This window comes from Niallia laureatilytica, assembly GCF_046613985.1.
Taxonomy (GTDB): Bacteria; Bacillota; Bacilli; order Bacillales; family Cytobacillaceae; genus Niallia.
This window is the reverse complement of sequence record NZ_JBKKHP010000015.1, coordinates 1-57,671: the sequence shown is the minus strand read 5'-3', so window position 1 is coordinate 57,671 and position 57,671 is coordinate 1. Positions and strand designations below refer to the sequence as shown.

The following is a 57,671-nucleotide window of genomic DNA, read 5'->3' as shown; positions in this document are numbered from 1 at the left end:
ACGGAGAAGAGCAAAGAAGCATTCTGACTGAAGAGGCGCAGCTATTAGTATTAGCTTTTTCTTATCTTAAAGGAATCACAATTCCCTTTAAAGACATAAATAGTCCATTAGCCGTTCAATTCCGTGAATATATCATCGTCCAGAAGGCAAGTAGCAGCAAGGAATTAGAAGCGGATCATGCTACAATCGGAATCACGGAAATTGAGGATTTGAAAGATGTGAAAAGCGTAATAGATAATCTTTCATTAACAAGCAGAGAAAAGGAAGTTCTTCATTTAATTCTTGAAGGTTTAAATAATCAAGAAGTTGCCGATTTACTTTTCATTAGCGCCCATACTGTCAAAAACCACCTAACAAATATCTTTCGAAAACTCGATGTGGCAGATAGAGTACAAGCAATGGCGAAAATTTATCGGATAAAGTATGAACAATAAGTGAATTTGAGGTATATAGCTACACACTGCCAGGCAATATCTCTTTAGTTGTGATGAATTATTGAACGTTTTGGCATTTGATAGAAAACTTTTAATGTGCTCCTGTATAAAAGGGTAACTAGGGAGAGTAACAAAATGTCGAAAGGAATCTCATTTAATAACAACGACGTTTTCTTTAAATTTACAAGCGAGCTATACGCAGATGTAACGCTTGATGTTGTTGGTCTTATCAGATACCGAAAATAAAGACGCTATTGCCAAATGAATTCCGATTTACTGCAGATGAAAAAAGATCAGATACTGTTTTCCAGCTGGAAGACGGCTCAATTTTAATGTTAGAATACGAGAGCAATAACAGATTCAAGGAAAATCATTTGAAGTACATGAGGTATGGACATCGTATTTTACAACGATACTTTCAAAGGAAAAATAACATAAAAAAGATTCACTTAGTAGTTGTGTACACAAGTGATGTAACAAAGGATAGTTTAGACGCAGGATCCTTTCGAATTTCCTCCAATCCTGTATTGTTATCAGAGTATAACGGTGATGCTATCATGGAGAATATAAAGGGAAAAATACGTGATAATGTTGAATTAAACCTTGAGGAGCTGTATAAATTAAGTTTTGTGCCATTAATGTACAGCGCAAAGGGTCGTAACGAATTAACACATGAAACAGTAGAGCTAGCGAAATGTATAAAGGATGAACATATACAACTACAGGTAATTGCAGGAATTCTTACCTCAACAGATAAATTCATTGATAATAACTACGCCATCAAAGTAAGGGAGTGGTTAAAAATGACAAAAGTCGGACGGCTTTTTGAAGAAGGCAAACAAGAGGCTGTTGCGGCGGCAGTTAAAGAGGCTGTTACAAAGGTAAAAAAAGACAAATTATTGAATTAGCTAAGTCTTTATTAGATGTGCTTGCACCAGAAGTAATAGCAGAGAAGACAGGATTAGATATCAAGGACGTCGAAAAATTACAACAGGAAAAGAATGTACTTAATGACTAAAGAAATAGAATGATTTAAAGCATGGGCCTGATACAGTATAGGAACCATGCTTATTTTATTGCAGATAAATAAAGGTATGAAGACTAAAAAATTGTAACTCAATGGACTTTTCTATCTTAATCAAACAAATAAGAACAATTGTTCGTATAATACAATTTTTACGAATACTAGTTTACATAATTAATTTATGGTAAATAATAAATAACCAAAAGTATAAAAAATTTAATGGTGCTTATACTTATCAATAACGGAATCTGCATCCTTGCAATATATAAATCTATTAGTGTATGTCTGCTAAGCGTAAAGTAAATGAAGAAAAGGGAAGGGGAGTTGTTTGCCAAGAGCTGAAATAGTACCTTGTTTATTAATAAATACAGTTTTCTTGCCATTAGATTCTATTATTATGTACCTGCAAGATCTACTGGTAGCAATTCGAACTACACTTTATCTATACAGAGTTTGATGATATCTCCATAAATCTTAGCATTTTGACGTTTTTACAGACTTTTAGCTTAAATTTTTCTTTTTACAGTCGTTAATTTTAACTATTTAACTAAACTTATTTATATATTGTTTAACTTTGAATATTTTACAGATATCGACAAATATTAAATTGTTATCATAGGTTAATCACTGCAATTTAACGGCTGCTATGCAGTATGTGTTAGCAACGCAACCGCCAATTAAATACACTAATTAACCTTAACATCATGGTACATTTGAATTCATAAACAATTCCTAATAATACTATTCGTAAAATTAGTATTATACGAATAGTTGTATATTTCTTTTCCTGTGCCCCCTTAGCATTATAATTAATAAAAACAGTAAATTTTATTAAGGTTATTTGATGCAGTAAATTCTGCACCAACATTTAATTGCGCACAGAATTCAACTGCACACATAGTTGCAACAGATTTTTCATTCATTTAACTTTAGTTTGTATTTATTCGATGTAATTTGAGGATTATTTAATTAAAATTAATTCTCCGCTTATTAATTAATTGTTTGTTAACAAATTCAAATAACGTTAACTATTATGTAACTATTTAACCTGTAAATATAATTGCAATTCAAACTAAAACACAAAATTTATCCGATATATCGCATTTTCACTCATATAACACACAATAGCATACCATTCACCTATACTTGCCTTATTTGCACAGTTTCTTAAAAAATACATTTCGTAAAACAGGTCTTATACGAATAGTTCTTTTATATCTCTACATCCAAGAAAAAAGACAATCACTTTAAGTGATCGTCTGCATTACCCGCCAATTGAAGACATTTCGATTTTCTTTTTTTGTTTTATAGATAGATTACTTCGCTCTTCTGAGTAACGATCATGTCGACCGTTCCAAATTTGCGATATTTTATTGATAATAATGTCGTCATTTTGTTCACTGCGTATTAAGCTGCGTAAGTCATGGCCTGCTGATGCAAATAAACAGGTATATAATTTTCCATCTGCTGATAACCTTATTCGTGAACATGTTGCGCAAAATGTGTCTGTTACGGAAGAAATAATTCCTATTTCTTGGCTACTGTTCAAATATTGATAACGTGTTGCTACTTCACCAGTATAATTTTCTTTGATTTGTTTAACTGGCATCTGCTCATTTAGTTTGTTTAGTATCTGCTGTTTAGTAACAACCTCTTCCAATTGCCATCCATTTGAATTACCTACATCCATATATTCAATAAATCTTAGAATAAGCTTATGTTGTTTGCAAAATTTGGCCATTGGAATGATGTCTTCCTCATTTTGTCCCTTTTTAACAACCATATTGATTTTAACAATCATTCCTACGTTTAAGGCAGCATGTATGCCGTCCATTACGGTTGTTAATTTACATCTGTGCCCATTTATCATCGAAAACCGCTCTGCATCCAATGAATCTAGACTTACTGTGATTCTCCTTAATCCTGCTATATATAAATCCTTTGCAAATTTCTTTAGCAAAGAACCGTTTGTAGTTAATCCAATATCTTCTAGTCCCTCGATATTATGAAGCTCCTTAATTAAGGCTGGTAAGTCCTTTCTAAGCAGTGGCTCTCCTCCGGTTAGGCGAATCTTTTTTACACCTAGCCTGACAAATAGCTTAGCTGTTCTTACAATCTCATCAAATGACAGCATCTGTTCTGACGGCATAAATGTATACCCAGACTTAAATAATTCTTCTGGCATGCAATATACACAGCGGAAATTGCAGCGGTCTGTAACCGATATACGTAAATCTCTTAATGGACGCTGTAATTTATCTAACAGGTTACTCTTCATACTGTCATCTCTTTTCTATTATTTTTCATTAAATGTGATGTATATCACAAGTTTAAAGCGGGATACTTGTTATTCTTAATTAGAGCAACAACTAATCAAAGTACTGGAGGCTATATGATGAATCAACCATTTAACGAGCATTCTATTATTAGTGAGATTGTTACCGAGTTTCCAAAGGCCAGTGATCTCTTTAAAACATACCGTATTGATTTTTGCTGTGGCGGTAATCGTCCGCTGATTGAAGCAGTTACTGAAAGAAATTTATCAATAGATGAAGTGTTAACAAACTTATCTACACTTTACGAACAAACAAATTTATTAAATGAAGCAGCGATAGACTGGAAAAAAGCTTCTTCTAGTGAATTAATAGACCATATTGTCAGTAAGCATCACCGTTTTTTACGAGAAGAATTACCACTGTTAAGTCCATATGTAACAAAAGTTAGGCGTGTTCACGGTGAAAATAATCCTCATTTAGTAAGAATACACAAGCTGTTTTTTGAACTCAAAGCAGAATTAGAGAACCATATTCACAAAGAAGAAAATGAAGACTTTAAGCTAATCTTGGAATATGAACAACAGCCAACTGACGAAAATTATCAAAAATTAACTGCTATTGTTGCAGAGCTTGAGAGCGAGCATCAAAACGCTGGAGACATTTTGAAGGAACTGCGTGACATTACAAATGACTTCACACCTCCAAGCAATGCATGCGGCACCTATCGTCTTGTTTATCATCGTCTTTGTGCCCTTGAAGCAGATATGTTTCAACATATCCATTTAGAAAATAACGTATTGTTTAAACGAGCAATTAAACTAGCTTAATTGTTAGAAAGAGCATGACAGATTTTGTTCATGTTCTTTTTTTCATGTAATAAACTTGATATAGTCCCTTTGTTCGTTAATATTAATAAAACTATCTTCGTTAAACTCCTCCACAAATTTCACATGAAGCTGTGTCAACAAGCTATTCATCGATAAATCTTGGCTTTTTAATGCAGAAAAGAGCTTTTTTTTGATTTTAAAGTTGTAAATAGAAATTAGAGGCTGAGATTTTTCGTTTACAATTGGAACGATTGCTTCATATCCGTCTTCTAGATGAGCTAATAATACCTCCATACTCTGATGCGTAATAAACGGGCTGTCAATTGGCAAAACGAAATACCATTCAGCTTGCTCTCTTTCCATGACGCTATATATTCCAGCAAGGGGTCCATACCCTTGAAAACTGGGCGTGTCTTGAATGATGGTTACTTCCTTAGCAATAAATCTATCTGTAATGGCAGGATGTGAAACTAAATAGATTTTGGAGGTAATAGCTTGGAGTGCTTCTATAGAATATTGATAGAAAAATTTATTCTTTCTCCTCGCAAAGGCTTTGTGTTCACCAAATCTGCTAGACTGTCCGCCGGCTAATATAGTACCTATATATTGATGCATATGCCCTCTCCATTTCGTTACTTAAGAAAAAATAAGCTTACTAAAAAAAACACAATTCCATTAATGATCTCTATAATGCCAATTCTTAGCGGTTTTATTGGCCTCTTTCTTGTAGTAAAAAAATCTTTGCACACACTTGGCAAGTACGCTATCGTCATCCACGGTAAGGCTATTAACAAAGGAAATAGTAGTAATAATAGGTGGAAAATATGAGACTTTCTTTTAAAAGCGGGATTTTTTCGCTCCCTGATTAATGATTTCACGTAAAAGGCACTGCTCATAAAATAGAGCGTGGTAATACATAACAATAGGATTGCCTCTTTCGTTAAGCTTCCTTGCCCAACTATATAAGCAGCTGTTCCCCCGAGAGAAAAAATAAGAATGCCGCTTAAATTATTCCATAAGCTCCTCTCTTGCTTTTTTTTAATGAAATATCTACTAACAAAGAGCAGTGGTAATAATAAGAATATGCCCCATAAGAGAATTGGCTGCATCCATATAATTGGAACGGTAAATAGGATAGCAGCTGTACTATACTTTAGTACCCATGGAAGCATATCTTTCTTTAATTTTGGCTTACGGATGATATTCAATAGTGGTGTAGATGTCAAAAAAATAAAAAACCAACCGATTAAAAGAACAAGATGAAGCCAATTAGGTCCAGACAATATCATTCCGAGCAGATATGGAAGAAAAAACATCATCCAAGTTCCGTGTTCTCTTGGCAAAACCATATGAAATCCTCCCATTTCACTTGCTTGATTAGTTAAGTTCAGCTGTTAATTTTTCTAAATGTATTAATAAATTACCTTCCGTAGTAGTACTGACTAACTGCTTTTTTCGTAATTGATTAAGTGTGCGGTTTATTGTTTCTCTTGATGATCCAATCATGTTAGCAAGCTCTCGATTAGTAAAGTGTGTAGTAATGAGATATAAATCTTTAGTAAAAGGTACTCCATTTGACTTACATAAACGTATTAACAACATCACTATTTGATCGTAGGAACTGTGCAGGATTTGTTCGACCAATCGGTCTTGCAAGTCAATGATTTTTTCAGCGAGAAACGTAAACATTTTCATACATAATTCAGGATGTTTTATTAGGATTTGTTCAAATTCAGTGATTGGTGTGACAACTACTTGAGCATTTTTAAGTACTTCTGCATGTGCTGGAAAGCTCCCTTTCCGAAATAATCCAACATGAGGAAACATTTCGCCGACTTGTGGCACTGCTACGATTTGTTCCTTTCCCGTTACATCTGTGCGATGGATTTTAAGTTTACCTGCGTATAGAAAAAATACTCTATCAAGCGGGTCACCTTGCATATAAATAAATGATTTCGTTTTATATAGCTTCATATAGGAAATGTCTGCAATAGGAAGAAGCTCGTCATCTGAAAGCTCTTTAAAAAGCGTTACACTTCTTAAATAGTTAAATATTACGTCTGACATCTATATTACTCCTCTACAGTGAATAACTTGTTAAACTAGCTTCCTCTTCGGTAATTCCTGTTCAATCCAAGCAACCAATTTGTTTATGTATGCCTTCTTATCTGCTAATTGATCACAGAATGGGATTATGGAATGAATATTTGAGAGAAACTGCAACTGATCGAGATCACGTTCTGACCGTGTGAAAACGACTTTAGGAAATTGCTCCTGTTTATATCCTTCTATTAATAAAAGATCATAATTTAAACAAGACAGCAGCATATGGATTTTTTCGATATCCCACTTTTGATTAGTTATCTCTAAATGGAGAACTCCCTCACCCTCTACTATACTTGCAACAGCACCTGCATCGCTATACTTTGTGGAATCCTTCACAATATTGTCAGGAATGCCGCCGTGTCCATGATGCTTGACTGCGATGACATTATAGCCTTTCTCTGTTAATTGCTGAATCGTCCACTCCATTGCCGTTGTTTTGCCGCTGTTTTGAAAGCCTACGTATTGAAGTATCAAAATAGGTCACTTCCTTCGTGATCTTCTAATAAAAGCACTTCAACTTCCATGCCTTTTTTATAACCTCTCGTTCCTCCAGGAAGGACCATCAGGCAGTTTGCATAGGCAAGTGAAAAGATAATATTGGACTTATCCATACCAATTGGCGCTACGAATAACTGTGTTCCGCCAGTAAAAAGCTTGCTGCGCACAAAGCGTGTAAACGGATTAGCCTTAGGAAAATCAACGTCTAAAATCGCTTTTACTTTTTTCAAAAAAGGTTTATTGCTGCCCAAGCTATGCCGAATGATGGGGCGTGCAAACAGTTCAAAACCGACATAACAAGCTGAAGGATTCCCAGATAACCCAAACAATAGCTTTCCATCTAAGCTTGCAATTGTTGTAACACTTCCTGGCCTCATCGCTATTTTATTGCAAAGAATGTCTGCTCCAAGCGCTTCATATACTTTTGGCATATAGTCATAGTCTCCAACTGATACTCCACCTATTGTAATCATCATATCTACTTCAGCAATTGCCTTGTGTAAGGCGTCATATGTCGCTGTAAAGGTATCTGGTATCTTTCCATAATGGATTGCTTTTGCACCGCTTCGTTTAATTTGTTCTACAATCATATAGCTGTTGCTGTTACGTATCTTCCCGGGAACTAATGGTTCCTCTACATTCAATAGTTCATCACCTGTAGCAAGAACCCCGATTTTCGGTTTACGCATAACGGCTAATTTTTTGAAACCAAATGTTGCTAACAAGGATTGAATTCCAGGATTTATTTTTGTTCCTTTCCTTACTAGCAGTGTTCCAGACTTAATATCTTCTCCACGAAAGGATATATTGTCTCCCTTTTTTAGCTTTCGAGTAATTTGGATAAAATTCTTTCCGTCTCTTTCTATCTCCTTCACTAGCTCCAACATGATGACCGTATCACAGCCGGATGGAATTGGTGCTCCTGTCATGATTCGAACTGCTTGGAGGCGACCAATTCTTTTATGTGATACTGAGCCTGCCCCGATTTTATCAATGACCTCGAATTCTATCCTATTCTCTGATGATGCCCAAGCAGTATCCTCTGCACGCAGCGCAAACCCATCATATGGTGATTTATCGAATGCCGGTACATCCGTTTTTGCGATAATATCCTCTCCTAAAAAACGGTCTGTATTGTCTTCAATAGCAACGATTTCTGTCATGCCTGGATTATGATGCTCCCAAATTCTCTCGATCACTTCGTTAATTTGGACTGGTTTTCGAGATAAGTTCATTTAACTTCTCTCCTTAGTGTTAGTAATGTAACTACTAGGCAAACCTTATAAATCTATTAAATTCTTTTTTATTGCATATTGGACAAGCTCAGGCCTTGTCGTAAGGCCTAACTTACTCATCATATTTGCTTTATGTGCTTCCACTGTTTTCACGGAAATAAATAATTTGTCTGCAATTTCTTTATTTCCATATCCTAGTGCAACTAACGGAAGCACTTCCTGCTCACGGTTTGATAATAAATAATAGGAATCCACGATTTCAGGATCTTGCTCTGGACTCTCAATATGTTCACGAACCATTTTAGTCGAGACTTTAGAGTGAATATATCTTTCCCCTTTCATTACTGCACGAATAGCATGAAGCAGCTCATCATCTTTAGCATTTTTTAAAATATAGCCTGTTGCACCTGATTTAAAAGCGTGATATAAATATTCTTCATCATCATGCATCGTTAGTATTAAGACTTGAATAGGAGGAAAAGCCTTTTTGATTTTCTTTGTTGCCGAAAGTCCGTTTTCTCCAGGAGGCATACTTAAATCCATTAGAACAACATCTGGCTGAAGTCTTTCTACTAAATAAGTAACTTCAAAGCCATCAGCTGCAGTCCCAACTACTTTCATATCCTCTTGTGCGTCAATTAAGAAGGAAAGACCGCTTCTGACGATGGCATGATCATCAGCAATTAATACATTAATCATCTTCATGCTCCTCCTGTTCTAGTGGGATGACAGCTAAAACCTTGGTCCCGATTCCAATGGATGTTTCAATGGAAAATTTTCCTCCAAGCAGAGAGATTCTTTCCTCCATATTTCGCAGACCAAGACCTGTTCCCTTTACATGGATATTATGCAAATCGAAGCCTAAGCCTTCATCCATTACTTCAACACGCAGCTGTTTTTTGCCAGCCAGTAAGTAGACGACAACCTCATCTGTGTCAGCATATTTAGCGGAATTAATAAGCGCTTCCGTACATACCCTGTATACCATTGTTTCAATCTTGCCTGTATAACGTTCTGTTTGAATATTGCTGTAAAGCTCAACCTCCATGCCGAATGTTTCTTCAAATCGTTTACAATAGGACTTTAACGCTGCATAAAGTCCCATATCATCTAAAGCTGCCGGACGTAAATCGATGGCCATCGATTTTATCGAGTTTAGAGATTTTACGATAATTGTTTCGATACTGCTAGCTGTTTCTTTCACTTTTTCGTAATCATTTGTATATCTCATAGATTGTAATTGTATGAGGGCACTGTAGATTTCCTGTGCCAAGCCATCATGCAGCTCTCGTGAAAGCCGCTTTCTTTCTTCTTCTGATGCATGGATAACATATTCTGTTAAAGATTTTTGGAATTGAAGCTTTTCTGTTTCTTGTTGGTTTGTTAAATTTCGTAAGATAAGCACATTTACGTCATCCACTTCCTCAAGAGGAAAGTAGCTGCCGCTAAACGGTGTATCATCTGCATGCTGATCGTTCTTTTTTGATAAAAATAACTGAAAAGACTCTAGATTTTTTTCTCCTTCAATAAAACAATTTGAGCAGGTTTGATAACCTGTTTCATTTGTCATGCCGTTGCAAAGATGGCATATCGATGACATATTGGCTACATTCACTTCAAATTTATTAATAAGCTCAATGGCTTTTGGATTCATAAACAGAACTTCATTTTCATGCAAAAAAAAGACTGCATCATTCATTTTATTAAACATTGCTTCAATCAATTTCTGTTTAGAAATGGCAGTTCCCATTTATTCATCCCCTTAACTCATCTAATAATGGGTTTATTTCTGTACAAATAGAAATCAATTCATTGATAAAGGTTTGATTCAATTTTTTCTTTTTTCTAAAGCCGCCTAATAAAACAGCTTGAACTTCCTGTCCGTGTAATAGAGGAATTGCTGCCATACTGACTAGCTGCTCTGTAATAGTTAATGGGAAGTCTTTCGTTTCCTGTATATCTTTTTTTGCATCTTCTATCACATAAGGGCGAGCAGTTTTCCAAACGATGCCAGCAATTCCTTTCCCTACTTGCAGGACAATTTTTTGATAGCGGTTATTGCGATTGTTTGAAACATATTTCCACTTGATCACTACATCGCCATCTTCATTCTCAGCTGCCATGGCCAAACCGACAAAATCTACTTCCAGCTGAAGTCTTATTTCAATTAACAAGTCGATTATTTTCTGTTCTACACTAAGCGTCAATTGATTTCATTCCCTTTTCTAGCATCATATTTAAATTACTTACGCACCACATTTTTTTGATAGATTATATATCGTCTTTTAATATATCCTATTGGCAAGCTAAATGCATGTACTAATCTGCTGAAAGGAAACAGAGCAAGCAGGGCAAAAGCAGAAATGATATGTAATTTAAACAGCAGCGGAACTCCGCTCATCAGGCTGCCATCCGGCTGAAGAATAAATAACTGTCTAAACCAAATCGAGATTGATTCACGATAGTTAAAATCCGGCTGACTGCTCGTGCCAAAAAATGTGCTGAAAATACCTAAAGACATAACGATGATTAAAATGATATTAATAGATATATCTGAGAAAGTACTAATGGAGCGGACACGTACATCTGATAATCTTCGCCATGTTAACAGAATGATTCCCACATATGCCATGAAGCCGAAAATGCCGCCGACCCATACGGCAATCGTATGATACAGATGGTTACTGATACCAAAAGCTTCTGTTACTTCAATCGGAACAAGCAAGCCTCCCACATGGCCAAAAAACACGAAGATAATTCCGATATGAAATAGACTGCTCCCAATCATTAATTTCTTCTTTTCTAGTAATTCACTGGACTTAGCTGTCCATGAAAATTGATCATAGCGATAGCGAAAGATCATCCCTAACACAAAGATCATCAAGAATATATAGGGAATAACTGTCCAGAAGAGCTGGTTTACACCACTCATTGTATATTCGCCTCCCTCTCTGACTCCATACATGCTTTTAAAGAAAGCCGAACAGCTTGAATCACATACTGATACGGATTGTCTTTTTGTTTCAATTCTTCCTGGAGAAAATACGTACCATCCTCCACTATTGCGAATATTAGCTGCCATTTCTGAAGACGATTATTGTGTATCCATTCTCCATTTGCTAAAAACTCTAGCATTAAAGGTAAGTAATCGGATAGCTCTTTTGAGTCCAATTCTAACCCGCACATTGCGTACATCAATTTTAATTGGACAAGTATTTGCCCTCTTTCTTTGGCATCTTCATATTTTACATAGGTCATGTGAAGTGGTGTTTTTTTACTGAAGTCGAATGTTTGCACATAATACTCCTGCTGCTGGAGCAGAGTTAATTCGCTTATATAGTCAAAAAAACGATTCATATTTTCCGATATTTGTTTATTGCTTTCACTATATAACTCTATTAAAGGAAAATCCTGCTGCTTTAGCCGTCTTTCTTGGGGATAAAGCAGCATCAAACTAAATTCTTGGAGTATGGGTCTGTATTTTTCAAATTCACGTTGATTAATCACGCCATATCCCTCCATAAAAATTCTTTTCATATAAGCTTTGATTTGTTGTGTCGACTGGTGGGTTGTTGTTTGCTCCCATACCGCCCCCAGACAACGAGCAGCCATTGCATGCACTAAAACCTGAGGTGCCTTGTTCTGTATAGGGATCTAAGTATGCTTCTTTATGTGAAGTTGGAATAACAAAACGATCTTCATATTTTGCTATGGCAAGTAAACGATACATTTCCTTCGTCGTTTTTTCCGTTAACCCGACACGTTCTAATCGGGAGGTATCAAATTCTTTATTAGCAGAAACAGCCCGCATATATTGACGCATCATAGCCATCTTCTGCAAAGCAAGTGTTATTACATCCGTGTCACCTGCAGTCAGCATGCTGGCAATATAACTGACAGGAATGCGCATTTCTTCAATCGCCGGGAAAATCATATCCGGATTTTGAATGGAATCCTTGCCTTCGAAATAGCTCATTATCGGGGAAAGGGGCGGCACATACCAAACCATTGGCAATGTCCGATACTCTGGATGCAATGGAAAGGCAATTTTATATTCAATCGCCATTTTATAGATTGGTGAATGTTGTGCTGCTTCAATAAAGGACTCTGCTACCCCATCTTTTCTGGCCTGACTGATTATCTCTGGATCATTTGGGTCTAAAAACAGCTCCAGCTGTGCTTTATATAAATCTGTTTCATTGCTGACAGATGCCGCTTCTTCCACACGATCTGCATCATATAAAAGAACGCCTAGATAGCGAATACGTCCTGTGCATGTTTCAGAGCATACGGTCGGAAGTCCATTTTCAATTCTTGGAAAACAAAACGTACATTTTTCTGCTTTGCTTGTTTTCCAGTTAAAATACACTTTTTTATAGGGACAGCCTGACATACAGAAGCGCCAGCTGCGGCATTCTTCTTGATTGACTAGCACAATCCCATCTTCGTCCCGTTTATACATAGCTCCGCTTGGACAGGAAGCAACGCAAGCTGGGTTTAAGCAATGCTCACATAATCTTGGCAGATACGTCATAAAAGCATGGTCAAAGTTCAATTTGATTTCTTCTTCGATTTTTTGGATGTTCGGGTCAAGCGGTGCTGTTTCAGGAGCCCCTGCTAAATCATCTTCCCAGTTCGGTCCCCACTCAATTTCCATTTCCTTGCCGCTTATTAATGATTGGGGACGTGCAACAGGCTGCTGTGCACGTTCCTTCGGCGAGAAAAGGTTATCATATGAATAGGTCCACGGTTCATAATAATCATCAAGCTTCGGCATATCTGGATTGTAAAATATTTTCCCTGTTGCTACTTTATTGATTTTCGAGCCGGACTTAAGCTGCAGCTTTCCTTTTTTATTCAACTCCCAGCCACCCTTATAATGCTCCTGGTCTTCCCAGCGCTTTGGGTAGCCTATCCCTGGTTTTGTTTCAACATTGTTGAACCACATATATTCCGCACCTGGCCGATTTGTCCATGTATTTTTACATGTAACACTGCATGTATGACAGCCGATGCATTTATCTAAATTTAATACCATTGCGATTTGCGCTTTAATCTTCAAGCCAGTCGACCTCCTTCAGCTTCCGAACAACAACATACAAGTCACGTTGATTGCCAATCGGACCATAATAGTTAAACCCGTAGCTAAGCTGTGCATATCCGCCTACCATTTGTGTTGGTTTTACATGTATTCTTGTTGGTCCATTGTGACTTCCCGGGCGATTTCCTGTAAGCTTTGAACCAGGCATATTAATGTGGCGGTCCTGAGCATGATACATAAACAAAGACCCCCGCGGCATGCGGTGACTAACGACCGCTCTGGCAACTGTTACACCATTGCGATTAAATACTTCAAGCCAATCATTATCTTTAATTCCAGCGTTCTTTGCATCTATATCACTTATCCAGACAGTAGGACCACCGCGGAAGAGAGTAAGCATATGCTGATTATCCTGATACATACTGTGGATATTCCATTTACCATGTGGTGTCATGTATCGAAGAATTAAGTTAGCTTCAGCTGCCGGCATATTATCCTGTTCATCAAAAATAATTTGCGGCAATGTCGGTTTATAGACTGGTAAGTTCTCGCCATATTCAAAGAACAATTCATGATCGAGATAAAAATGCTGACGTCCTGTCAATGTTCGAAAAGGCACAAGCCTTTCGATATTTGTTGTAAAAGGTGAGTATCGTTTGCCATCATTATTAGAACCGGTGAAAATTGGTGTTGGAATAACCTCTCTTGGCTGGACGGTCACACTTTCGAACGTCATTTTTTCACCTTGCCGTTTTATTGCAATATCCTTTAACGGCATGCCTGTTTTCTCTTCCATCGTTTCCCACGCTCTAACAGCTAACTCTCCGTTAGTTGCACTTGATAGTGCTAATATACTGTTGGCGACTTTTTTTTCATCGGCAATGATTGGCAAACCGTTTTTGATTGTATCATCATCATAAGTGCCTAACGATTGTTTTAATTCCTCATATTGTTCAGTTGTTTTGTAATTAACACCATGGGCCCCTGTTGGGTACGTACCAACTTTTGGTCCTAATGTGATAAACTTGTCATAAATTTGCCGATAATCACGTTCTACCAGTGTAAAGTTTGGCATGGTCTTGCCAGGGATTGCATCGATTTCGCCTTTTTTCCAATCCTTCACTAATCCATATGGCTGCGCTATTTCCGAAGGTGCATCATGGTTGAGCGGAACGGACACTACATCAATCTCAGGAGCATCAAACTGGGACTGAGCCATTTCTGTAAAAGATTTCGCAAGTCCCTTAAATATGTTCCAGTCTGATTTAGACTCCCAGACAGGATCAACTGCTTTATTAAAGGGATGAACGAATGGATGCATATCTGTACTGCTTAAGTCTTCCTTTTCATACCAGGTTGCTGCTGGCAGAATAATATCGGAGTACATCGGAGTTGCAGTCATACGGAAATCCAATGTAACTAATAAATCAACTTTGCCTGTTTGTTCCTCCTCATGCCATTTCACTTCCTCTGGTTTAAAGCTATGACTTGGAGAAGCTAACACATTTTCAGTCGTGCCAAGCAGATGCTTCATAAAATATTCCTGCCCCTTACTGGAGCTGGACATTAAATTGGAGCGCCAAACAAATAAACCACGTGGAAAGTTCACTGGATTATCAGGGTCTTCAATAGCAAAGGATGTTTCTCCTGACTTTAATTCCTTTACCAAATTAGGAATTATGTCTTCCGGATTTTTATTGTTTTTCGCAAAGTTTAATGAGTTTTTATTAAACTGCGGGTAAGAAGGCAACCAGCCTAATCTGGCAGCAAGCACATTATAATCAGCTGGATGTTTATATGTTATATCCTTCACAAGCGGTGAAGCATATAGTTTGTTGCCTAGCTCTTCTTCCTCATATCGCCACTGATCAGATGTAAAATAGAAGAAGGATGTTCCATTTTGCTGACGAGGCGGTGCCTGCCAGTCCTTCGCAAAGGCTATCGTTCCCCAGCCTTCATACGGACGGCATTTCTCCTGACCAACATAATGAGCCCAGCCACCTCCGTTAACTCCCTCAGATGCTGTTAAAATAACTAAGTTCAAAATGGCTCGGTAAATCGTATCACTGTTGTACCAATGATTGATTCCAGCCCCCATGATGATCATCGAGCGACCTTGTGTGTCAATCGAGTTTTGGGCAAATTCTTTTGCTATTTGCTCGACGATGCTTGCTTTAACTCCAGTAATCGGCTCCTGCCAGGCTGGCGTGTAAATATCATCTTCAATTAGGACCGCCGGATCTTCTGAAACACCATATTGGGCAAGCATGACATCATAAACAGTTGCAGCAAACTCGGTGGAACCGTCTGCTAATAAAATCGGAATAGCGGAAATTGGCCGGTCAAAAACTTTATTTCCACTTGATTCAAATAACGGAAATTGTATCTTTACTTTTTCTGCATTCTCTTGTGAAAGAGTAGATAATAAGGGCGAAATTGCTTCTCCTCTTTCTGTTTCCAGCTTTAAATTCCATTTTTCGTTATCATTCCAACGCTGGCCAATCGTTCCATTTGGCACTACAATGCGATTGGAATCTTCATCTAAAAGAACTGGTTTCCATGCTCCATTAACCATGTTGTCATCGTTTTTCAGCTCTTCTGCTCGAAGAAATCGGCCTGCTTTAAACTTGCCGTCACTAGTTGGCTCCAGCTTTAACAAAAATGGTAAATCTGTATATTTTTTTGCATAGTTAATGAATGCTTCTTCTTTCCGGTTTATATAAAATTCCTTCAGAATTACATGTGTCATCGCTTGTGCCAAGGCTGCATCTGTTCCTGGGTGAGGTGCTAGCCAGTTGTCTGCGAATTTAACACTTTCTGCATAATCAGGCGCCACAGAAACAACTTTTGCGCCCTTATAGCGCACCTCTGCCATAAAATGCGCATCTGGTGTTCGTGTTAATGGAACATTCGAGCCCCACATCATGATATAACCGGCGTTATACCAATCACTAGATTCTGGTACATCTGTTTGTTCCCCCCATATTTGCGGAGAAGCAGGCGGTAAGTCTGCATACCAATCATAGAAGCTTAGTAGCTCTCCTCCGATCAAGCTTAAAAAACGGCTGCCTGCAGCATAGCTGATCATGGACATCGCAGGAATAGGGGAAAACCCGGCAATTCGGTCAGGTCCATATTTTTTTATCGTATAAATAAGCATAGCGGAGATCATTTGATACGCTTCTTCAAATGTAACGCGAATCATGCCGCCCTTTCCTCTAAGCTTCTTATAAGAGTCTACTTTTTCTTTATCCTCGACTATACTTCCCCATGCTTTGACTGGGTCTTGATAATGTTGTAATGCTTCTTGCCACATTTTCCAAAGCCGTCCTCGCATATATGGAAATTTAATGCGCAGCGGGCTGTACTCATACCAAGAAAAGCTTGCTCCCCGCGGACAGCCCCTTGGTTCAAACTCTGGCATATCAGGTCCGCAGCTTGGATAATCTGTTGCTTGATTTTCCCATGTAATAATGCCACTCTTAACGAAGACCTTCCAGCTGCATGAACCTGTGCAGTTAACACCGTGAGTTGTCCGCACTTCTTTGTCATGCGCCCATCTCCCCCGGTAAATATTTTCCCATTCGCGGTCTGTTTCTTGTAAAACAGACCAGTTACCATTAAATTTTTCTGTTTTCTTAAAAAAGTTTAATTTCTTTGTCCGTTTAGCCATTATGAGCCCTCCTGTTTAAAACCGACTCGATCTACTATTCCATTGTATCGACCTTTCTTTCGAACTAACTATTAGGGAAATTCCCTATATTGGCTTTTCAAGAGGTGAAAACAGTCAATTGTCGCAGAATGTTCAAATTTACGCTTTTTGGTAGTCAGAAATTGATTAAGGGAATCCCCTGATTTTTCCGCTCACTATGCTGATAAAATGTTGTTTTTTCACAATATCCCTGGATAGAAAACAAAAAACATCAAGCTATAAAGCTTGATGCTACAATGTTTATTCAGAAAAAAAGCCCAGTAAGTTATTTATTATTTCACAAACTTTATATGCCATTTTCGCTATTGCAGGCTCATTGGCAATCATGTACCCTATGGATTGTAGCGAGTACCAGCGCTGATTTAAGGCCTCCTATTAAGAATTTTTGTTCATCAATTCACACTTGCATGATTAAGAACAATTTTAGAAAGGATGTTTACAATGGGTACACTTAGAAGCGTACAATTATTTCTCCAAACATCAAGTTTAATTGCAGGATTTATGGTATGGGTTCTTATATCCTCACTCATTCCACTCATAAAAGAGGATATTCCATTGACAGACGGCCAGACGGCATTAGTGACAGCTGTCCCTGTTATTTTAGGATCATTATTGCGGATACCAATCGGATATTTCACCAACCGGTTTGGTGCAAGGATCATTCATATCATTAGTTTTATTCTGCTGATGCTTCCTGTCTTCTTAATAAGTAAAGCGGATTCAATGGCTGATTTAATTATAGGAGGATTATTTATTGGTATAGGCGGAGCTGTATTTTCAGTTGGGGTTACCTCGATCCCTAAATACTATCCAAAAGAAAATCATGGATTTGTAAATGGTATTTACGGCTTAGGAAATGCAGGTACGGCAATCAGTACATTTGCGGCACCAGTGGTGGCAAAATCAATTGGCTGGACGCAAACGGTTCAGTTATATTTAATACTTTTGCTCGTATTTGCCGCATTAAATATCTTCTTCGGTGACCGTAAAGAACGAAAAGTAACGGTTTCATTAATAGAACAAGTGAAAGGCGTATATAAAAACTCTACGCTATGGTTTATTAGTTTATTTTATTTCATTACTTTCGGTGCTTTTGTTGCCTTTACTGTTTATTTACCAAACTTTTTGACAACCCATTTTGGATTAGACAGTGTTGACGCAGGGTTACGGACAGCAGGCTTCATTGTTTTAGCAACTTTGATGCGTCCAACTGGCGGGTGGTTAGCAGATAGATTTAATCCATACAAAATATTAATGATTGTATTTCTTGGGCTGGCATTTTCAGGCGTGCTCCTTTCATTCTCCCCGTCCATTGGTCTCTATTCTGTTGGTGTATTGACAATCGCGTTATCTGCTGGGATAGGAAATGGAACGATATTCAAGCTAGTGCCGCTTTATTTTTCGAAACAAGCTGGCATCGTAAACGGAATTGTGTCGGCAATGGGTGGTTTAGGCGGCTTCTTCCCGCCGCTTGTTCTGTCGTTTGTTCTTAATGCAACTGGTCACTATTCAATTGGATTTATGGCTATTTCAGAATTTGCCTTAGTCAGCTTTGTTATTGTAGTATGGCTATTTTATAAGGATAATCTTTTCATTGAAAAACAAATCATCAATGAAACGAAGGAAGCTATTTTAATTACTAATCCTCATGGAATTATCGAGGATATTAATCTATCATTCTCCACATTAACTGGTTACTCAAAAGACGAGGTAATCGGCAAAAATCCAAATATCCTGCAGTCAGGAAAACATGATGACGTTTTTTATCAGCATATGTGGAATATGATTAAACAAAAAGGCTACTGGGAAGGGGAAATTTGCAATAAGCGTAAAAACGGTGAACTGTACCAGCAATGGATGACGATAAGCGCCATTAAAAGCAAATCTGGCGAAGTTAAAAAATATGTTGGTATGTTAAATGATTTAGCAGTTAAAAGCTAGCAAACTAGTAAAAGGGTGTCCTGATTAGGAGGATATCCTTTTTATGTGTATGTCGATTAAATTATATAAATTTAACGAAATCCTCTTTGTATTTAGTGTATTTAAAGGGGATATCATTCCCCTTTTTACAGTTTCATTCCCATTCTGCTTTTGTATCTTTTAATCAGAATTTGGCAATCGACACTAACTACTCCTTTTAGCGGATAAAGTTTTTCGGTCAAAAACTTTTCCATTTCTTGATTATCACCAAAGATACCATGCATATGTAATTTACTAGGTCCTGTCATATGATACAAGCTAGTAACAGAATGTTCTTCAGCAAGCTTTGCTGCTACTTCTTCTAAATGCTGGGGCTCTACCTCTACATTAAAAAACGCAGATACATGAATACCGATTTTAGTTGGATTAATCACCGTTGTAAATTTTTCGATTACGCCTTTCTCTGTTAGGTTGTTAATACGCATTTGCACAGCAACCCTTGATAAATCAACTTCTTTTGCGATATCTGTGTAAGAAATGCGGCTGTTCTCATGCAGCATAGATAAGATGGTTTTATCTATTTCATCGAGCACTAAATTTGGAACGCTATAATTGGAAGACAAATTTATCATACCTCTCTTTCCTTTTGTTTCTATTATTTTCGAAAAACGTTATTGAGTGTATTTAACCATATAGAAATTTAATAGTAAATAAAAAAGAACAGAGTTTTCATATAGTAATAAAACAAAACATATTTCATTAAATAATAAATATTTTGCAAAAGAACTATTACATTTCGTAACGATATATGATATAAATAAAAATATTAATTTGTATACAAACTATTCACTATCATAGGAAAAGTCAGAATTTAATATTTGAAGATCGGCTTTTACAGAAAGGAGATGGATTTTTTTAACTTTTTATTTCTGAAAATTTTTAATTTTGTATTATTACTCACCATGACATGAACTTTAGGAGGATTTATATGACTATTAACGAACCAGTATATGCAGCCATGTTAGTGCTTGCATTAATAGCGATTGGCGAAATTGTTTCCATCTTAACACGAGCACGCGTGCCAATGCTGCTTATTGCCATAATGGGCTTTCTTATTTTAATTTGGACAGGGATATTCCCTGAAGACATCGTAGATACATCTTCTTTTAGCACAATGGGTACGTTACTGACAGGTCCTCTCGTTGTTCACTTAGGAACACTAATCCCGCTTACCTTAATGGGTAAACAGTATCGGTCTGTATTGATCGCCTTAGGTGGAGCGTTAGTTGCGTTAGTATTTGTACTTCCTGTAATTACAATGCTCTTTGGTTATGAGACTGCTGTAGCTGGTACAGGACCGTTAGTAGGTGGAATTGTTGCTTTTATTGTTACCTCTGATGCATTAAATGCAGCTGGATATGAATATTTAGTCGCAATACCGGCGCTAGTACTCGCCATACATAAGTTATTTGGATTACCAGTGGCATCAATGTTTCTTCGTAAATACGCATTAATTCTGCGTGCTAAATGGGATCAAACGGATTCAAGTTCTTATATTGCTGCAGCCGCAGAGGTTCCTTTGCATCATGGTGCAGAAGCAGTCAGCAAACCTAAGGTAAGAAAGAAATATGAATTTAACACGGCCAATATTTTATTGTTTAAGTTGTTCGTAGGAGCATCGCTTGGAACAGTACTTGGAGAACTTACGGGGATAAGCGGAACAATCTGGTGTTTATTCATCGGTGTTATAGGCACGAAAGTAAACTTCTACAATGAAAACATCATGGATAAAGCAAAAGCATCTAGTATCGCTGTATTAGGTACAATATTTATTGTTATTGCTTCCATGAGTAAAGTAAGTCTTACAGAGTTCCTGCATTTTATTCCACAGGTTCTAACCATAATCATTATCGGTGAAATAGGCATTCTTGCAGGTGGGTTCATTGTATCAAAACTAGTAAAATGGCACCCTTATAAAGGGATGTCGCTTGCATTGACGGCGATGTTTGGCTTCCCTGCTGATTATATTTTATGCCAGGAAGTAAGCCGCAGTGTTGGACGAAATGAAGAAGAGGAAAAACGACTGTTAAATGAATTATCACCGCCGATGCTGATCGGAGGATTTACAACAGTAACGGTCGCATCTGTTATCATTGCTAGTATTTTAGTTAAAACATTGTAAAGAATATTAGAATAATAGAATGAAAAACACTTATCATAATCTCTTTTAGTAAAGGAGGATTTTTGATAAGTGTTTTTTTCATCGATACTGTTCTTATTTTAGTTTTTACTCCTGTAAAAATTAAGAATTGTCGTATTTCTTCTTTGCAATCCAATCTTTCGATATCAGTATTGCTGCAAAACATAAAATCAAGGTAATGAATAAGTTTGCTGTTAATTTAGAATGGATGATTCCTGTCATAAGGATTTCAACAGCATGTGCACTCATCATTGCTGGGTTAATTAGATCTACAAAAGAATTAATGCCAACGAGAGATCTGCATAATAATAAAAGAACAATAGACAGTAATGCAATAATACCTTGATTGTTAAATAACGTGCTAAACATGGTCGTAAAGGAAATAATGAATAATACCCATACTAAATAAAACAGCAGTGCTAATAACATATCAGCAAAGCTGACATTGGAAAATAAAAGGTTCACATATGCATATGAGGCGAGGTATCCTATTGCGACACACGCTGCAACAAACCAATAATTAGAGAGGACCTTTGCGCCAATGTATTGAGACACACTGACTGGTCTTGTCAAAATAAAGGCTAACATGCCATTTGCTTTGTCAGATTGCACGGCACCCATTAAGGAAATGACGATAATTAATAGCCCTAATTGATCAAACTGTGACTCAAGTGTAGTCGCTAGCACCTCTCCCCCTTTTAGCTGTTCAAAAAAGCTCGGGTCAATCGTTATTCCTTGATCTCCTCCCATGGCTTTTAATAGAGCAGGCAAGTAGTAGCTGAGGACCGGTTGCATCATTCCTAAAAGGATAAACACAAGCGGGAACCAAACTATTTTGAAATCACGAATCATTTGAACAAATTCTTTTTTTGATAATATCGCAACATTATTCATCATTACACCACCAGCTTAAGGAATATTTCTTCTAGTGTATCGTTATCTACTTCAAATTTTAAAATATCTACATTATTTTCTAATGCACTTGCTAATAGCATATTTTTATTGACGAGAATATTATCCACTTCGATTTTCACAGTAGTACCGACTGCCTCTGCACCTTTAACATAATCCAAACCTTTCACAATCTCCAGCCAGCTGAGACTTGCAGAAGTTATTTCCATTAAGATACTATTGCGGCTGTGCTTATTCAATAAAGCTTCTTTTTTAGTATCTTCAATCTTTTGGCCATCCTTAATAATCACAAATCTTTCACAGATATCTTCTGCATCGTTTAAGATATGTGTCGACAAAAGAATGGTGGTGTCTTTTTTGATAGCTTGAATGATATTGATTACCTCTCTTCTGCCAATGGGATCTAATGAGGATACAGGTTCATCCATAACAATAAGAGAAGGTTTATGCAGCAAAGCTTGGGCAATTCCCAATCTTTGTTTCATGCCGCCGGAAAATGTTCTAACCCGAGCGTTGCGGTCTTCCTTTAAGCCAACTTTAGTTAAAAGGAGCGGTATCTCTTTTTTTAACGCCTCTTTTTTCATTCCTGACAGCTCTCCCATAAACATCAGTGTTTCAAATGCTGTCATCCATGGAAAGAAATTTGGATATTGAGGCAAATAACCGATTTCCTTTTTCATATCCGTAATTTTCTTTCCATTAAGAAATACTGCTCCCGAACTTGGATGAATAATATCTGAAATGATTTTAATTAAGGTTGATTTACCAGCTCCGTTTGGCCCGATTAAACCCACACATTCCCCAGCTTGCACTTCCATAGAAAAGTTATGGACAGCTGTTTTGTTATTAAAATTCTTTGTTATATTTTTAATTTCTAATTTCATACTCTGTTAGTCTCCTTTCTACTTAATACAAAATAAAGGATTGGACCGAATAGGTTAATAAATATAATGAGTAGTGTCCAAATTAATAAATGTTGCCGGTTTACTCGGTTACGATATAAATCGATTAAGGCAATAGCAATTAGGATAAAGTTTATAAAAACGAACGGCAATACAATAGGCAAAATCGAGAAAAAATCAAAATCCTTTATATCATTTAATCCATAATGAAGATTCAAAATCTTACTCCTCCTTATATATTTTTATTATCATTATTGATAACGATAACATAAGTTTTTAAATATTGCACTATTTTTCCATTTTTATTGTCGTTTTTATTATTATTCTTTATAATGATAACATTATCAAAATGGTGAATATATCACGTACAGATTGGAGCAGGTTATGGTAAATAAAGCGGATGCATTAATACACCCAGTAAGAATCAAAATTTCACAGGCTTTAATGAGAAGTGGTGAAAATGGATTAACACCGTTAGAGATGGTGAAAATGATTAAAGACGTGCCTCAGGCAACGCTGTACCGGCATATTCAAGTATTGCTGGATGCAGGAATTATTCGAATTGTGAAGGAAAAAAAAGTCCGATCTGTCGTAGAAAAATATTATGCATTAAACGGAGAGGAAGCAAAATTAAGTCCAAGTGAATGGAAAGAAACTTCTAAGGATGACAAGATAACTTATTTTTCTTACTATCAGCTCTTCCTCCTAAATCAATATCAGAGCTATTTAACAAAATCAGAGGAAAATGGCAATGCGGAGGATCCGACCTTTTCTTTTGTCGAAATGAAGCTTGATACACAGGCCTTTCATGGATTTCAACAAGAACTCAATGAATTAATGGTTAAATACTATAACACCTCATTAAACAACGATAATAGTGAACCTACTCGCACTGTAGCTGTTACAATCATACCAGAATCTTAATACTGGCAATCAAAAAGGATAGAGGCACTAACGCCTCTATCCAAATTAACTATCTAAATAATCACACAGCTCAATTAATGTTCCATTCGTCGAAGCTGGGTTCAGATAGATTAGCCGTCTTCCACGTAAGTTTACTCTCCGTGTGCCCTCCAGAAAACGGATGCCTTTTTGGCGTGCTTCTTGGATGGCATCATCTAGGTTATCGACACGATATGCAAGGTGATGCACCCCTTTGCCTCGCTGCTTTATAAAACGTGCCATTGGCGATTCCTTTGTTGTCGGTTCTAGTAATTCAATGATTTTGTCTGCGGTTTTGACTACTGCGACATGCACCTCCACTCCTTTGGCGTCACTTGTGTAACGGTCCTCCAGGCTTCCGTTTAATACATCCAGGTAAAAAGGCAATGCATCGTCTATGCTTCGTACAGCAATTCCGACATGATCTAAAATATAATTCAAAAGAAGTCCCCCTGTTACTTAATAGGTATGCTTTGATTCATTATACACGAATCTATTATGTTCTTTGCATCCAAGCTATTAAAAAAGACAATCGGAATTAATCGATTGTCTTTAGGAATAACGTCTCATTAATTCATCTATGTATGCATTGCCGCGGGGCGTCACTACTGCTTCCTTTAAGAATACAACGAGCACTTCGCCATGTGCGCCTCTTGCGTATTTTACGTTTGCTATAATACCTTCGTTTTCCATTCTTTCTACTTCTGCATTAAACTCTTCAGGAGAAACGATACCAACATCTTTTGGCATTGGTTCGCGCCCCTCTAATAATCCTAGAAGTACAGCAAATCTTATTGGTATAGCATTGTCTGTCATGTGTAGCACCTCCGCTTTATATTATACGCAAATACTGTGTGGATGTCTTATGATTCGATTTGGTGCTCTCTTAAATAATAAAACGGCTGCAGATAACAGCCGTTTTGTGCTTTCTTTATACTTTAAATTTACTTACCGTTTCTTGCAGCTCTTCTGCTAAACGAGATAGAGTGATGCTTGAAGCCTCAATTTCTTCCATGGAAGCTAATTGTTCCTCCGTAATGGATGAAATATTTTGTGTGCCTTCAGAAGATACTTGGGCAATTTCGGAGATTACCTCAATAGAGCCAACTACTTGTTCTGCTCCTACTAGCATTTGCTGTGCTGCTGCAGATACTTGGCCAATTTGTTCGGCTACCTCACTAACTGACCCTTTAATTTCAGCAAAAGAGTTGCCTGCAGTAGAAATAGCGGTGATTCCGTCTGTTACTTCTGCTGTTGCTGCATTCATCGTTTGGACTGCTTTTTCTGTTTCTTTCTGGATAGAAGTAATCAGCTGGCCAATTTGCTGTGCGGAAGAGGCAGACTGCTCTGCAAGCTTGCGCACTTCATCAGCTACAACAGCAAATCCTTGGCCATGCTGTCCTGCTCTCGCTGCCTCTATTGCTGCATTAAGGGCAAGCAGGTTAGTCTGGCCAGCAATATTGGTAATAACATCAACGATTTCGCCAATCTGCAAGCTTCTAGCGCCTAACTCTTTAACTACTAATGCTGCGTCATTAACAGAATGATTAATAGAATTCATTTGGTTTACAGCTACTTGTATCGCCTGTTCTCCGTCTGCTGCATTAGTCGAGGCGTTTGCTGCTGTTACTGTTACACTTTGTGCGTTTGCTGCTACTTGTTGTATTCCTGCAGATACTTCGTTCACTACTGTTGAACTGTCATTAACACTTTCTACCTGCTTTTCCGTTCCAGCAGCAACATCTTGTACAGTAAGCGTTATTTGTTCAGATGCTCTGCTTGTTTGTTCTGCACTTGCACTCAGCTCGGCACTAGAAGAAGCGAGATGCTCGGCACTGCTTTTAATATGATGAATAAGGGAGCGCAGATTTTGGATCATGTCATTAAAGGCAGTCTCAACATCCTTCATTTCATCTTTCGTCTGTAAATCGAGCTCTGTTTCTAGGTCCCCATCTGCAACATGTATAGTTACTGCTTTTAATTTTTGGACTGTGCTGCTAATAGACAGATAGAATCCTACAAAAATATAAATGGTCAAAATAAATATCAGCACAACTACTGCAATAATGGCCGCTTTAGTAAGCTTCAAGTCTTTAGCCTGCTGGGTCATTATGCTGTTCAATGCTTTTGTTTCCAGCTCATACAGTTTAAAGCTAGTGTCGATTGTTGCTGTTGCCATATTATAAAACTCATCCGTATTAACAGTAATAGAAGTATTAGTACTAAATTCTTTTTGCACAAACTCTAAGAATTTATTTGTTTCTTCTAATGTACTTTGACTTGCCTCACCTAGACTGTTTTCTAGAGATGGCTTATTAGTAAAAATGATAGCTTTCCCGTGCTCAAGCAGTTCAAGTGAATTCTGAACAGAGGCATATAAGGAAACTAATTGAATTTTTTGGTCATCGGTGATTTTTTGTTCTGCGGCAATACTCATCCCAACAGCTCGGATTTGCCCAAGATGTTCTGTCAAATTAGGCAATGTAGTTGTTACATCGTTAATAATGTAGTAATTTTCTGGTGCTTTCGCTAAGAATAATTCTGATTGGTCCCCAACCTCGACCATAAAATCTAAAATATTGCCTAAATAATCAATATGCCTGCTTGTTGCTTCCTGTAACTTCAGGCTCTCAACATCTGATTGAAGTGTATTCCACTGTTGTTTCATTTCTGCCCATTGATCTGACACTTGGATAGAACTGCCTGTTCCTTTTACAAATGCATCCATGTTTGCAATGTCTTCTTGAATTTCCGCTTGCTTTTCTTCTAGCTTAGGCTTGTCTGAAGAATCGCCGCTAATGACACTTACGGAAATAGCGCGGTGCTGCTGAACATCCTGCAGGAAATCCTTCAACAGAGTATTATACTCCGTACCTACTTGTCTTTTTTGAATAGTGTCGATTTCCTTATTCGTTGTGCTTAACAGCATAAAGCTCATAATTAAAATTGGTATCCCTAAAATCCCGCCGATTACAGCAAATTTTTGTATATATTTAAGTCGGTTCATCAGCGCGATGATTGGTAAAAAAATCTTCAAAAGTATCCCCCCTATAATATAGATAATCTTTAATAAGGGAGTAATTCTCTCCAGTAAGCTTATTAAAGATGAACAAAGTATATATCGGTTTCACAGAAGGATACTCGATGAAAACAGCGAAAAATAAGAACAGATTCCTATATAGGAATAAAAAATAGGACTGAATTTAATCAGCCCCATCATTTTTCTTTTCAAGAAAAGACAATCTGTGAAATTTATTAATATATGTAAATAATTCTTCTCCAGTTATCTGTTGCATGCCAGCAAGAGGTATATACAGTGCCTTGTATTTTTCCGGTACCCAAATGTACGTGTGAATATAATCAGTAGTAAGAAAGCCGCATGATTGCCAAAATTCTATTCTTTTTCGATTATCTGCTGTTTCCGCTGACTCCGCCTCAATAATGAAGGTCTTAATTCCATCTGCCCCAGCCTTTTGCTTTAAATACTCAACAAATTGTCTGCCAATCCCTTGATTACGTTCTTTTTCTGATACGGCCAAATAATCAATAATCATGATCTGCTCTTGATTAAGCTTACCAACGAGCGCCATGGCAATTGCCTTCGATTCGTTATAACCGATATAAAGCTCGGCAATCCCTTTGGTGAGCATATTTTGAATGATTTTAACTGGCTTTGCTCCCTTTTCACCAAATGCCTCTGCATAAAGTGGCCCGGCATCCTCCCAAAGCTCCTGATCCCATGTGGACGTTGTTTTTATTTTCATAAAGTAATCTCCTTACTAGCCTTTTTTATTATTTTACACGAAAACAAATATAGCATCCTTGATTTACTCTTTATGATAATATATATGTAAATAAATTCCTGAAAATTAGGGCAACTTTCAGGTGAAAGGTGTTAGAAATATGTTAACTAATGAAGAGTTAAAGGCTATTAAGGCTCTCCAAGAAATTTGCGAAAGTATTGATACATGTCAGCTCAAGCTAAATTTTGATATGCTTGAGAACAGATCTGGTAACACAAAGGAAGACTATTTTCATTACGAAAAAGACAAGCTGGTCGGATTTCTTGGCAGTTATGGTTTTGGTAATAAAGTTGAAATTTGCGGCATGGTTCATCCGAGTTATCGACGGAAGGGGATATTTTCTACACTATTAACAGAGTGTATGAAAGACTTAAAGCGCCGCAATGTTCATACCATCTTATTAAATGCTCCTTCAGAATCTCAATCAGCCAAAGATTTCTTAAGAAACCAATCTTGTTCCTTTTTTATGTCAGAATACCAAATGATGTGGCAAAATACGGAGTTATCATTAGATGACGGAGTAGTTCTGAGGCCATCTGATTCTCCAGCAGATTTGGAAGCAGAGGTACAGCTTGATATTCTGGCATTCGGATTGGAAGAAAAAGAAGCCCGTGAATATAATAACCATTTGAAGGAAAGTAACACAGAGCAGCACTATATCATTGAAGTAAATGGAACAACAGCAGGAAAAATGAGGGTAGCGGAATCAAACGGAGAAGCTTGGATTTATGGGTTAGCGATATTTCCTGAGCTTCAAGGCAAAGGTATCGGCAGAAAGGCTTTATCAAGGATAATAAAGATGGAAAGTCAAAAAGGTTTACCCATCTTTCTCGAAGTAGAAGCGAAAAACGCCCATGCGCTTAAACTCTATCAATCATGTGGTTTTAGAAGCTACCACTCTCAGGATTATTATAAATATCAAAACTAGTTAAAAGGCTCAACGTGATAGTTGAGCCTTTTCTTAAAGGACCTCTCTTTATAAAAACTCCTTCTTATATAACCTATCTTTTCAAAAAACATAAAGCAGTTTACCACGCATTAAAACATGTCCGCTGATACGTTTACCCTTGTCATCAACAAAAGTTACGTTACCAGCCGGAATAATCGTTTGATTGCTAATGTTATAGCGCATCAACGTATCACAATCAATTTCTACAAGCAAGTCTTGTTGGTCAAATAGGAATTGCTGAAATGTATCATCCCCCTCTACTACATAGCATGCCGTTTCCATAAAGTCTTTGAGCTGAACGAGCTTATATTGATCATAGTAGTAAAAGTTAACTTCTTTAGAGCTTACGATATTCATGGCATAGCAATCTGCCATTTCATATTCTTTTGCTCCCCATAATTTCTGTCCGCTTTTTGAATAGGCGGCAAGTCCGTCTGCGCCCATTGGCTCGAGATCGTCAATTGCTCCAAAGATACCTTCATCAAAATAACTTACCCAAATGGTGTCAGTTTCGTCTATCTGCACTTGACTAATACCGTCACCGAGAAGGAATGTATCCATTAATTGTCCTTCCAGATTATATATTTGGGCGTTTGGTTCCATTTTTGCTCCGTCTGTGCTGCATCTGCCTTGGACAAGTAAAAGGGAGCCGTCCGAAAAAATATCTGCATCTGTCGGAGAAATCGGTATATTTTTTAATTCTATTTTTCTTACGTTTCCGTCTTTTATTAATGTTATCAATCTTGATTAGAAAGGGAAAAATCTATTTCCTCCTGAGGTGTTTCTATTAGCAGCAAAGCACCATCTCTTGTTATTTGCCCATTAATCCATTTCGTGCTAATAGGGTATGTGCTACACATATCTAATCGAATTTCCTCTATTTTCCTCACCTTATTTCCCTGTTTTTAAAAAGCTATTGTATCTCTGTTATTTTCCCATGAACAACAAATCTGCCTTCATTCGGGTCTGACAGATTGCTGCATGTTGATAATGTGATAATCTGGTCTTGTTCATTTAATTCTACGTTTGTTGGAAACGCAGATTTTACTGAAATAGTTTGCAGGAAATCCTTGTATTGTTCATCTGTAGAAAACTCTGTTTTTAAATAATCGAATTCGGTGGTTGTTGCATAAACAGAGAAAATTTCGACTTCGTAGTTTCCGGCCTTCGTTTTATACTGGAAGGTATGGTGCTTGGAAAAAAAGTCTTCATCTAATAATTTCTCTAACTCGCCAAACATTGACCCATTTTTCATTTCATGACCATAGATGATGGTATGAAGATTGTCTGCGCCTTGCTTGTTTCGATAATCCATAAAAATACTTCCTGCTTTTGACTCTTCTTTTTTATAATTCCGATTCAAATAGTATTCATTATCCGTGCTTTGTAAAATCGGATAATCTATTTTTGTATCATCTAACGTCAGCCACCCGATAATATCTTCATTGATTTCTGTCATGCTTTCAAGTGGATCTGCTGCCTTACTTGTCGTGCTTGTGTCTTTGTGATACACTTCTTGAATTTCTGCCATTATCTTATCATTTTTCACATAGCCGTACACAATATGACCAATCTTAAATAGGCTAAAAAGAAAGACACCGATTGAAAGAATAAGCACGATTTGCTGCAGCCAATTGGATTTTTTTTGCTCAATGATCGTCAAATTCACTCCACCTTTACTGCTTTAAATGAAAGATGCTCCCATAAAGCTAATTCTTTAGGGGAGCAGTGTTGTAATTAATTATTGGTTTGCTCGTTTCATTTTTCGCTTCCAGAATACAATGGAAGCTGCTACTGCTGATGCTAATAATGTGCCTACATATAGGAAAATATTCGTATTATCCCCTGTTTGCGGGTTTTTCACAGAATTTGTGTCTGCTGTTTTGCCCGAATTGTTCACATTTTCGTTGCTGCTGCCAGTAACAGGTGCTGCTTCTTCCTTGTCCTCCTTATTTATATTATCATTGTTATCCTCTGTATTTTCTTCGTTATTATTGTCTGAATCTACTGGTGCTGGGTTATTACTGTTATTTTCTTCGTCGTTATCAACTGTTTCATCTGGATTAGAAGGAACTTCAGGAGTGTTGTCTTCTTCTGGTTCTTCTTTTTCAGCTGAAACTTGAAGTGCATTTTCCCCATAAACGATTTGATAGTTTTCAGGAAGTCCTGTTATTTCTACAGAAGCAAATTTGCTGTCACTCGCTAAAGTGCTGTAGCTGATAATATCTGCATCTGCTGCAGGTACATAGCCATCAGTAAAGTTTAGCTTCAATGTACCGCCAAACGCTGCTTCTCCGTCAATTTTCAAAACTTCTTCCTTGCTGCCAATGTTTAATTCAAGTGTACCACTATCTGTTTGGGTAAAGCCTTCTCCGATTGTGATACTGCCAGTTATATTTTCATTCATTGTACCGCCGTTATTAACAACTTCACCAGCACCAAAAGCTGTGCTTGAGTTTGCGATAAGGGAACCTTCTTCCAATACTGTTCCACCGGTATATGTATTGTTGCCTGTTAATGTTAAGGCTCCTGTTCCATCCTTCGTTAGACTGCCTGTTCCAGAGATATCATTTTTCCAGCTGTCAGCAGCATTGAAGCCGCCAAGAGAGCTGTCCATCGTTACATTAACATCTGTTTCAAATGCATCATATCCTCCTGCTGCTGCAAAAAGATTCAAACGGCCCCAGCCTTCACTGTCGTCTAAAACAGGGTAACCAGATGGCAAGCCTGTTGTATACAGCACCCAGCGGCGTTGCATGTCATCTAAATATGGGAAGCGAGTTTCAAGCAATACTTCAGCACCCTTTGGCACTACCATTGGCTTTGTTGTGTCGCCAATTTGTTGGAATCCGTAAGTAAGACGCTTTGTATAGTTTTGTTTATTTGTTTCGTAATCACTGTAAGCATCATATGAAGTGCCTTCTTGTGTTAGTAGCACTTCATGTGCTTGTTTGTATGCTGCGTCTTTTACACTTTTGTTCGCAGGATCATTCAGTGCTGCAGCTGCGACAGCTGTTGACATCACTCGGCCGCCGATTACATCCAGTGGTGAATGCATTCCAGCTACGATTCGGCTGTTGCCAAGCTCTGATGCTCTTGTCATCATTTCTTCAAAGCGTTCTGGCACTGCATAAGCAAGTCCGTATGATGCTAAATATGCTGCATTTGTATGTCCGCTTGGAAAACCGCCATCACTAGATGGGTCGTCCTTTTTAGCGGGAACAAGTGTTGGCAGTATGCTTACATCTTCACTCCAACGGAACGGGCGTTTATAGCTATAGTAAGCTTTTGCTGAAGAGGTAGAAGCTCCTGTCCAGCGGATTGTATTAATCAGGTTTACCATACTTCCAAGACTGGAATCAGTATCTGCCCAATTGCCGTTGCTGTTTCCGCCGTCTTCATATTTCACACTTGTCGCATCTTGAGGAATTTCATCTGGAATCGTTGTTCCAGCGTTAGACCCTGCTTTAAAATTATCTGCATAAGGCCCAAGACCTGTGATTACACTATAGTTTTGATTGCGGCGATCACTTAAGTAAGCATCTTTTGCTTCCGCTTCTGTGCGGTTTTTTGTAATGGAGATAGAAGTATCGATATTATGTTTATGTACACTCTCATTTAACACTGTTCCGTTATCCCATGAATCTCCCGGCTGCCAAATGTCTAAAAACTTCGAGAGGACACCAATAGAGGAGTTTGTCTCAGGGGTCATGTTTGAACTTTCATTACTGCCATATACGTCTACATAGTATCCGTAAGCTCCCGGTTTTGGTTCAATTGCAGAATGATCAGTTGCTGCAGAAGCGGAATAGGCACCTTGTGTAGTTAATAGTGTTGTTAATAATAGAATCGGTATTTTCGACTTTTGATTTTTCTTATTATCCTTTTTTACGCCTTTATTTGACAAATTCATTCACTTCTCTCTCTGTATTTTTACTTTCAACGTTAGTTTAATGATAGATTGTAAATACAGTGTGAATTTATCGCTAATAAACGTATAGTTTTTGAAAATGTTGTATATTTTTGTATTTTTTCGGCGAAAGATGAAACCTGTCTGTATACGTTCATTTGTGAAAATAAAAATAGAAGCCTGCAGCTGCAAGCTTCTATCATTAAATCAGAATTTGAACTACTGACCCTAAAATTATGGTAGCAAGCACATACACGAATACTGCGGCAACGCTTGTCCCTCCTAGTTGGGATAATTCCTTTTTGCGTTTCTCTGTGCTTACGTTTTTTTGGGCTGCTACTGCTTTTTTTGCTTTTTCTAAGTAAAAATAGTTAACAAAAACCGTTAATCCTAACCAAATAATCATATCAACGAGTCCAATTGCCGATAGCTCGTCACCAATTATATTAACAATAAGCTCTAAAATAAAATAAGCTGCCAAATACCCGTATGAAAGCCTATACATTTTGCGATAGGACATCCAAAATGGACCAAAAAAGAAGCATGCCCAATTCCACGATAATTTGGAACGGCGGTCAGACATGCCATACCATCTTTTTTTATAACTGCTTTCATATTTCGCTCCAACGAATGATTGCAAATCTTCTTTCGTAGTTGCGTCTAATTCTGCCAGAAATGCCAAAGATTTCCCCTCTTTCCTCTCTTATGTATAATCAAAATATTTACTAGTCTTTCTACCCTATTATAATATAAATTTCCTATTGAAGCGCTTTTCAAGTATAACAAAATAAAATAAAAAAGAAGCCTGTACGGCTTCCATTATTTATACTATATCGTCAGGGCCCCATATCGCCAGTTCATCACCAGGGCATGCAACAATTTCCCAATACTCACCATCACTGTCTCCAAAAAAACCTGCTTGCCAAGACTCATACATATTATCATGACCACATATGAACAAAACCTCTCCAGTCTCAAATGTCAGCAGCAAATGAGGAATTTCATCATGTAAGGAAACATCTGCTATTTTCATCAAGCTAAGTTCACAAAGGATTTTACATGCATCTTTGGCGTTTCGTTTTGGCAAGTCATCAAGGACAGGAAGTGTGTCAGCCTTAGATTGGAGGATGGCAAACTCGCTTTCAATTGTAATATAAATCTGGCCATCACCCAATCGTTTCGAATTCGTTTCACTTTCTGTGAGAAGGAGCTTTGGACCGTAAAAGCTAATCCCTTCTACTGTTGCGCCAATACATAAATATTTCAGCAGTTTCTCAGCACTTAACTTATCTTCTTTGTTCATATGTGTACACCCTCTCTCCTTACATCATTTTATCATTAGTGTTCGATCCATTCCTCAAAGGATAAGTTTACAGGCTCATCTAACAGTTCTTCTGTAAAATCCATGTTTGTTGTAGGAGTATGTTCATCTACCTCTTCAAATCTAATTCCATCTACCCAAACACTGCCATTCCCTGAAAGTAAAACACCAAAGGCAATTACTGCACTGTTTTTTGGAATATCTAGTACGATGGAGTAGTGATTCCATTCCGTGTCGCCAGTAATCGGTCGATTGCTCATATTATCAAACTGTAAAACATCGCCAAGCCTATCATCGATTCGCATCCATAGACCACAGGATATATCAACATCCTTCGTTTTAATAAAACCAGTCAGCTTTAATCTTTTGTTAAGATATTTATCTGCTTTAAACTGCTGCATCATGGTTGCAAAATCTTGTGAGGCAGAAGGCTGAATTGCTTTCAAACAGCCTGACGCTTTGCCTTTGTGAACATTTTTCCTGTCGATCGCCATTTCATAATGAAAAGGGTTTGATCCGCTTAAATTCCAGCCTTTTAATAATTGACTATCTTTCATGGTTATTTCCTCCCTTTGTAGTGTAAGCTTGCTCATGAGTTTCCGATATTGTCCTGGCGGTATTTGATAATATTTTTTAAAGGAGCGTGTAAAGGATTCTTGTGACTCAAAGTGATAGTAAAAGGCAATATCAATTATTTTTTCATCTGTGTAAAGAAGCATATGGGCAGCGTTGGCAAGCCTCCGGTATCGAATATATTCAGAAGCGGAGACGCCAATTTCCTTTTGAAAAATGCGATGAAAGTGATATTTAGAAAATCCTGCTTCTTTAGCAAGAATACTTAAAGATAGTGGTTCATGGATGTTCGTTTCAATAAACTCGACTGATTGCCGTATCATTTGACTGTACATCTCTTACCTCCCTATAGATAGAATAGCAAAATCACCAGCCGTTTTTTTGACAATTATTGCTTTTTTCTGAATAAGAAAAAGAAAACAGCTAAAATTAAGAAGACATTATGTTAAGGATTGATACTATGAAGAAAAACAGATGGATTGTTGTTTTAATGGCCGTTTTACCATGGATGTCCCTCCCGCTAATGGGAAAAAACATTTTTAAGAAATATGCATTAGCAGCGCTTACGATGAGTACATACCTTGTACTTGAAGGGAGATTTGCTGAAAAAAGAAAATGGTGGTGGTTTCCTTATAATGTAAGACCAAATGTATTAGCAGAGTTACCTTTAATATTTGGACCATTTTTCATTGGCTCCATCTGGATTTTAAAATACACATTTGGAAAGTTTAAGCTTTATTTTTTAGTGAATCTTATAATAGATTCCCTGTTTACATATATAGGGATGGATTTGTTCAAAAAAGTTGGTTATGTAACCTTAGTCAGATTGACTAAATTTCAATTATCTGTTGTTTTCTTAATAAAAACCTTTTTGTTGTATGGATCTCAGCTACTTTACGGAAGCCTGTCTAATCATTTTAAAAAGAACTAAGGAGCAAAGCAATGCTTTGCTCCATGTTCTCTTTATAGCAATCCGTATTTCTTAAAACTGTTATAAATACCATGTTCATCATGAGTATCTGTTATATCATCGGCTGCAAGTTTCACTGGTTCTTTTGCATTACCCATTGCGATACCGTATTGAACGTATTCAAGCATTTCTAAATCATTTAGGCCATCGCCATATGCAAATGTGTTTTGTTTGTCAATCTTCAAATGATTTATGAGTATCTCAATTGCCGTAGCTTTATGAATGCCAGGAACCGATAATTCCCCGCTGTTTTCACCAAAGATTGGGACTGTACTTGAAATGACCGTAAACTTAGCTTCAAATTCTCTGCTGATCTCTGATATAGGCACATCCGAACCTAAAAATGATATTTTATTTATATCATCTCTAATTGGATTTTCTCCTTCTATCAGGCAGTCATGAAATGGCTGCAATCCTTTCTCCACTTCTTCTCTTGCATGTGGATTTTCCATTAAGAAGTTATCAATAATCTTCCGTATATGAGCTTTGCAGTTTTTACTGGCAAATAAGCCGCCATTTGACTCTAAATAATAATCAATTCCATGCTCATCGAAATAGGCTACAAGATGCTCTACATCCTCTGTACTAACTCTTTCATGCAGCAATACTTCTTCGTCTATTTCAATATATCCGCCGGCTGCCCCAATAATGCCGTCGAAGCCGACTTCTAGTATTTCCGGAAACAGTTCTGCTTTAGACCGGCCCGTACAAATAAACACTAAATGGCCGTTTTCCCTTGCTTGCCTGACTGCCTGTTTTGCTGAATCTGGAATGATGCCATGATCATTAACCAATGTTCCGTCAATATCCATAAATATGATTTTTTGCATGTATGCACCTGCCTATTATTCTATTGAAATCGCTTTTAATTTTCAAAATCATTAGCTATGAAATAATAGTAGCAAAAATGGCTAATCAGCACAATGTAATATTTATTCCAGTTTGTCCTTATAATTCTGTACAGCTTCCAAAATGGTAGCTATCACAATCTTGTGGTCTGTCAATTGCGGAAAATGACCGCTGTTTTTGGCTATTATTTGTTTGCTGGTTTTCGCTAATGTCAACAATTCCAGTTGATTTTCTTGTCTTCTTTTTAGTGCTTCCTTTGGGATAAGTCTGTTGGCCTTTCCCCCTGTTATGACATATAACGGGATTTCAGGAAATGAGGGATGCTCGTTAATCTGCTGTATTGTCTTTTTTACAAAATGAATTTCATCGAATTTTTTATGTGCTGACAAAGTATCAAACCTTGACAGCATTTTATTAACTGATTTAACAATCTTTCCATAATGTTCATCCAGCAGCATATCATTCGGATGGCTGGCCTCTAGAAAGACAACTCCGTAAACTTCATCAGGATAGAGCCGTGCATATAAATTGGCATATAAACCGCCGAGGGAATGTCCTACAAGCAAGTATGGCGGCTTTATGTTGAGGACCGCTAAAGCTTCCCTGAGTGTTTCAATTATTGTAATTCCATCTTGATTTTCTTTCGGTTTTTCACTGTCGCCCACACCTAGACGGTTATAAGCAAAGACAGCAGACATTTTAGAGATTTCCTTGATGATCTTCATCCAGCCTTCAATCGGGCCGGAGCCGCCGTTCATTAAAATAATATTCGGCTCTCCTTTTCCAGAAATAGAATATTCTATTATTCCTTTTGAAGTCGGTACCTTTTCTTTTTTTGTCTGCAAGCCAAAAACACCTCACCCTTATCGTTTTGTAAAAGGATTAGAATTGTAAGTTGTATAGTAACTATACGAAACAGAATAAACAAAGTTCCGTAAAATGAATTTTTAATAATTCCTAATTGCTTTGTTTAATAATTTATTAATATATGTAAGTGCGTAAAATTATTTGCTTAATAAAAATAAGAAGCAGCGCGCTGCTTCTTAGATCTTTAATTTCATTGTTCCTATCTCTTTTAAGCCTGCACGTATTAACAAAAATACTGCGACCCATGATGCTGCCATCAGGGAGAGCTGTCCATAAGGAAACATCCAAGGAGCGTCAAAATCCCAAAAAGCATGCAATAGCACAACTAAGATAAATACTCGTAAAAACCGGAAGCGCATGAGCATGCTCAGTTTAAATGGCTCGTCTCCCTGCACCCTGCAAAAGGCAGCTCCTGCCAGTGCAGACCAAGCAACATGTCCGCCTGGAGCAAGAATCCCTCTCCATAAAATCGTATAGTACAAATGCGATCCTCCGCCGGAAAGCAAAGCTCTTAACGCATATCCTGCTGTTTCAAATGCTGCAAATCCAACACCGACAGCAGCACCAATAAGCAGTCCATTAAGAATAAACCGGTATTTTCGGTAACGGACAAATGAAATAACTGTGATCGTTTTGGCAAGTTCTTCGACAATTCCAGTTGTTATTGCATTAGACGTATTCCGCAATATATCAAAAAATAATAATGCAACAAGCATCGAAAGAATTCCGCCTAACAAAACAATGTACATAATTCTATAAAAGGCAATATTTTGGGGAGCATTCATCTCCCAAAAGAAAATCAATGTCGTGAATGGAACAGCAAAAGACCCTGTTAAAATCAATCCGGGGATAAAGTTAGCATTTTTAAAATAGCTGACACCTATGTAAAAACCTGCGAATGTAAGAAGAGCGATTATAAATACCCTTGCAAACAGCCACGGTTTAGGCCATGTATCTGTCACTTCCGTAATCTTTGGTGTTGTCAATGCCGTTCCCACAATAAACAGCCGTTCTGCTTCCAATTCACTATGATCATGAAAAACGCGGGAAAAGATATTATGGAATTTAGGATTAACAGAGCGTTCTCTTTTCGGTACCATGTCTACATAATGGGCAAATTCGTAAAAAAAGCTATTGTCATCACCCATCGTATTGTCCTTGATGAATTTTTCACCACAGTTAATGCAGAACTTCACACCATCTGGATTCGTATACACACATTGTGGACACTTCAAATACCTTCCCCCCTCATACTTATTGGATTCACTACCAAAAAGTATTTACCAAAGCAGGCAGAATTATTTGAAAAGGAGTATTTAGTAAGATATTTAATGTTTATTTTATTTGTACATGGGTAATATAAAACTAATCATGATTTACCGAAAATATATTTCATTACCTTTTGAAGCCTTCCCATTCATTTGGGAAGGCTCTTTTTCTAATTATACGCCTTCTATATCTGTTACCTTGTACAAATATATTTTCCATACTGTATTGTTCGATGTAAATTGACCGTCAAGCTGCAGGTGATTTTCAGCAGCATTCTCAATGGGCACAGCAGAGAAAATATAGCGTCCGCCCATTTCTGCAAAATGCTCCATATTTAATTCTAAGTTCTTAATTTTTTTAGTAGATGTTTTTTCAAACATATAATGTTTGCCCAGCTCAGCTGTGAATATATAGCAGCGCCCGCCCCATTCATCAAAATAAGTCCGAATTGTTTTGTTTTTTGCCAGCTCATGCTCCATGATTTTCCGAAAACTATGCTTATAGGCTAGCGAATAAAAATTATTATATGTATCAATAGTGTAAAATCCGTTATATTGGGAGACAGCCGGATGCAGCCCAATGCTTGCGACACGATAATCCTCTTTAGGTAAACCAATATGTGCTTCAATATCTGCGAATACATCTTCCGCATAAAACTCTTTAACAGTCGGCTTATCATGATAAATAATTTCATCATTAAAAGCAAACAACAGCAAAATCTGACCGATTAGCAGAAATTTAACTGTCCCTTTCCATTTCGGCGAGCTCTCTATTAGGATTTTCAAACCGAGAGCAAAGCTTACGTAAATGACTAAAGGCCGTAAAAAATGAAACCGGGCAAAATTAAAGGTATCTAAAAACTGAAATCTCTCTGTTAATGGCAACCAGCCTCGATAAAACCAGAAAGCATACCATGCTGAAAGAATAAAGTTGAGAGCAAACAGCCATATAAACAGCCGTTGACTGCGCCACTCTTTGTTTTTAACAATAAGGAGGAGAGAAAGAATGATGGCTGCCAAAACAAGCAGCCCATGAACGGTCATGACATGGTTATGTCCGAAGACAAAGTTTTTAACGGTCAGTTTCAGCGAATGAGCAAACGTAAGTCTTGCATGGAAGTACTCGTCCCTGCTTGTCGGTTCCTGCTCGAATAAAAAGGAGTATACAAGCCGGTATTCAACGATTAAAAACACAAAGCTTATATAAGCAATCCCAAGCAGGAAGGGAATATTCAAAGTTTTTTTCCTAATGGCCTCATACAGCCAAAATAAACCGATTGCTGCTAAAAAGAAGAAAAAGCCAAGAACAATACTCGCATAAAATGGCACTAATGTTAATGTGAGATAGTTTTTCCATGACCGCTCCCCATTGCGGATATTTAACAATGCCCATAGTACGAGCGGCATTCCTAATGTACTCAGCATTCCCGACGGCCAAAACGGTGTTAACGCAAAGGCCACAGCTGCCCCAACTGTAATAAAACTAAACTCAGGATTTTTAATAATATGCTTTTTTAAAAGCAAGTACATGCCGATAAAGGCAACAACCCTTGTTATTGCTTGGCTAAGTGTATAAGCAACCATTGTTGGAAAGAATTTATAAAGCCAAACAATCAGCGTAAATTCCGAACCGAAAGCATTACGTGGAAGCCCATTGATGATTTGCGGTGTAACAGCATCTAAAGTGCCGATGAGCTCTCCGCTATTTGCGAGCACTTTATACCATGCCAAATTTGAATCGAGATTATCATGCACCCGAATATGGGCGTTTTCCCCAAGCACAATTAAGGGAGATAAATACAGAGCTAGTAAAATAAAAGCTCCTGCAACTAATTTTTGCTCATGCTTGAGATTTGAAAAGAACAAGTGTATCACCTCAAAATAATCGCTAATGTTATTTTTATCCATAAAAGGATAATTATAACCTACTTATAGATAACGACTTTGTTCTCCTGTTTGTTTCATAAAAATTTACAAAAATACAAAAAGACCTTACAAATTGTAAGGTCACAAATACTTTAAGAAACAATATTATATCTCTTCAAAAACTTCCTGCCTGCCCAAGCAAATATCCGGTCCATTGAAAAGCCCATCAATCCTAAGACCACTAGACCAACAAAAATCCAATCTGTTTGAAAATATAATCGTGCATTCCAGATCATAAAGCCTATCCCTTCATTGGCTGCAACCATTTCGGCGCCAATGATTGCCATGAAGGACGAACCCATCGCAAGCTTTGCCCCTGTAAAGATAAAGGGAATGGCTGCTGGAATGACAACATATCGCAATACTTGCAGATCACTTGCTCCCATGCTTTTAGCAGAACGTATTTTATCCTCAGAGATGGAAAGCACTCCAGTCAGTGTATTAATCGTGACAACAAAAAATGTAGCATACATAATTAAGAATATTTTGGATTGCTCGCCAATCCCAAACCAAAGCATAAATAATGTAATAAATGCAAGCGGCGGGATAAAACGGACAAAATTTATCACTGGTTCAACGAGAGCACGAACGGTTTTATTGCTGCCGATAAATAATCCCAGTGGAATCGCAACAATATTTCCGAGAAGCCAGCCTATCAGGACCCGGACTAAACTGTATGCCATATAAATGAATAAGGACCCATCACTACCAAGTTCGATAGCGCCGCGCAATGTAGCAAGCGGACTTGGTAAAAATTGCGGATCAGAGAAATAGGCAGCAATTGTCCAGATGAGCAGCAGCCCTATCCAGGTGATTATCCCTGTTTTTAAAATCTTTCTCCAGTAGGCTTTTACAGGCAGTTTCTTCACTGTTGGCTTTATATTTATTTCCTGCTGAATGGTCGTTTTCATTCTTAATCCTCCCTAGTCAAAATGCGACTGAACTACTTTATAATACTCATTAAAATCAGGACTAGTTATTTCTCGTGGATATGACATGTCGATTTGATAGGATTGAATTATTTTAGAAGAAGGTCCAACTGACATTATTCCAATCCGCTGCCCTAGCATTAGAGCCTCCTGAATATCATGGGTAACAAATATCACTGTTTTATTTGTTTCTGTCCATATTCTAATAAGCTCGTTTTGCATCGTTCTTCTTGTCATTGCATCTAAGGCGCCAAATGGTTCATCCATCAAGAGTATTTGCGGATCATTTGCTAAAACACGTGCCAATTGCACACGCTGTTTCATTCCGCCGGATATTTCCTTAGGAAACTTTTGATTATGCCCTGCTAACCCAGCCAGTTTAATATAATAATTGGCAATTTCTTTTCTTTCTGCAGCAGGAACCTTCTTCATTTTCAACCCAAATTCCACATTTTCTTCTACCGACAGCCATGGAAAAAGGGCTGAATCAGCTGATTGAAATACAAAGCCTCGATTTTCTTCCTGAGGTGCTGATTGGCTTTGAATCGTCAACTCACCGCTTGACTTCTCAATAAATCCAGCAAGAATATTTAATAAAGTTGATTTTCCGCAGCCGCTTGGACCTAGTAAAATATAAAATTCTCCGCGGTTTATCGTTAAATCAACATTTTCTAATACATAGCTTCCTTGTTCTTGAGTTTCAGAAAATGTTTTTGATAACCCCTTTAAAACAATATTAGGAGCATCTGTTTGAACCATTGTCATTTTATCTACTCCCTTCTTTCTTACAAGGATGATGGTGGATTCACAAGTTGAAACAGAATCCACCTCCCCTTTACTTGCTTTTATAGGTTACTTCTTCAGGTAATGCCTTCTGCAGCGCATCTAACGCCAGCTTATCTTCGATATTATAGTCTTTTTTTAATAGTCCCCTGTCTAGGAGCCATTGTTTCATATCACTTAAGTGCTTAATATCCTCTTCTGTAAAACCAATCGTGTAATTGATATTTTCTAGGTCGCGTAAGGTATCCTCTTTTTTCACTTTCAATTCCTTATAGGCAATTTCTGCTGTTCCATCAGGATTTTCTTTTACATAAGCAATCCCTTCTTTAATGGCTTTCAACAGATTTACGACAGCTTCTTCGTTGTTTTCAACAAATTCTTTATTGGCAACAAGATAACTGCTTGTGGAAATATTGGCTGAGCTCAAATTATCGATGGTATGTACGCCGTCAATCGCTTTTAATTTCTCTAATACTGCTCCGCTTGATAAAACAGCATCAATATCCCCTTTTTTCACGCCCACGATTGCTTCATCAGGTGTGCTGAATGGCACGTATTCAATATCCTTTTCACTTACGCCAATTGTTGCTAGATAATTAGCCCAATGATATTCCGATACTGTTCCTTTTGCGACACCGATGCGTTTTCCTTTTAAATCAGCAGGCGTATCTATTCCTTTTACAGCCACAAACTCAGATTCTTTAATAGTTGCTTCTGTGCTATGACTTAAAGAAGAAATAACAACTAAATCTCCTCTATTTAAGGAATTTAGAAGTACATAATCTGCTGCTAACCCTGTGTCAGTCTGTTCTGTCAGTAATGCATTGATAGTATCAATACCATATGCAAAGTTAGAGATTTCCGGGTCGATATCCAGGTCTGTAAAAAACCCTTCTGCATTTGCCGCCCTAATTTGCAAGGAACCGCCTGCCGCTGTATCAATTCCTATCTTTATAGCGTCCTTGCCTTCACTTCCTGAAGTGGAGCTTGAGCAGCCTGCTAAAAAAACAGATAAGATCAGGCTGAAAGCTGCTAGTTTATATTTTTGCTTCATGAAGAAATTCCCCCCTTTTAAAACTAGTTATTTTATCTCTTGTTCATCAAACCGTGCAACGCAAAGTGCTCCTTCTCCAATTGATGCTGCTCCTTTTACTTCAACCGCGGAATTAATTCCGCTTGGCGCCGCATTTGGCACTCGAAATGTTTCAATCTCCAATGGCTGTATTTCTATTTCTTCTGGTTTCTCAAGCTGTGGAACCCAGCCGTAAGGAACTCTGTATGCTCTGTATACCATATTGGAATTACGAGCATTTTTGAATGGCGAAATATATTCCCAAACAATTTCATGGTCTGCTGTTACTTCAAATATACGGCCGTTGGAGCCCTCTGTTATTAATGTGTTGCCATTTTCTAACCGCTGAGCTGAACTAATATATGGACTGTAGAACCGATAGGAATCTGTAGGAGCTTGATAGTTTGCTTCTTGACCTGTATATTGCCAAACTATTTTTAACGTGATCGGATCTATTTCCAATACGCGGGAATGATCGCGCAAAGTGTTTTTCGTACCGTCTGGAGAACCAGGATTCGGAGCGCCATATCCTCCCCAGCCGCCGTTATCAAACACAAGCAGATTTCCTTCACCAGGCAGCCCTTGCGGAATAATATGAGCATGGTGCTGTCCGATAATCCAGCCAATCTCCTTTAGCTCCTCAGTAGAATAATCTGGTCCGATTTGCCAGACAATCTTACCAGAACGTTTATCCGTTATGCCAATGATATTTGCTTCCCTTGCATCCCAAATGATATTGTCTGGGTGGAATCTTTCATCTCCATTGTCATAATGACGGTTTGGACCTACTGCAGAGATTGAATTTATATGAAGCCAGTCACCAGACTCATTTCCGAAGAATCGGCGGTTTGGCTGTTCATAGATGGTTTTCTTTGCTTCCTCATCAAATTGCAATTCATCAAAATGATCGCTGAATGACCATTCCCAAACAATATTGCCGTTCCAATCCACTTCTAGAATGGCATCATCTAACAGCTCAAACTTCGAAATATTCGAGTTGACTACATTACGGTGAGCTAGAATTAACGTATTGCCTTCATCAACTTTCGGCTCCTGCCCTGGCGCGTAATATCCAACAGAACTGCCTTCACGCTGATAGTCATGATGTGCTCTAGCAATCCATCTCCCCTCATAGCCTGGATCCGTAATAAACTCATGTTTATCAAACTTCCAGACAATATTGCCGTCAAAATCTACTTGCGCCAAATCTCCTTCATCCTGAAAACCATGTTGCGGGTCTCTGTTAAAGGTGTGTCCTAATACATAGCCACCAGGGAAAATTTTATTCGGAAAGCCTCTCAAGCCTTTCCACAAGTGGACCTCTCTGCCATTCATATCAATCAATAATGCCCCAAGATCTGGTGCTTGAAAAATAGTGTAGCCGCTCCAAGCTTTAGTAGGTGAATAGATTGTTGCTCCTGTCGGATAAATTGTAGGATGTCCCATATTTAATCTCTCCTTTTCTATTTTTCAAATTGGTTTAATCGGATTAATGCACAAAAATGTCTAATCTCTCTTTTTTTCATACCCCCTACTTCCTTATCGACCGATAAACAATAATAAAAAAAGAGACTCAACAAAATGCAAATGCAGCATTTCATTGAATCTCTAGTGATCTAGTCGATTCTTTATCTATTTGTTTGTTTCTTGAGAATTATCATAACAGGACTTAAAAGGAAGTGTCAACGATTTTTTAACTATTCAGATAAAATTACTAGGTATTCAACCAGCTTTGTTACAGCTGCTGAATTATTGAAAAATCCATGCCTGTCCTAATGTAACTAACCAGCTCATTTTATCTTTGCTGAATAAACTATGTAATGAATAAGGACAAGGAGGGATTTATAATGAGTAGAAGACCGTGGTTCTTCGGAAGAAGCAATAATGGTGGGAATTCAAACCAAAGCAACAACTCTAATTCACGTTCAGGCGACAGCGACAGCCGTTCTGATGCAAATGTAGACTTTGATGTAGATAACGACTTAAGAGTAGACACAGAAGTAGATAACGATAATACTGTCAAAAACCTTGATAAAAACACGAACGTCGCTAAAGTCAACGATTCTGGTAATGCTAAAATCGACTTGAACATTGATGTTCATTCCGATTCCAAAGCTCGTGTCCAATCACGCTCCCGTGCTAATGCGGATGCTGATCAAGACCAAGATAACGAGCAGGACAATGACCAAGATCAAGACAGCTAAAAATCCGCATTACAGAACGAGAATGGCAGCATTCTCGTTCTGTAATGAAAAGATATGTTTTCATTAATGCAACTCTAGGTTTTAACCTTACTTATGGACTGTATTATACTGACAGTTTAGTTTAACAACTCCCACATGGCGAAAAAGGCAATGAAATAACATAATAGTAAAGAAGCGGCAGATAGGCTCTGCCGCTTCTTTTTAATTAGTTCGGACGAACTAAAATTTTGCATTCATTTTTATCATTAATTAGTTTTTCAAACCCGTCTTCCACAATGTTATCTAATGCTATGATACTTGTGATGACTGGCTCAACATTCAATGATCCCTTTGATAACAAATCAATCGCTTGGGCAAAGATGTTATTATAACCGAGAGAAGAATTGATTTTTTTCTCACTGACTACTTGTGTTGTAGGGTGATATTTAACAGGATTTGCAAACACACTTACAATCATAAACTCACCATTTGGTTTGATGCAATCAAGTGATTGGTTGAATGTAGCTTCTACTCCAGCAACGTCAAAGGAAACATCTACTCCCCCATTGGTATGGTTTTGAATAACTTGAACAGCATCCTCTTCCAGCGGATTTATTACTACATCCGCACCCATTTTCAATGCTAGTTTTCTGCGTTCTTCACTAACTTCTGCCACAAAAATCTTACTTGCTCCTGCTGCTCTCAAGCTCTCGGATAACAGCAGCCCGATTGGTCCTGCTCCAAAAAGTGCGACGCTATCGCCAATTTTGAACTTACTTTTTCGAATTGCCTGCAATACAACGGCAAGAGGCTCTACTAAAGCGGCAAATTCAAACTTGAGTGTATCAGGCAATAAAAATACATTTGCTTCTTTCACGACAACATATTCAGCGAAACCGCCATTTTCGTGAATGCCATATGATTTCATATTAGGGCAAATATTATAATTTCCAGTTTTACATGTTTGACACTCACCACATCCCCAAATCGGTTCAATCGCAACTCTGTCGCCAGCTTTAAATTTAGTTACATTATTGCCGACTTCCACAATTTCTCCTGTAAATTCATGGCCTAAAATCATTTTATTTTCTGTTACAAATGTTTTATGTAGATATTCGTGTAAATCTGTCCCACATATACCAGCGAATTTAACTTTAACTTTTACAGTTCCTTCTGTAACTACCGGTTCAGTGACTTCTTCAATTTTTACATCTTTTGAACCGTAATATACTAAAGACTTCATAACATTATCCCCCAATTGTCCGTAACCAGCTGCTATATTAATGACATTCATTGCTGATGGTTCATCTTATCCACTGATTACAATCTCGAATTAAAACTATTCTAACTAATTATATGTAACTTAGTTACTAAAACACAATTATCCTGCTTTTGCGTATTAAAATCCTTTTCTATCGTTCTGCTTAAAACTGTACGCAGAATATCATTTAGCAAGTTATGTTGGATAAAATAGTGCATAAGCAATGCCTAGTATGCGACCAACTAGGTCGCATACTAACTCGTAATTAACAAGTGAAATGTCGCTTTGTTTCTATGATTCTGTTCAAGATGTAATATTTTTGATGTATTGTCCGATATCATTGCTTTGTTCATTTAGATTTTGGATATCTTCCATAAACTCAACCATGACACGAGATTGCTCTGCTGATGCAGTGGATACTTCACCAATACTCACTGTCAAATTCTCCATGTTTGTTCGTATTTCTTGAAGAGATTTACCAATCGTACCTACTGCATCCTTTGTTCCAATGGAAAGCTTGCGTATTTCATCTGCCACAACACCGAAGCCTCTCCCAGCATCGCCAGAACGGGCTGCTTCAATGGCAGCATTCAAGCCAAGCAAGTTTGTCTGTGATGAAATATCTTCAATTAATTTAACAACCTTACTAATCTCCTGAGAGTTCTCATTTGCATGAGCTGCTTGACCATTTATATCTGTGCTGGTTGCGGATAGTTCCTCTGCTTGAGCGGCAACTTGTTGTACTTTTCCCTGCAGACTGCTGACGATCGAGCGTAATTCATCCAAATCTTCATCTAATAGTTCTTCGTCTTTCAATGTTTTGGTAATTTGGAACACACCGACAATCTCACCGTTTTCATCACGAATAGGATTAGCGGAATAGTGCATACCAACGCCATAGCGTTCTTTAGGAATATGTATTTTTACTTTTTCTCCGTTAAGTGCTTGACGCAGGATATCGTTATCTTCCGTAAATGCAAAGTCACCGACTTTAACACTATAATCTAAATCTTTTGACTGGGAGGAAAAGATGAAATTCTCTGTGTCGGTAACGACAACAGCACAATTTTCACCAAGGTTTTTTTTGATTTCAGGTGCTAGTTTAACCAACGCTTGTAGTGTTAAATGCATATTTCCATCTCCTATTCCTGGTTAGTTACTATTTTCATTTTTTCAATTATCTGTTTGCTTTTTGCATCCAAAGCCTGAATTTCATCCATGAATTCAACCATGATAACAGATTGCTCATCTGATGAAGTGGAGACCTCATTAATGCTGAGTGTCAGATTCTCAATGCTGGCACGGATTTCCGTTAAGGATTTACCGATTGTCTTCACTGCTTCCTTCGTATTGTTAGATAGTTTTCTAATCTCATCTGCCACAACACCGAAGCCTCTGCCAGCATCGCCAGAACGAGCTGCTTCAATAGCTGCATTTAATCCAAGAAGATTTGTCTGTGTAGATATTTGTTCAATTAACTGAACTACTTCGCCTATTTGGCGAGAGTTTTGGCTTGCACTTTTTGCTTGGTCGTTAATATCGCTGCTGGTTGCGGAAAGCTCTTCTGCCTGTGCGGCAACATACTGCACCTTGCCTTGCAATGCATCAATTACTTCATTGATTCTGCTAAGCTCTTTATCTAGCTTATCTTGATGCTCCAATGTTCGCGATAAAGATAACAAGCCAACAATTTCATTTGTATCTATATCCCTAATTGGCGTAATAGAAGTCACTACAGGCACACCGAAAATGTTTGCATCGTCTGTTTTAGAAATAATTTGTTCGCCTCTAAGTGCGCGCAGATAAACTTCATGCTCATCCAGTCTTGTTTTTCCTGCTTCAACATCCAAATTCAAGAGCGTTGACGGCGAAAAGTAAACAAACTTCTCCGTATCCAGCACACCCATTGCGGCTGTTGGTCCTAGCGTATCTTTTATAATCGGGGCAATATTGACTACTGCCTGAATAGTAGAATTCATAAAACAAGCTCCTCCATATGTATTTTTCCTTTATATCGGTAATAAGTACTAAATGTGAAGCAATTCACTAAAAAAAGTCTGATTTTGTTATATTTTGTAGAAAATCAGACTTTTTTAGTGAAGGAGATAGTAAAAATGTATGATAGATAACTTTTGGCTTTTGCCAATAGCATAATTAGTACTGGGTATGGTAGCTGTTAATGAGTAAACGTTTCCTATTGTTTTAATGTACATTTAAATCACAATCTATATTAATAACAACTCACTCTTGAACGGAAAAATAAACTATTTACAAAACAAAACAATCAGTTTGCTATTAGCAACTGATTGTTTTAGAACATTTATTTATATGATATTCCCTTATATCAATGGGTTTTGCTTAATTAATCTCCATTTCTGGCTACTTGAATTCTGTACTGGCATGAGTATAATGGAAGAATTTGATTTATTAGCGGATATGGTTATATACAAGCTAGTTCCTTTTAACCTTATCATGTATGTTTCATCAGATTGTTTAATAAACTCCCAATATTGAAGATTGTCTGTTTTTAATGCCTGCTGCGTTAAAGTAACACCTGATTCAGGCTTTGACGAAGGCTGAAATGTTTTTGATGTATATTCATTTTTCAACTGGTAGCTTTCTTGGTCAACTTGGATAAACTGCCAGGTCATACATTTCCATTTTACATGCTTATATAGTATTATTCTGTTTCCATTCTCAATGCCAGCTTTATATGGTCTAAGATTTTTTCCTGTTCTTACGTTTTGTATGGCGTATGTGTTATTTTTATCCTGATTTGTTTGGTTTGTTGCTATAGTGAATACAATACAGATATTAGTAACCTTTTAGTAACTAATGGAAGGGATATATTGGAAAGCAAAAAGGAATTGCCCGCATGCCCAGTAGCCACAACTGTCGGTCTAATAGCCAATAAGTGATAGTCTAAGACCAATTATTAATGTGATGGAAAAATGGGGATTGGAATATAAAACTTTGGTAAACGTAAAAACAAATGAATGACTAACCAATTAAATTATAGCCATAACAACTAGAACAAACTCCTATTAGGTATTTGTTCTAGTTGTTGTATTTATATTCTTATACTTTTTAGAGATTCTGATTAAACAGTTACTTGTTGTGAATGTTTTTACTACTTAAAATATCCTTTCCTGTTTGTGACATAAGTGAAAACATTTCATTTAAAGACGAATAGAGCCATAATGATGTCGGCTCTCAAAAAGAAACGCAATGATACTTTCATAATAAGGTATAAATTGTTTTAGTTCGATAAGCTTTAAGATTTCCTCCTTAGAAGCCCATTTTGCTGCTTGTACTTCCTCTTTCTGTAATGTCAATTCATTCAAATCAATGTCATATTCAATTAAATAATAATCATCAAAGCCGTGTTCAAAGTTAATAGTAAATTGTGGACGAATCTTTTCAAAGTTATAATGTATCCCCAACTCCTCGAATAACTCTCTTGAAGCAGCCTGCTGACTTGTATCGCCTGCAACCGCACTGCCTCCACATGTGATATCCCAAAGATTCGACCATCCTTGCTTAAAGGGCTGACGTTGCTGAATGAGCATTTCTCCTTTTGAATTAAATATACAAACGTGTACTACTAAATGAAACTCGTCTGGTGTCATTTCATCTCCACGATTTATTTGTTTCTCTACTTTACTACGTTGCATATCAAATAAATCCCACTTTTCCATTGCTAAACTCCTTATGTATATATTTATAAAAAGATTCCCAGTTTATTATAAAATTCATTAAATTTTTAACCATTTAAAATAAAGTAATTTAAACGTTATTACTTAAATGTCTTTTAAGTACAAGTTTTACTTGCATTTGAAAGCCCTCATTGAAAATACTCCTTATTAAACCAACTGCCATGATTGTTATTTAAAAATGCACTCCATTTAGTACAGAATTTTTTATACCGATAGAGTTACTCTATGAGTTGATGATTCCATAATAAACTACATCTAAATATTGATTGTCCTTCTTTACGTGATCAATGAAAACTCCTTCTTCCCTCATCCCTAGTTTTTGCATAACTCTTCCTGAGGCTGGATTTGTTTTAAAGTAACGAGCAAATACTTTGTGTAAATGTTTTTGATTAAATGCAAACCATAAAATTGCTTGCGCTGCCTCTGTTGCATATCCATTTCCCCAAAATTTTTCACCAATCCAGTATGCTATTTCACCATTGTTAAACTTTTGATTACTTGATAATCCTATAGCTCCATATAACTCACCATTTTCCTTATCCGTTATTGCAAATTCATAGGACATTTCTTTATTAAAATTTTCATGATGGGTTTTAATCCAAGATTTAGCATCCTCTACTGAATATGGATAAGGTAAATAAAGTGTATTTTTATAAATATTATAGTTATTACAAAGGTTAGCTACATTTACAGCATCAGATTCTTGGAATAATCTAATTACTAACCTTTCAGTAGTAATCATCTTATTGCTTTCTTCATATTTCATAATAAGAGTCCCCCCTAGACGAAATGGTTTCTAATTCCTATAAAGAAAAAGATAATATCTTCCTTTAGATATCGCCTACAAATTTATCTTATCAAGAGGTCTTTTTTCTTTCAAATCGCATTTTCAGTTATTACAGGAATGCTGCCACTGTTTCTTCCATAAAATAGTTGACAGAAATACGGCTACTGATAATAAAAAAGGCGGACCTTTATTCATCATTAAGGTAACGCCCCTTTAATCAGCAACTTTGTAATTAAAGTAAGATATTATAATTAACAACTAATTATTCTTAGACTCTTTTAGATCTTTTTCATCTTTATTAAAGAATAGAAAAGAAATAGCAATCCCATATGCAATCCAAATACTTAGAATAACCAACAAATTATCAACTGTTTTTGTAAGAAAAATTACATTTAATATCATTATTAGGGAGACAAGAATTTTCAATAACAAAGTTATATACCTCTTTCAATTATAAATATGTAGTATATATTTCTCTTCAATAGCCTTTTATCTTCTACACATAAACTGTCATGTTTGTGTTTAATAACAAAAAAGGTTGTGCTTACAACCCCGTTCGTAAAAAAAATTAATATTGTCAATTTAATTTATTTTTATTTAGTAGAGCTTAATTATTCTTTTTATCTCTTGAATTTTTCCACGCTACCGCCCCAAATAAAGCTCCAATAATCAGGATAGTCCACTTTATTACTTTCTTCATCCTTTGCACCCCTTTAATTCCTCTACATATAATACGATTTTAATTTGATGAATGTTTCAATTTTTTGTTATTTATACTTTTATCTATCCTGACCTTTTTCTAGAATAGTGAAACCTTTATATATGTGAGATCGTAAATTGTGTAAGGGAGGTCGAGTATAAAATGAAAATAGAATTAAATTATTTTGATATGGCTGATAATAAATATTTATTTCAAGCACCAATTATCTCAGATGGATTTCAGTTTATTCCTAATGAAGGAGATACCCTTATTCTAGATAATTTTGGATACAAAGTAAGTCAAAGAGAATTCTCCTATGATAATGAAAAAACAAAAATCACCATTTTCTGTGTTCGTGAAAGAAAAAAACGAAATTAACTTTTGATCAATTTCTTATTAAGCTGACCTGCCCCGATTGTTACATAAGCAACGCTCTTTTCTTTATTACAGGAGAAAAATCCGCAAGAAAGAGCCTTGCTCCCTATTGGATTAAGGCTCCTTAAAAACTAAGATAAATTAGGATGTAATATTTTGTTTAGTATTTGAATCAATAAACTTAAAGTAAGGGAGAAGAATTCCTAATAAAGACATGGTACAAATAATAGTCCCTATTATTAAATATAATGGACGAATCCCCCAGAGTTCACCTAAATAGCTGCCTATGAAGACACCTAATGGCATAGTACCTCTAATAATAAAAAGCCGAACCGAGGATACTTTTCCCAGCAAATCATTTGGAACTAATTGCTGAAAAACCGTTATATTATGTACACTAAAAAATGCCATAGATATTCCTGCAATAACCTCAGTAAAAATAGCAAATATGATACTAGAGTTAATACCAAGTGTGATAAATGTTAGACCACCTATTACTAATGCTCCTAACATTAGAACTCTACGGCTTTTATATTTAAATTTTCCAACTAACAATGAGCCTATAACGTATCCTAAGGGGAATCCGGCCATAAAATATCCGTATTCAGAATAACTCCCTGATAATTCCTCTGTTATATAGGGAAGTGTGATAACCATTGTCACTCCTACACCAAATTGAACAAAGGCTAAAAAATTACCTAACCATACTAAAGTTGGCTGTTTGAAAAAATACGATACTCCTTCTATAAATTGTTCAAGCCAAGACTTCCTTACATTATTTGTGCTTTTTGTCTCTTGGATAAAAAACAAAAGCGAACCACTTATGATAAGGAGGATACTAACAAATATTAATGTGGGCTTTACACCAAAGTACTCAACGACACCTCCCCCTAAAACTGGAGCTAAAAAGGTCATTAATCTAACAGTGCCGTCAATATAAGCATTCGCTGTACTTAATTGGGCTTTTGATACGATAGTTGGTGTAATTGCTTGATTTGCAGGTGTGTATATAGGAGTTATTAACCCTACAATAATTTGAACTACATAAATATGCCACGGTTCGATATTTCCCAGTATTAAATAAACAATTGGTATAAGAAATATAAGTCCCCTAGTCCATTGAGAGAAAATCATTATCCACTTTCGACTCCATCGATCAATAAATGGGCCAATGAATAATTGTAGAATTAGAGACGGTATAAAATATAGCAGCCACATACTTCCCAATGCAATTGTAGAACCTGTAAGTTGATAAATAAGAACAGAGTTACAAAAAGTACCAAAAACACCTCCTAATTCAGAGATAGCATTACCAATCCAAACATAAACAAATGAATGATTCTTTAAAATGTTGTTACTCATTAATTCATTCCACGCTTCCCTCTATATCTCTATTAATTATTAATAAAAAGGTTGAATTCTTTTGATGAAAATTCAACTTTAATTCATTATAGGAAGATCCTTAATATACGAAGTAAACTGCGATATATCACGGTCCGTATATAGGTATTAGTAATATCCCTACAAAAAAACAGCAAGTGAAATTCTTTGGACTATGTGCTACCATTCCATATCCTTAAATAAGGATATATTGATTATTAAAGCAAGAGCACCTATAATAGCAAGAATTTTTTCTAATAGCTGTTTAGACAAGATATCCTCTCCTCTCTCTAAACATATTACCAAAAATTGTAATTCCGTAAAGGGCAATAGGTTCATTATTAAGGTTGTTTTCTTACACTTTCCTGCCCAGCCTAGTTAGCGACAAACAAAAAGCTACCGTTTTGGTAGCCAGATTTCCAACTAAATATAGTTTTTAAATGGATGGCGTTCTAAAGATAAAACCAAATTTTTGAATTCACTAATTTCTTCTGTTACCCAGTGATTTCTATCTAGTACGCGTATTACTTTCTTTGAAGCGGATAGTAAAGAATCTTTGAGTTCACTATATAGAAATGTTCCTTTAAAACTATCGTCTACATCATCTTTAAATCTAAAATTCATTTCTACCTCTTCTTCGCTTATTTTTTTCACAAGAACTTCTGGTGTCCCATCCATAAAATCCAGTTTATAGGTAGTGCCTATTCTAGAGATATCAACACCTCTAATAGATTTAATCCACCATGATAAGATAATAACCAAAAAATCATCCCACCCTTCATCAGGAAAGTATTGGTGATAATCAATAATAAAATATAGCGTTCCTGTAATGTTTTTACTTCGATTTATTTCTAACGAATCTATATCTACATGAAGGGAAATATGCTGTACCATTTGTTTCATCCTTTTATTTTTTGTTTCCTTTACAATTCACTAATCTGTATTATTCCTTCCTTCTACAAAATGCCAGGTTTATTGAAGAAGGAAAAATACCACTTATTACAAGAATACGGACAGATATTGTAAGACTTTGTCTGAGAAGATAAGGTATCACATTTTCTATTAATTAGGTTATCACTTTAACAGCTCAAAAAAATTCCCTAAATACAATATCTAAAATTTCCATTTCTAAATAATTTGACTGCGTAAAATTTAATTTGTTTATCTAGCTTCCAAACGGAAATATCTTCTTTCCAGCTCACTAATGAGAAATTTAATACTTCCCTTCAACTAGATAAAAGGACTACAGATTAACATCTTCAAACACATCGTCAGTGGTAAGACCTTGAATAAAACTTTCAAAGTCTTTAGCCAACCAAGTGATTTTGTAATCATCTTCTTGATCGATATGTACGACACACGGTTCGCCTTCTGGGCCGCATTCTCGATAATCAAGAAAAACCATATCATGTCCAGCTGATGGACAATCACAAATAGCTATGCCGATATTAGGATATCCCCATTCCTCCATCCAAAATTCAGTGCTATAATCACCACCTAAAGAATTGCTTTTGCTGTATCCTATACCATATATCCCACTTATTGCAATGTGATTTTCAGACCAACTTGTCGGTACTGTAGTAGGGTAACAATCTTTTACTGGAATTCCGCCATTATGTTTTTTCATTAGCCAAATATAAGACGCAGGCAGTTTATATCCTAAGTCTCTTTCAAGTTTAGAAATATCCTCTTCTGTAGGTGAATCAGAAATATATTCCTCTTTAGCATACTCGCTGTCATCCCAAAAACGGTCTAAGTCTACTCCCTTAAAATAGCTCATTTCTATTCCTCCATCATTTAATCTATGTCTATTCCTTGTGTATTGTCATATAAAATTAAATTCTTTCATTGATTAGCCAATAACAGTTCTAGTCATTATATTCTGGATGTCCATGACGCTCGCAACCGAATAAATAACATGCTTTTTCGACTTGCGGCGCATATTCCATTGGCTCTTTGATGCCGTTTATTGCCTGCTCGAGCATTTGTTCATATAGCTTAATGTGCATTTGGATTTCTTCCATATCTTCTTTTTTGTCTTCCTCTGTCCAGGTTTCATCGCATTCTTCTTCATAACTTTCTTGGAGCTCGATTTGCTTATCCTTTATTAAGTTATCCAATACTCTTCTTGCCTTCTCCCTCTCACCTGTTTGAACAAGACAATAGGTGTAGCGGCTGACCCAATTGGGCTCTTTCCAATAACTTGCCCATCCTTTTTCAAACCAAAAGTTTGCCTTATGATGGGCATTTATTTCTGCATATAAATCTGCCAAGTCTACTGCACCGACAAAATCTCCCTCCTTATCGGAGAAGGTATCTAGTATGCTCTCCGCCTCTTCATATCTCTCTAAATCAGCAAGGCATTTCACGTAACTATACATTGTGTATTCAGAAGGTTTTGAGGCATGAAAAAAGCATTGCAACGCTTTGCTTTTTTCGTCTTTATGATAATACGCTACACCAAGATTATTGTAAGCTTCTAAAGTTGGCTCTAATTCAATCGCCTTTATTAAAATGGGAATGGCGGAATCCCAATCTGCTATTGTTATGTATATTTCACCTAATAGATTGTATGGAAAATGGGAACTTGGAGTACTAGCAATCACTTCTTTTAGAAGTGGAATTGCAGCTTGGGTATTCTCTTCTTCTCTATATAGCATCCAAGCGAAGTTATTTAAAGATTGCACGCCTCTATTATTCCTTATCTCTTGCTTAAAAATCTCCCATGCTTTATCTAATTCATTGTTTTCATAAAACTTAATCGCCTTTGTGTTTTGACTCATTAAAAAATCCTTTCTGCCGTTATGCTTGTTGTCTAGTATTATAACATTCTCTCCATTTAAAAAAAGAGTGCACTTTTCGTTAAAGTGCACTCTCTACATCTTATTTCAAGAAGTTTTCTTTAAAGAAATCTAATTGGTAATCTAAAGAAATTGGATCATTAAAGATAAACTCATATGCATTAGCTTCTAATACATGGTTGTTTTTTACTGCAGGAATATTTTTGTATACATCTGTTTCCTGGTAAGAGTTATCTTGGTCATTATATTTGCTTATTACAAGATAATCACCAACATATTCTGGAAGGACTTCAGAAGACAGCGTGTAGTAGCCTTCTTTTTCCGTCATTTCTTTTACTTTTTCAGGCATTTTTAAGCCCATTGCTTGATAAAGAATTTCTGTTCCGCGGCCCCAGCTGTCACCAAGGATATACATGCTTTTATCATAGCTTTCCAATACGGTAACAGTAGCATCTTCGCCGATTTTCGCTTTAATTTCCTCGCCGGCAGCTTTTGCACGAGCTTTGAAATCATCAATCCATGCTTGTGCTTCTTTCTCTTTATTCAAGAGCTTGCCGATTTCTAAATGCTGCGTTAAGTAATCCACTTTGTTATAAGTGTATGTTACAGTCGGAGCGATTTTTCCAAGCTTATCAATGTTTTTAGTTGTGCTTGCTGCGATAATTAAGTCTGGTTGCAGCTCAGCAATTTTTTCGATATTCTCTTCGGAAACCACTTCCACATCCTTCAATTCGTCTGCATAACGTGGATTCGTCATCGACCATGAATCTACACCTACAAGATTAACGCCAAGTTTTAAAACATAACCTGCATTTGTTAAAGCAACAACTCTTTGTGGATCTGCTGGAACTTCGATTGGGCCATTTTCTGATTCATATGTGATTGTGGAATCTTCCTCTTTTTTTGTTTCTTCGCCAGATGTTCCTGTTGTCTTATTGCCGCAAGCACTAATAATTAATACAAGAAGAAGAATGAATGGTATAAGTTTTTTGCTCAATGTTTGCTACCCCTTTTAAAATAAAATAGTATGTATATATTTCTGTATTACTAGTTTACCTGTTTATTTCCCTCCTGAATGGATGATAATGAGAATGATAATCATTCTTGGATTAATCATAATCTCGTATCTAATTTCTGTCAATAGATTTTGAGCCTTCAAATTAAAAATTTTGTGACAACTAAAAAAGGCCGGTCAAAAGTGCTGCACCCCAAATGTTAG

56 protein-coding genes (1 of these 56 running past the window's edge) are annotated in these 57,671 nt (G+C 36.9%); 10 read left to right on the top strand and 46 right to left on the bottom strand.

The genetic code is table 11. The features are described from left to right. Together ACLIJJ_RS24150 and ACLIJJ_RS24145 are read left to right on the top strand one after the other, a co-directional pair. Nucleotides 1–434, top strand: the end of a protein-coding gene (locus ACLIJJ_RS24150) for a helix-turn-helix transcriptional regulator (RefSeq protein ID WP_411411827.1). It extends 1,606 nt beyond the left edge of the window; the window shows 434 of its 2,040 coding nt (coding positions 1,607–2,040); its start codon lies off the left edge, out of view; its stop codon occupies nt 432–434. A gap of 254 nt (nt 435–688) precedes the next feature. Further along, nucleotides 689–1,342 (top strand): transcriptional regulator, encoded by a 654-nt coding sequence (locus ACLIJJ_RS24145; RefSeq protein ID WP_411411826.1) that lies wholly within the window; start codon nt 689–691, stop codon nt 1,340–1,342. Nucleotides 1,343–2,722: 1,380 nt separating this feature from the next. On the opposite strand, the gene moaA is transcribed toward ACLIJJ_RS24145, so the two are convergent. Next, nucleotides 2,723–3,736: a GTP 3',8-cyclase MoaA gene (gene moaA / locus ACLIJJ_RS24140; RefSeq protein WP_237942714.1), complete on the bottom strand. Its 1,014-nt coding sequence runs from the start codon at nt 3,734–3,736 to the stop codon at nt 2,723–2,725. Nucleotides 3,737–3,853: 117 nt separating this feature from the next. Between moaA and ric the strand changes: the two genes are divergently transcribed. Beyond that, nucleotides 3,854–4,561 (top strand): iron-sulfur cluster repair di-iron protein, encoded by a 708-nt coding sequence (ric, locus tag ACLIJJ_RS24135; protein ID WP_233315646.1) that lies wholly within the window; start codon nt 3,854–3,856, stop codon nt 4,559–4,561. 42 nt (nt 4,562–4,603) lie between these two features. Here the strand turns inward: ric and ACLIJJ_RS24130 are convergent, their stop codons facing one another. Genes ACLIJJ_RS24130 through ACLIJJ_RS24075 form a run of 12 tightly spaced genes read right to left on the bottom strand, consistent with a single transcriptional unit; the run spans nt 4,604 to nt 17,114 of the window. Beyond that, entirely contained in the window at nt 4,604–5,176 is a 573-nt protein-coding gene (locus ACLIJJ_RS24130; RefSeq protein ID WP_411411825.1) for a molybdenum cofactor guanylyltransferase, read from the bottom strand. 17 nt (nt 5,177–5,193) lie between these two features. Next, on the bottom strand, nt 5,194–5,910 hold the full coding sequence (locus ACLIJJ_RS24125) for a YwiC-like family protein (protein ID WP_237942711.1): 717 nt from the start codon (nt 5,908–5,910) through the stop codon (nt 5,194–5,196). Between the two features lie 28 nt (nt 5,911–5,938). Continuing rightward, nucleotides 5,939–6,628: a Crp/Fnr family transcriptional regulator gene (locus tag ACLIJJ_RS24120; RefSeq protein WP_233315287.1), complete on the bottom strand. Its 690-nt coding sequence runs from the start codon at nt 6,626–6,628 to the stop codon at nt 5,939–5,941. Nucleotides 6,629–6,658: 30 nt separating this feature from the next. Then, a complete protein-coding gene (gene mobB / locus ACLIJJ_RS24115) occupies nt 6,659–7,141 on the bottom strand; it encodes a molybdopterin-guanine dinucleotide biosynthesis protein B (RefSeq protein ID WP_251645862.1) in 483 nt (160 codons plus the stop codon). Beyond that, nucleotides 7,138–8,400, bottom strand: a complete 1,263-nt coding sequence (locus tag ACLIJJ_RS24110) for a molybdopterin molybdotransferase MoeA (RefSeq protein WP_411411824.1) — start codon at nt 8,398–8,400, stop codon at nt 7,138–7,140. The genes mobB and ACLIJJ_RS24110 overlap by 4 nt, the downstream gene beginning before the upstream one ends. A gap of 45 nt (nt 8,401–8,445) precedes the next feature. Further along, nucleotides 8,446–9,096 carry a response regulator gene (locus ACLIJJ_RS24105; RefSeq protein ID WP_233315647.1) on the bottom strand — a complete coding sequence of 217 codons (651 nt, stop codon included), beginning with the start codon at nt 9,094–9,096 and terminating at the stop codon, nt 8,446–8,448. Further along, nucleotides 9,092–10,150 (bottom strand): sensor histidine kinase, encoded by a 1,059-nt coding sequence (locus ACLIJJ_RS24100; RefSeq protein WP_411411823.1) that lies wholly within the window; start codon nt 10,148–10,150, stop codon nt 9,092–9,094. Before ACLIJJ_RS24100 ends, ACLIJJ_RS24105 begins: the two co-directional genes overlap by 5 nt. A gap of 4 nt (nt 10,151–10,154) precedes the next feature. Next, a complete protein-coding gene (locus ACLIJJ_RS24095) occupies nt 10,155–10,607 on the bottom strand; it encodes a GAF domain-containing protein (protein ID WP_233315291.1) in 453 nt (150 codons plus the stop codon). Nucleotides 10,608–10,642: 35 nt separating this feature from the next. Further along, nucleotides 10,643–11,332 carry a respiratory nitrate reductase subunit gamma gene (gene narI, locus ACLIJJ_RS24090; protein ID WP_233315292.1) on the bottom strand — a complete coding sequence of 230 codons (690 nt, stop codon included), beginning with the start codon at nt 11,330–11,332 and terminating at the stop codon, nt 10,643–10,645. After that, nucleotides 11,329–11,907 carry a nitrate reductase molybdenum cofactor assembly chaperone gene (gene narJ, locus ACLIJJ_RS24085; protein WP_233315293.1) on the bottom strand — a complete coding sequence of 193 codons (579 nt, stop codon included), beginning with the start codon at nt 11,905–11,907 and terminating at the stop codon, nt 11,329–11,331. Before narJ ends, narI begins: the two co-directional genes overlap by 4 nt. Then, entirely contained in the window at nt 11,900–13,462 is a 1,563-nt protein-coding gene (narH, locus tag ACLIJJ_RS24080) for a nitrate reductase subunit beta (RefSeq protein WP_237942699.1), read from the bottom strand. Before narH ends, narJ begins: the two co-directional genes overlap by 8 nt. Continuing rightward, nucleotides 13,452–17,114, bottom strand: coding sequence for a nitrate reductase subunit alpha (locus tag ACLIJJ_RS24075; RefSeq protein ID WP_411411822.1), 3,663 nt, complete (start codon nt 17,112–17,114; stop codon nt 13,452–13,454). The genes narH and ACLIJJ_RS24075 overlap by 11 nt, the downstream gene beginning before the upstream one ends. 480 nt (nt 17,115–17,594) lie before the next feature. Here ACLIJJ_RS24075 and ACLIJJ_RS24070 point away from each other — a divergent pair, with 480 nt between their 5' ends. Further along, a complete protein-coding gene (locus tag ACLIJJ_RS24070) occupies nt 17,595–19,094 on the top strand; it encodes a nitrate/nitrite transporter (RefSeq protein ID WP_237942695.1) in 1,500 nt (499 codons plus the stop codon). Between the two features lie 125 nt (nt 19,095–19,219). On the opposite strand, the gene chrS is transcribed toward ACLIJJ_RS24070, so the two are convergent. Then, nucleotides 19,220–19,705, bottom strand: a complete 486-nt coding sequence (gene chrS, locus ACLIJJ_RS24065; protein WP_396953803.1) for a chromate efflux transcriptional regulator ChrS — start codon at nt 19,703–19,705, stop codon at nt 19,220–19,222. Nucleotides 19,706–20,061: 356 nt separating this feature from the next. Between chrS and ACLIJJ_RS24060 the strand changes: the two genes are divergently transcribed. Beyond that, on the top strand, nt 20,062–21,255 hold the full coding sequence (locus tag ACLIJJ_RS24060; protein WP_411411821.1) for a hypothetical protein: 1,194 nt from the start codon (nt 20,062–20,064) through the stop codon (nt 21,253–21,255). A 120-nt stretch (nt 21,256–21,375) separates the two neighbouring features. On the opposite strand, the gene ACLIJJ_RS24055 is transcribed toward ACLIJJ_RS24060, so the two are convergent. Genes ACLIJJ_RS24055 through ACLIJJ_RS24045 form a run of 3 tightly spaced genes read right to left on the bottom strand, consistent with a single transcriptional unit; the run spans nt 21,376 to nt 23,305 of the window. Next, nucleotides 21,376–22,167, bottom strand: coding sequence for an ABC transporter permease (locus ACLIJJ_RS24055; RefSeq protein WP_411411835.1), 792 nt, complete (start codon nt 22,165–22,167; stop codon nt 21,376–21,378). Nucleotides 22,168–22,169: 2 nt separating this feature from the next. Beyond that, a complete protein-coding gene (locus ACLIJJ_RS24050; protein ID WP_411411820.1) occupies nt 22,170–23,069 on the bottom strand; it encodes an ABC transporter ATP-binding protein in 900 nt (299 codons plus the stop codon). Continuing rightward, nucleotides 23,066–23,305: a PLD nuclease N-terminal domain-containing protein gene (locus ACLIJJ_RS24045; RefSeq protein ID WP_411411819.1), complete on the bottom strand. Its 240-nt coding sequence runs from the start codon at nt 23,303–23,305 to the stop codon at nt 23,066–23,068. Before ACLIJJ_RS24045 ends, ACLIJJ_RS24050 begins: the two co-directional genes overlap by 4 nt. A 166-nt stretch (nt 23,306–23,471) precedes the next feature. Between ACLIJJ_RS24045 and ACLIJJ_RS24040 the strand changes: the two genes are divergently transcribed. After that, nucleotides 23,472–24,011, top strand: a complete 540-nt coding sequence (locus ACLIJJ_RS24040) for a helix-turn-helix domain-containing protein (RefSeq protein WP_411411818.1) — start codon at nt 23,472–23,474, stop codon at nt 24,009–24,011. 45 nt (nt 24,012–24,056) lie between these two features. Here the strand turns inward: ACLIJJ_RS24040 and ACLIJJ_RS24035 are convergent, their stop codons facing one another. The 4 genes from ACLIJJ_RS24035 to ACLIJJ_RS24020 form a co-directional block, all read right to left on the bottom strand. Then, entirely contained in the window at nt 24,057–24,470 is a 414-nt protein-coding gene (locus ACLIJJ_RS24035) for a VOC family protein (RefSeq protein ID WP_411411817.1), read from the bottom strand. 111 nt (nt 24,471–24,581) lie between these two features. Continuing rightward, on the bottom strand, nt 24,582–24,845 hold the full coding sequence (locus ACLIJJ_RS24030) for a hypothetical protein (protein ID WP_233315302.1): 264 nt from the start codon (nt 24,843–24,845) through the stop codon (nt 24,582–24,584). Between the two features lie 115 nt (nt 24,846–24,960). After that, nucleotides 24,961–27,066, bottom strand: a complete 2,106-nt coding sequence (locus tag ACLIJJ_RS24025; RefSeq protein ID WP_411411816.1) for a methyl-accepting chemotaxis protein — start codon at nt 27,064–27,066, stop codon at nt 24,961–24,963. Between the two features lie 166 nt (nt 27,067–27,232). Continuing rightward, on the bottom strand, nt 27,233–27,793 hold the full coding sequence (locus ACLIJJ_RS24020; protein WP_341080832.1) for a GNAT family N-acetyltransferase: 561 nt from the start codon (nt 27,791–27,793) through the stop codon (nt 27,233–27,235). 139 nt (nt 27,794–27,932) lie between these two features. Here ACLIJJ_RS24020 and ACLIJJ_RS24015 point away from each other — a divergent pair, with 139 nt between their 5' ends. After that, complete coding sequence (locus ACLIJJ_RS24015; protein ID WP_341080831.1) at nt 27,933–28,760, top strand: GNAT family N-acetyltransferase; 828 nt, start codon at nt 27,933–27,935, stop codon at nt 28,758–28,760. Nucleotides 28,761–28,841: 81 nt separating this feature from the next. On the opposite strand, the gene ACLIJJ_RS24010 is transcribed toward ACLIJJ_RS24015, so the two are convergent. From ACLIJJ_RS24010 to ACLIJJ_RS23985, 6 genes are all read right to left on the bottom strand, one after another. Continuing rightward, on the bottom strand, nt 28,842–29,522 hold the full coding sequence (locus tag ACLIJJ_RS24010) for a hypothetical protein (protein WP_411411815.1): 681 nt from the start codon (nt 29,520–29,522) through the stop codon (nt 28,842–28,844). A 172-nt stretch (nt 29,523–29,694) separates the two neighbouring features. Beyond that, the gene (gene srtB / locus ACLIJJ_RS24005; RefSeq protein ID WP_411411814.1) at nt 29,695–30,444 is read right to left on the bottom strand and encodes a class B sortase; all 750 of its coding nucleotides are present in this window, start codon (nt 30,442–30,444) and stop codon (nt 29,695–29,697) included. Between the two features lie 78 nt (nt 30,445–30,522). Beyond that, nucleotides 30,523–32,694 (bottom strand): phosphatase PAP2 family protein, encoded by a 2,172-nt coding sequence (locus ACLIJJ_RS24000; protein ID WP_325169564.1) that lies wholly within the window; start codon nt 32,692–32,694, stop codon nt 30,523–30,525. 199 nt (nt 32,695–32,893) lie between these two features. Next, on the bottom strand, nt 32,894–33,373 hold the full coding sequence (locus ACLIJJ_RS23995; protein ID WP_233315308.1) for a DUF2628 domain-containing protein: 480 nt from the start codon (nt 33,371–33,373) through the stop codon (nt 32,894–32,896). Nucleotides 33,374–33,514: 141 nt separating this feature from the next. Beyond that, nucleotides 33,515–33,994: a hypothetical protein gene (locus ACLIJJ_RS23990; protein ID WP_251645902.1), complete on the bottom strand. Its 480-nt coding sequence runs from the start codon at nt 33,992–33,994 to the stop codon at nt 33,515–33,517. Between the two features lie 35 nt (nt 33,995–34,029). Then, nucleotides 34,030–34,920, bottom strand: a complete 891-nt coding sequence (locus ACLIJJ_RS23985; RefSeq protein ID WP_233315310.1) for a helix-turn-helix transcriptional regulator — start codon at nt 34,918–34,920, stop codon at nt 34,030–34,032. A 125-nt stretch (nt 34,921–35,045) separates the two neighbouring features. On the opposite strand from ACLIJJ_RS23985, the gene ACLIJJ_RS23980 reads away from it, so the two are divergent. After that, entirely contained in the window at nt 35,046–35,516 is a 471-nt protein-coding gene (locus ACLIJJ_RS23980; RefSeq protein ID WP_233315311.1) for a hypothetical protein, read from the top strand. A 32-nt stretch (nt 35,517–35,548) separates the two neighbouring features. Here ACLIJJ_RS23980 and ACLIJJ_RS23975 read toward each other — a convergent pair whose 3' ends face one another. The 8 genes from ACLIJJ_RS23975 to ACLIJJ_RS23940 all read right to left on the bottom strand — a co-directional run bounded on the left by ACLIJJ_RS23975 (nt 35,549) and on the right by ACLIJJ_RS23940 (nt 44,695). Further along, on the bottom strand, nt 35,549–36,385 hold the full coding sequence (locus tag ACLIJJ_RS23975; RefSeq protein ID WP_233315312.1) for a Cof-type HAD-IIB family hydrolase: 837 nt from the start codon (nt 36,383–36,385) through the stop codon (nt 35,549–35,551). A 102-nt stretch (nt 36,386–36,487) separates the two neighbouring features. Continuing rightward, a complete protein-coding gene (locus ACLIJJ_RS23970; RefSeq protein ID WP_411411813.1) occupies nt 36,488–37,249 on the bottom strand; it encodes an alpha/beta fold hydrolase in 762 nt (253 codons plus the stop codon). 198 nt (nt 37,250–37,447) lie between these two features. Next, nucleotides 37,448–38,506 (bottom strand): PrsW family glutamic-type intramembrane protease, encoded by a 1,059-nt coding sequence (locus ACLIJJ_RS23965; RefSeq protein WP_233315314.1) that lies wholly within the window; start codon nt 38,504–38,506, stop codon nt 37,448–37,450. A gap of 207 nt (nt 38,507–38,713) precedes the next feature. Beyond that, nucleotides 38,714–40,447, bottom strand: coding sequence for a DUF6044 family protein (locus ACLIJJ_RS23960; RefSeq protein ID WP_411411812.1), 1,734 nt, complete (start codon nt 40,445–40,447; stop codon nt 38,714–38,716). A gap of 110 nt (nt 40,448–40,557) precedes the next feature. Then, the gene (locus ACLIJJ_RS23955) at nt 40,558–41,376 is read right to left on the bottom strand and encodes an ABC transporter permease (protein WP_233315316.1); all 819 of its coding nucleotides are present in this window, start codon (nt 41,374–41,376) and stop codon (nt 40,558–40,560) included. A 12-nt stretch (nt 41,377–41,388) separates the two neighbouring features. After that, nucleotides 41,389–42,159, bottom strand: coding sequence for an ABC transporter ATP-binding protein (locus tag ACLIJJ_RS23950; protein ID WP_411411811.1), 771 nt, complete (start codon nt 42,157–42,159; stop codon nt 41,389–41,391). Between the two features lie 70 nt (nt 42,160–42,229). After that, nucleotides 42,230–43,231, bottom strand: a complete 1,002-nt coding sequence (locus tag ACLIJJ_RS23945) for an ABC transporter substrate-binding protein (RefSeq protein WP_411411810.1) — start codon at nt 43,229–43,231, stop codon at nt 42,230–42,232. 27 nt (nt 43,232–43,258) lie between these two features. After that, nucleotides 43,259–44,695, bottom strand: a complete 1,437-nt coding sequence (locus tag ACLIJJ_RS23940) for an aryl-sulfate sulfotransferase (protein ID WP_411411809.1) — start codon at nt 44,693–44,695, stop codon at nt 43,259–43,261. 401 nt (nt 44,696–45,096) lie between these two features. On the opposite strand from ACLIJJ_RS23940, the gene ACLIJJ_RS23935 reads away from it, so the two are divergent. Further along, on the top strand, nt 45,097–45,453 hold the full coding sequence (locus ACLIJJ_RS23935; protein ID WP_233315319.1) for a hypothetical protein: 357 nt from the start codon (nt 45,097–45,099) through the stop codon (nt 45,451–45,453). Between the two features lie 205 nt (nt 45,454–45,658). Here the strand turns inward: ACLIJJ_RS23935 and ACLIJJ_RS23930 are convergent, their stop codons facing one another. The 6 genes from ACLIJJ_RS23930 to ACLIJJ_RS23905 form a co-directional block, all read right to left on the bottom strand. Then, the gene (locus ACLIJJ_RS23930; protein ID WP_233315320.1) at nt 45,659–46,675 is read right to left on the bottom strand and encodes a 2,3-butanediol dehydrogenase; all 1,017 of its coding nucleotides are present in this window, start codon (nt 46,673–46,675) and stop codon (nt 45,659–45,661) included. Nucleotides 46,676–46,996: 321 nt separating this feature from the next. Beyond that, on the bottom strand, nt 46,997–47,824 hold the full coding sequence (locus tag ACLIJJ_RS23925) for a methyl-accepting chemotaxis protein (RefSeq protein WP_237942669.1): 828 nt from the start codon (nt 47,822–47,824) through the stop codon (nt 46,997–46,999). A gap of 11 nt (nt 47,825–47,835) precedes the next feature. Further along, the gene (locus tag ACLIJJ_RS23920; protein WP_282581459.1) at nt 47,836–48,672 is read right to left on the bottom strand and encodes a methyl-accepting chemotaxis protein; all 837 of its coding nucleotides are present in this window, start codon (nt 48,670–48,672) and stop codon (nt 47,836–47,838) included. A 360-nt stretch (nt 48,673–49,032) separates the two neighbouring features. After that, nucleotides 49,033–49,344, bottom strand: a complete 312-nt coding sequence (locus tag ACLIJJ_RS23915; protein WP_237942668.1) for an RICIN domain-containing protein — start codon at nt 49,342–49,344, stop codon at nt 49,033–49,035. A 528-nt stretch (nt 49,345–49,872) separates the two neighbouring features. Continuing rightward, on the bottom strand, nt 49,873–50,391 hold the full coding sequence (locus tag ACLIJJ_RS23910) for an NUDIX hydrolase (RefSeq protein ID WP_411411808.1): 519 nt from the start codon (nt 50,389–50,391) through the stop codon (nt 49,873–49,875). 241 nt (nt 50,392–50,632) lie between these two features. Next, nucleotides 50,633–51,175, bottom strand: a complete 543-nt coding sequence (locus ACLIJJ_RS23905) for a GNAT family N-acetyltransferase (protein WP_411411807.1) — start codon at nt 51,173–51,175, stop codon at nt 50,633–50,635. 883 nt (nt 51,176–52,058) lie between these two features. Here ACLIJJ_RS23905 and ACLIJJ_RS23900 point away from each other — a divergent pair. Beyond that, the gene (locus tag ACLIJJ_RS23900; protein ID WP_237942662.1) at nt 52,059–52,274 is read left to right on the top strand and encodes a hypothetical protein; all 216 of its coding nucleotides are present in this window, start codon (nt 52,059–52,061) and stop codon (nt 52,272–52,274) included. Nucleotides 52,275–52,412: 138 nt separating this feature from the next. On the opposite strand, the gene ACLIJJ_RS23895 is transcribed toward ACLIJJ_RS23900, so the two are convergent. From ACLIJJ_RS23895 to ACLIJJ_RS23875, 5 genes are all read right to left on the bottom strand, one after another. Beyond that, nucleotides 52,413–53,633 (bottom strand): MFS transporter, encoded by a 1,221-nt coding sequence (locus ACLIJJ_RS23895; RefSeq protein WP_411411806.1) that lies wholly within the window; start codon nt 53,631–53,633, stop codon nt 52,413–52,415. Nucleotides 53,634–54,074: 441 nt separating this feature from the next. After that, nucleotides 54,075–54,554: a hypothetical protein gene (locus tag ACLIJJ_RS23890; RefSeq protein ID WP_411411805.1), complete on the bottom strand. Its 480-nt coding sequence runs from the start codon at nt 54,552–54,554 to the stop codon at nt 54,075–54,077. A 340-nt stretch (nt 54,555–54,894) separates the two neighbouring features. Next, nucleotides 54,895–55,431, bottom strand: a complete 537-nt coding sequence (locus tag ACLIJJ_RS23885) for an SMI1/KNR4 family protein (RefSeq protein WP_411411804.1) — start codon at nt 55,429–55,431, stop codon at nt 54,895–54,897. A gap of 88 nt (nt 55,432–55,519) precedes the next feature. After that, nucleotides 55,520–56,434: a tetratricopeptide repeat protein gene (locus tag ACLIJJ_RS23880; RefSeq protein ID WP_411411803.1), complete on the bottom strand. Its 915-nt coding sequence runs from the start codon at nt 56,432–56,434 to the stop codon at nt 55,520–55,522. A 100-nt stretch (nt 56,435–56,534) separates the two neighbouring features. Beyond that, nucleotides 56,535–57,449 carry an iron-hydroxamate ABC transporter substrate-binding protein gene (locus ACLIJJ_RS23875; RefSeq protein WP_237942651.1) on the bottom strand — a complete coding sequence of 305 codons (915 nt, stop codon included), beginning with the start codon at nt 57,447–57,449 and terminating at the stop codon, nt 56,535–56,537. Nucleotides 57,450–57,671: the final 222 nt, after the last annotated feature.

Excerpts from the sequence above, each read along its gene's own strand:
- ACLIJJ_RS23960 (WP_411411812.1), bottom strand. The coding sequence starts at position 40,447 with ATGGATAAAAATAACATTAGCGATTATTTTGAGGTGATACACTTGTTC.
- ACLIJJ_RS24110 (WP_411411824.1), bottom strand. The coding sequence starts at position 8,400 with ATGAACTTATCTCGAAAACCAGTCCAAATTAACGAAGTGATCGAGAGA.
- ACLIJJ_RS23945 (WP_411411810.1), bottom strand. The coding sequence starts at position 43,231 with ATGAAGCAAAAATATAAACTAGCAGCTTTCAGCCTGATCTTATCTGTT.
- ACLIJJ_RS23885 (WP_411411804.1), bottom strand. The coding sequence starts at position 55,431 with ATGAGCTATTTTAAGGGAGTAGACTTAGACCGTTTTTGGGATGACAGC.
- moaA (WP_237942714.1), bottom strand. The coding sequence starts at position 3,736 with ATGAAGAGTAACCTGTTAGATAAATTACAGCGTCCATTAAGAGATTTA.
- ACLIJJ_RS23910 (WP_411411808.1), bottom strand. The coding sequence starts at position 50,391 with ATGGAAAAGTGGGATTTATTTGATATGCAACGTAGTAAAGTAGAGAAA.
- ACLIJJ_RS24055 (WP_411411835.1), bottom strand. The coding sequence starts at position 22,167 with ATGAATAATGTTGCGATATTATCAAAAAAAGAATTTGTTCAAATGATT.
- ACLIJJ_RS23935 (WP_233315319.1), top strand. The coding sequence starts at position 45,097 with ATGAGTAGAAGACCGTGGTTCTTCGGAAGAAGCAATAATGGTGGGAAT.
- ACLIJJ_RS23890 (WP_411411805.1), bottom strand. The coding sequence starts at position 54,554 with ATGAAACAAATGGTACAGCATATTTCCCTTCATGTAGATATAGATTCG.
- ACLIJJ_RS23920 (WP_282581459.1), bottom strand. The coding sequence starts at position 48,672 with ATGAATTCTACTATTCAGGCAGTAGTCAATATTGCCCCGATTATAAAA.
- ACLIJJ_RS24030 (WP_233315302.1), bottom strand. The coding sequence starts at position 24,845 with ATGACAGACAATGCTATACCAATAAGATTTGCTGTACTTCTAGGATTA.
- ACLIJJ_RS23880 (WP_411411803.1), bottom strand. The coding sequence starts at position 56,434 with ATGAGTCAAAACACAAAGGCGATTAAGTTTTATGAAAACAATGAATTA.
- ACLIJJ_RS23905 (WP_411411807.1), bottom strand. The coding sequence starts at position 51,175 with ATGAAATATGAAGAAAGCAATAAGATGATTACTACTGAAAGGTTAGTA.
- ACLIJJ_RS24120 (WP_233315287.1), bottom strand. The coding sequence starts at position 6,628 with ATGTCAGACGTAATATTTAACTATTTAAGAAGTGTAACGCTTTTTAAA.
- ACLIJJ_RS23895 (WP_411411806.1), bottom strand. The coding sequence starts at position 53,633 with ATGAGTAACAACATTTTAAAGAATCATTCATTTGTTTATGTTTGGATT.
- ACLIJJ_RS23930 (WP_233315320.1), bottom strand. The coding sequence starts at position 46,675 with ATGAAGTCTTTAGTATATTACGGTTCAAAAGATGTAAAAATTGAAGAA.
- ACLIJJ_RS24125 (WP_237942711.1), bottom strand. The coding sequence starts at position 5,910 with ATGGTTTTGCCAAGAGAACACGGAACTTGGATGATGTTTTTTCTTCCA.
- ACLIJJ_RS24040 (WP_411411818.1), top strand. The coding sequence starts at position 23,472 with ATGGTAAATAAAGCGGATGCATTAATACACCCAGTAAGAATCAAAATT.
- ACLIJJ_RS24020 (WP_341080832.1), bottom strand. The coding sequence starts at position 27,793 with ATGAAAATAAAAACAACGTCCACATGGGATCAGGAGCTTTGGGAGGAT.
- ACLIJJ_RS23950 (WP_411411811.1), bottom strand. The coding sequence starts at position 42,159 with ATGACAATGGTTCAAACAGATGCTCCTAATATTGTTTTAAAGGGGTTA.
- ACLIJJ_RS23940 (WP_411411809.1), bottom strand. The coding sequence starts at position 44,695 with ATGGGACATCCTACAATTTATCCGACAGGAGCAACAATCTATTCACCT.
- ACLIJJ_RS24130 (WP_411411825.1), bottom strand. The coding sequence starts at position 5,176 with ATGCATCAATATATAGGTACTATATTAGCCGGCGGACAGTCTAGCAGA.
- ACLIJJ_RS24060 (WP_411411821.1), top strand. The coding sequence starts at position 20,062 with ATGACTATTAACGAACCAGTATATGCAGCCATGTTAGTGCTTGCATTA.
- ric (WP_233315646.1), top strand. The coding sequence starts at position 3,854 with ATGAATCAACCATTTAACGAGCATTCTATTATTAGTGAGATTGTTACC.
- ACLIJJ_RS23900 (WP_237942662.1), top strand. The coding sequence starts at position 52,059 with ATGAAAATAGAATTAAATTATTTTGATATGGCTGATAATAAATATTTA.
- ACLIJJ_RS24050 (WP_411411820.1), bottom strand. The coding sequence starts at position 23,069 with ATGAAATTAGAAATTAAAAATATAACAAAGAATTTTAATAACAAAACA.
- ACLIJJ_RS23980 (WP_233315311.1), top strand. The coding sequence starts at position 35,046 with ATGAAGAAAAACAGATGGATTGTTGTTTTAATGGCCGTTTTACCATGG.
- ACLIJJ_RS23990 (WP_251645902.1), bottom strand. The coding sequence starts at position 33,994 with ATGAACAAAGAAGATAAGTTAAGTGCTGAGAAACTGCTGAAATATTTA.
- ACLIJJ_RS23925 (WP_237942669.1), bottom strand. The coding sequence starts at position 47,824 with ATGCATTTAACACTACAAGCGTTGGTTAAACTAGCACCTGAAATCAAA.
- ACLIJJ_RS23985 (WP_233315310.1), bottom strand. The coding sequence starts at position 34,920 with ATGTACAGTCAAATGATACGGCAATCAGTCGAGTTTATTGAAACGAAC.
- ACLIJJ_RS24100 (WP_411411823.1), bottom strand. The coding sequence starts at position 10,150 with ATGGGAACTGCCATTTCTAAACAGAAATTGATTGAAGCAATGTTTAAT.
- ACLIJJ_RS24015 (WP_341080831.1), top strand. The coding sequence starts at position 27,933 with ATGTTAACTAATGAAGAGTTAAAGGCTATTAAGGCTCTCCAAGAAATT.
- narI (WP_233315292.1), bottom strand. The coding sequence starts at position 11,332 with ATGAGTGGTGTAAACCAGCTCTTCTGGACAGTTATTCCCTATATATTC.
- ACLIJJ_RS24070 (WP_237942695.1), top strand. The coding sequence starts at position 17,595 with ATGGGTACACTTAGAAGCGTACAATTATTTCTCCAAACATCAAGTTTA.
- chrS (WP_396953803.1), bottom strand. The coding sequence starts at position 19,705 with ATGATAAATTTGTCTTCCAATTATAGCGTTCCAAATTTAGTGCTCGAT.
- ACLIJJ_RS24075 (WP_411411822.1), bottom strand. The coding sequence starts at position 17,114 with ATGGCTAAACGGACAAAGAAATTAAACTTTTTTAAGAAAACAGAAAAA.
- ACLIJJ_RS23915 (WP_237942668.1), bottom strand. The coding sequence starts at position 49,344 with ATGACCTGGCAGTTTATCCAAGTTGACCAAGAAAGCTACCAGTTGAAA.
- ACLIJJ_RS24000 (WP_325169564.1), bottom strand. The coding sequence starts at position 32,694 with ATGAATTTGTCAAATAAAGGCGTAAAAAAGGATAATAAGAAAAATCAA.
- ACLIJJ_RS23975 (WP_233315312.1), bottom strand. The coding sequence starts at position 36,385 with ATGCAAAAAATCATATTTATGGATATTGACGGAACATTGGTTAATGAT.
- ACLIJJ_RS23955 (WP_233315316.1), bottom strand. The coding sequence starts at position 41,376 with ATGAAAACGACCATTCAGCAGGAAATAAATATAAAGCCAACAGTGAAG.